Source organism: Microbacterium sp. P03, from assembly GCF_043556235.1.
Taxonomy (GTDB): domain Bacteria; phylum Actinomycetota; class Actinomycetes; order Actinomycetales; family Microbacteriaceae; genus Microbacterium.
In genome coordinates this window covers 115344-161068 of record NZ_JBIGIM010000006.1, presented here as the reverse complement: position 1 = coordinate 161068, position 45725 = coordinate 115344, and the positions used below count along the sequence as shown (strand labels likewise).

Annotated in this window: 43 protein-coding genes, 1 tRNA gene and 1 pseudogene; 35 read left to right on the top strand and 10 right to left on the bottom strand. The window is 68.7% G+C overall.

What is annotated here, in order from left to right:
- The 17 genes and pseudogenes from ACFXOO_RS15055 to ACFXOO_RS14975 all read left to right on the top strand — a co-directional run.
- Positions 1–1118 (top strand): annotated as a pseudogene (locus ACFXOO_RS15055) (primosomal protein); the annotation flags it as partial.
- Positions 1118–2155 carry an HAD-IIA family hydrolase gene (locus ACFXOO_RS15050; RefSeq protein WP_394563986.1) on the top strand — a complete coding sequence of 346 codons (1038 nt, stop codon included), beginning with the start codon at positions 1118–1120 and terminating at the stop codon, positions 2153–2155. The pseudogene ACFXOO_RS15055 and the gene ACFXOO_RS15050, both read left to right, overlap by 1 nt.
- A 42-nt stretch (positions 2156–2197) precedes the next feature.
- Positions 2198–2347 carry a hypothetical protein gene (locus tag ACFXOO_RS15045; protein ID WP_378840357.1) on the top strand — a complete coding sequence of 50 codons (150 nt, stop codon included), beginning with the start codon at positions 2198–2200 and terminating at the stop codon, positions 2345–2347.
- A gap of 8 nt (positions 2348–2355) precedes the next feature.
- On the top strand, positions 2356–3156 hold the full coding sequence (locus tag ACFXOO_RS15040; RefSeq protein ID WP_378840355.1) for a TlyA family RNA methyltransferase: 801 nt from the start codon (positions 2356–2358) through the stop codon (positions 3154–3156).
- Positions 3153–4109, top strand: coding sequence for an NAD kinase (locus tag ACFXOO_RS15035; RefSeq protein WP_378854364.1), 957 nt, complete (start codon positions 3153–3155; stop codon positions 4107–4109). Before ACFXOO_RS15040 ends, ACFXOO_RS15035 begins: the two co-directional genes overlap by 4 nt.
- A gap of 52 nt (positions 4110–4161) precedes the next feature.
- Positions 4162–5853, top strand: coding sequence for a DNA repair protein RecN (recN, locus tag ACFXOO_RS15030; protein ID WP_394563985.1), 1692 nt, complete (start codon positions 4162–4164; stop codon positions 5851–5853).
- Between the two features lie 55 nt (positions 5854–5908).
- Complete coding sequence (locus tag ACFXOO_RS15025) at positions 5909–7600, top strand: CTP synthase (protein ID WP_394563984.1); 1692 nt, start codon at positions 5909–5911, stop codon at positions 7598–7600.
- Positions 7601–7604: 4 nt separating this feature from the next.
- Positions 7605–8198 (top strand): NUDIX domain-containing protein, encoded by a 594-nt coding sequence (locus ACFXOO_RS15020; RefSeq protein ID WP_378840346.1) that lies wholly within the window; start codon positions 7605–7607, stop codon positions 8196–8198.
- 1 nt (position 8199) lies between these two features.
- Positions 8200–9111 carry a site-specific tyrosine recombinase XerD gene (gene xerD / locus ACFXOO_RS15015; protein WP_394563983.1) on the top strand — a complete coding sequence of 304 codons (912 nt, stop codon included), beginning with the start codon at positions 8200–8202 and terminating at the stop codon, positions 9109–9111.
- Between the two features lie 92 nt (positions 9112–9203).
- Positions 9204–10061 (top strand): ParA family protein, encoded by an 858-nt coding sequence (locus ACFXOO_RS15010; RefSeq protein WP_378840341.1) that lies wholly within the window; start codon positions 9204–9206, stop codon positions 10059–10061.
- A complete protein-coding gene (locus ACFXOO_RS15005; protein WP_394563981.1) occupies positions 10045–10863 on the top strand; it encodes a segregation and condensation protein A in 819 nt (272 codons plus the stop codon). The genes ACFXOO_RS15010 and ACFXOO_RS15005 overlap by 17 nt, the downstream gene beginning before the upstream one ends.
- Complete coding sequence (gene scpB, locus ACFXOO_RS15000) at positions 10853–11470, top strand: SMC-Scp complex subunit ScpB (protein ID WP_378840337.1); 618 nt, start codon at positions 10853–10855, stop codon at positions 11468–11470. The genes ACFXOO_RS15005 and scpB overlap by 11 nt, the downstream gene beginning before the upstream one ends.
- Positions 11467–12273, top strand: coding sequence for a pseudouridine synthase (locus tag ACFXOO_RS14995; RefSeq protein WP_378840335.1), 807 nt, complete (start codon positions 11467–11469; stop codon positions 12271–12273). The genes scpB and ACFXOO_RS14995 overlap by 4 nt, the downstream gene beginning before the upstream one ends.
- A gap of 62 nt (positions 12274–12335) precedes the next feature.
- Positions 12336–13427: a prephenate dehydrogenase gene (locus tag ACFXOO_RS14990; RefSeq protein WP_394563989.1), complete on the top strand. Its 1092-nt coding sequence runs from the start codon at positions 12336–12338 to the stop codon at positions 13425–13427.
- A complete protein-coding gene (gene cmk / locus ACFXOO_RS14985) occupies positions 13420–14142 on the top strand; it encodes a (d)CMP kinase (protein ID WP_394563980.1) in 723 nt (240 codons plus the stop codon). The genes ACFXOO_RS14990 and cmk overlap by 8 nt, the downstream gene beginning before the upstream one ends.
- Positions 14132–15655, top strand: a complete 1524-nt coding sequence (der, locus tag ACFXOO_RS14980; RefSeq protein ID WP_378840329.1) for a ribosome biogenesis GTPase Der — start codon at positions 14132–14134, stop codon at positions 15653–15655. The genes cmk and der overlap by 11 nt, the downstream gene beginning before the upstream one ends.
- A 63-nt stretch (positions 15656–15718) precedes the next feature.
- Positions 15719–16624 carry an NUDIX domain-containing protein gene (locus ACFXOO_RS14975; protein WP_394563979.1) on the top strand — a complete coding sequence of 302 codons (906 nt, stop codon included), beginning with the start codon at positions 15719–15721 and terminating at the stop codon, positions 16622–16624.
- A 9-nt stretch (positions 16625–16633) separates the two neighbouring features.
- On the opposite strand, the gene ACFXOO_RS14970 is transcribed toward ACFXOO_RS14975, so the two are convergent.
- Together ACFXOO_RS14970 and ACFXOO_RS14965 are read right to left on the bottom strand one after the other, a co-directional pair.
- The gene (locus ACFXOO_RS14970) at positions 16634–17014 is read right to left on the bottom strand and encodes an RNA-binding S4 domain-containing protein (protein ID WP_378840323.1); all 381 of its coding nucleotides are present in this window, start codon (positions 17012–17014) and stop codon (positions 16634–16636) included.
- A gap of 43 nt (positions 17015–17057) precedes the next feature.
- On the bottom strand, positions 17058–17639 hold the full coding sequence (locus tag ACFXOO_RS14965; protein ID WP_394563978.1) for a GNAT family N-acetyltransferase: 582 nt from the start codon (positions 17637–17639) through the stop codon (positions 17058–17060).
- A 109-nt stretch (positions 17640–17748) separates the two neighbouring features.
- On the opposite strand from ACFXOO_RS14965, the gene ACFXOO_RS14960 reads away from it, so the two are divergent.
- Positions 17749–17825, top strand: a tRNA-Pro gene (locus tag ACFXOO_RS14960).
- Between the two features lie 98 nt (positions 17826–17923).
- Here the strand turns inward: ACFXOO_RS14960 and ACFXOO_RS14955 are convergent.
- The gene (locus ACFXOO_RS14955) at positions 17924–18433 is read right to left on the bottom strand and encodes an O-acetyl-ADP-ribose deacetylase (RefSeq protein WP_378854346.1); all 510 of its coding nucleotides are present in this window, start codon (positions 18431–18433) and stop codon (positions 17924–17926) included.
- A gap of 174 nt (positions 18434–18607) precedes the next feature.
- Between ACFXOO_RS14955 and ACFXOO_RS14950 the strand changes: the two genes are divergently transcribed.
- The 5 genes from ACFXOO_RS14950 to ACFXOO_RS14930 all read left to right on the top strand — a co-directional run bounded on the left by ACFXOO_RS14950 (position 18608) and on the right by ACFXOO_RS14930 (position 24871).
- The gene (locus ACFXOO_RS14950) at positions 18608–19486 is read left to right on the top strand and encodes a L,D-transpeptidase (RefSeq protein WP_394563977.1); all 879 of its coding nucleotides are present in this window, start codon (positions 18608–18610) and stop codon (positions 19484–19486) included.
- Positions 19487–19562: 76 nt separating this feature from the next.
- Positions 19563–20564: an aldo/keto reductase gene (locus tag ACFXOO_RS14945; protein ID WP_394563976.1), complete on the top strand. Its 1002-nt coding sequence runs from the start codon at positions 19563–19565 to the stop codon at positions 20562–20564.
- Between the two features lie 162 nt (positions 20565–20726).
- A complete protein-coding gene (locus ACFXOO_RS14940) occupies positions 20727–23201 on the top strand; it encodes a glycogen/starch/alpha-glucan phosphorylase (RefSeq protein ID WP_378840687.1) in 2475 nt (824 codons plus the stop codon).
- 76 nt (positions 23202–23277) lie between these two features.
- Positions 23278–23796: a prepilin peptidase gene (locus tag ACFXOO_RS14935; RefSeq protein ID WP_378840309.1), complete on the top strand. Its 519-nt coding sequence runs from the start codon at positions 23278–23280 to the stop codon at positions 23794–23796.
- Positions 23797–23845: 49 nt separating this feature from the next.
- Positions 23846–24871 carry a YihY/virulence factor BrkB family protein gene (locus ACFXOO_RS14930; protein ID WP_378840306.1) on the top strand — a complete coding sequence of 342 codons (1026 nt, stop codon included), beginning with the start codon at positions 23846–23848 and terminating at the stop codon, positions 24869–24871.
- A 15-nt stretch (positions 24872–24886) separates the two neighbouring features.
- On the opposite strand, the gene ACFXOO_RS14925 is transcribed toward ACFXOO_RS14930, so the two are convergent.
- Positions 24887–25618, bottom strand: coding sequence for a glutamine amidotransferase (locus tag ACFXOO_RS14925; RefSeq protein ID WP_378840304.1), 732 nt, complete (start codon positions 25616–25618; stop codon positions 24887–24889).
- A gap of 82 nt (positions 25619–25700) precedes the next feature.
- On the opposite strand from ACFXOO_RS14925, the gene ACFXOO_RS14920 reads away from it, so the two are divergent.
- The gene (locus ACFXOO_RS14920) at positions 25701–25928 is read left to right on the top strand and encodes a response regulator (RefSeq protein WP_378840301.1); all 228 of its coding nucleotides are present in this window, start codon (positions 25701–25703) and stop codon (positions 25926–25928) included.
- Between the two features lie 4 nt (positions 25929–25932).
- The gene (locus ACFXOO_RS14915) at positions 25933–26583 is read left to right on the top strand and encodes a CYTH domain-containing protein (RefSeq protein WP_394563975.1); all 651 of its coding nucleotides are present in this window, start codon (positions 25933–25935) and stop codon (positions 26581–26583) included.
- Positions 26584–26686: 103 nt separating this feature from the next.
- Here ACFXOO_RS14915 and lpdA read toward each other — a convergent pair whose 3' ends face one another.
- Positions 26687–28084 carry a dihydrolipoyl dehydrogenase gene (lpdA, locus tag ACFXOO_RS14910; protein ID WP_378840296.1) on the bottom strand — a complete coding sequence of 466 codons (1398 nt, stop codon included), beginning with the start codon at positions 28082–28084 and terminating at the stop codon, positions 26687–26689.
- 9 nt (positions 28085–28093) lie between these two features.
- Positions 28094–28792, bottom strand: coding sequence for a copper resistance protein CopC (locus ACFXOO_RS14905; protein ID WP_394563974.1), 699 nt, complete (start codon positions 28790–28792; stop codon positions 28094–28096).
- Between the two features lie 177 nt (positions 28793–28969).
- Between ACFXOO_RS14905 and ACFXOO_RS14900 the strand changes: the two genes are divergently transcribed.
- A complete protein-coding gene (locus tag ACFXOO_RS14900) occupies positions 28970–29374 on the top strand; it encodes a hypothetical protein (protein ID WP_378840291.1) in 405 nt (134 codons plus the stop codon).
- Between the two features lie 42 nt (positions 29375–29416).
- Here the strand turns inward: ACFXOO_RS14900 and ACFXOO_RS14895 are convergent, their stop codons facing one another.
- Positions 29417–29710, bottom strand: a complete 294-nt coding sequence (locus ACFXOO_RS14895; protein WP_378840288.1) for a hypothetical protein — start codon at positions 29708–29710, stop codon at positions 29417–29419.
- A 226-nt stretch (positions 29711–29936) separates the two neighbouring features.
- Between ACFXOO_RS14895 and ACFXOO_RS14890 the strand changes: the two genes are divergently transcribed.
- From ACFXOO_RS14890 to ACFXOO_RS14880, 3 genes are all read left to right on the top strand, one after another.
- Positions 29937–30434 carry an FHA domain-containing protein gene (locus ACFXOO_RS14890; RefSeq protein ID WP_378840286.1) on the top strand — a complete coding sequence of 166 codons (498 nt, stop codon included), beginning with the start codon at positions 29937–29939 and terminating at the stop codon, positions 30432–30434.
- Positions 30434–31120: a MerR family transcriptional regulator gene (locus ACFXOO_RS14885; protein ID WP_378840282.1), complete on the top strand. Its 687-nt coding sequence runs from the start codon at positions 30434–30436 to the stop codon at positions 31118–31120. The genes ACFXOO_RS14890 and ACFXOO_RS14885 overlap by 1 nt, the downstream gene beginning before the upstream one ends.
- 96 nt (positions 31121–31216) lie before the next feature.
- Positions 31217–31762 carry a MerR family transcriptional regulator gene (locus ACFXOO_RS14880; RefSeq protein ID WP_378840279.1) on the top strand — a complete coding sequence of 182 codons (546 nt, stop codon included), beginning with the start codon at positions 31217–31219 and terminating at the stop codon, positions 31760–31762.
- Positions 31763–31814: 52 nt separating this feature from the next.
- Here ACFXOO_RS14880 and ACFXOO_RS14875 read toward each other — a convergent pair whose 3' ends face one another.
- Positions 31815–32624: a ParA family protein gene (locus tag ACFXOO_RS14875; RefSeq protein WP_378840276.1), complete on the bottom strand. Its 810-nt coding sequence runs from the start codon at positions 32622–32624 to the stop codon at positions 31815–31817.
- 73 nt (positions 32625–32697) lie between these two features.
- On the opposite strand from ACFXOO_RS14875, the gene ACFXOO_RS14870 reads away from it, so the two are divergent.
- Genes ACFXOO_RS14870 through def form a run of 3 tightly spaced genes read left to right on the top strand, consistent with a single transcriptional unit; the run spans position 32698 to position 38584 of the window.
- Entirely contained in the window at positions 32698–36105 is a 3408-nt protein-coding gene (locus tag ACFXOO_RS14870; RefSeq protein ID WP_378840274.1) for a pyruvate carboxylase, read from the top strand.
- Positions 36106–36153: 48 nt separating this feature from the next.
- Complete coding sequence (locus tag ACFXOO_RS14865) at positions 36154–38085, top strand: AAA family ATPase (RefSeq protein ID WP_394563973.1); 1932 nt, start codon at positions 36154–36156, stop codon at positions 38083–38085.
- A 7-nt stretch (positions 38086–38092) separates the two neighbouring features.
- A complete protein-coding gene (gene def / locus ACFXOO_RS14860) occupies positions 38093–38584 on the top strand; it encodes a peptide deformylase (RefSeq protein WP_378840269.1) in 492 nt (163 codons plus the stop codon).
- A 71-nt stretch (positions 38585–38655) separates the two neighbouring features.
- Here def and ACFXOO_RS14855 read toward each other — a convergent pair whose 3' ends face one another.
- Positions 38656–40482 (bottom strand): AMP-dependent synthetase/ligase, encoded by a 1827-nt coding sequence (locus ACFXOO_RS14855; RefSeq protein ID WP_378840266.1) that lies wholly within the window; start codon positions 40480–40482, stop codon positions 38656–38658.
- A 140-nt stretch (positions 40483–40622) separates the two neighbouring features.
- Between ACFXOO_RS14855 and ACFXOO_RS14850 the strand changes: the two genes are divergently transcribed.
- From ACFXOO_RS14850 to ACFXOO_RS14840, 3 genes are all read left to right on the top strand, one after another.
- Positions 40623–41579 carry an ROK family glucokinase gene (locus tag ACFXOO_RS14850; protein WP_378854330.1) on the top strand — a complete coding sequence of 319 codons (957 nt, stop codon included), beginning with the start codon at positions 40623–40625 and terminating at the stop codon, positions 41577–41579.
- Between the two features lie 2 nt (positions 41580–41581).
- On the top strand, positions 41582–42277 hold the full coding sequence (locus ACFXOO_RS14845; protein ID WP_378840261.1) for a lysophospholipid acyltransferase family protein: 696 nt from the start codon (positions 41582–41584) through the stop codon (positions 42275–42277).
- A gap of 78 nt (positions 42278–42355) precedes the next feature.
- Positions 42356–43693: a class II 3-deoxy-7-phosphoheptulonate synthase gene (locus ACFXOO_RS14840; RefSeq protein ID WP_378840258.1), complete on the top strand. Its 1338-nt coding sequence runs from the start codon at positions 42356–42358 to the stop codon at positions 43691–43693.
- A gap of 64 nt (positions 43694–43757) precedes the next feature.
- Here ACFXOO_RS14840 and pknB read toward each other — a convergent pair whose 3' ends face one another.
- Positions 43758–45701, bottom strand: coding sequence for a Stk1 family PASTA domain-containing Ser/Thr kinase (gene pknB, locus ACFXOO_RS14835; protein ID WP_394563972.1), 1944 nt, complete (start codon positions 45699–45701; stop codon positions 43758–43760).
- Positions 45702–45725: the final 24 nt, after the last annotated feature.

Sequence of the window (45725 nt, the reverse complement as noted above, 5' to 3'; positions counted from 1 at the left end):
GGAAGTCGTACCCGCCCCGCGATGGGGAGCGGAAGTCGTACCCGCCCCGCGATGGGGAGCGGAAGTCGTACCCGCCCCGCGATGGGGAGCGGAAGTCGTACCCGCCCCGCGATGGGGAGCGGAAGTCGTACCCGCCCCGCGATGGGGAGCGGAAGTCCTACCCGCCCCGCGATGGGGAGCGCAGGTCGCACGCGCCGCGGGCGGGTCGCGAGCGGGAGGCACGCCCCGGTGACGAGCTGCGGCCGGTCCGTGCCCATCATGACGACCCCGTCCTGCCGGACGACGTCACACCGCAGGATCTTCCAGCCAGTGCGCGTAACGAGCTCAAGACCCTGAGTAAGGAGAACGCCGAGGGCGTGGCGCGACACCTTGCGATGGCTTCCCGGCTGATCGAGGACGATCCTGAGCTGGCGCACCAGCACGCGGTATCTGCCTCACGCCGAGCGGGGCGCATCGCGCTGGTGCGCGAAACGCTCGCCATCACGGCCTACACGATCGGCGACTACGCCCTTGCTCTTCGCGAACTGCGCACGTACCGACGCATCTCCGGGAAAGACGACCAGATCGCCCTGATGGTGGACAGCGAGCGCGGGGTGGGCCGACCGGATCGCGGCCTCGAGCTCGGTCGTTCCGTCGATCGCTCCACGCTGAGCACCCCCGTACGCGTAGAGCTGGCGATCGCCATGTCGGGAGCACGCCTCGACCAGAGCGAGCCCGAACGAGCATTGACGGAGCTCGATATCCCCGAGCTCGACCCTGACCGCGCGTTCGAGTGGAGTCCCGCGCTGTTCGCCGCCCGTGCCACGGTGCTGGAGGAGCTCGGTCGCCACGACGAGGCCGCGCAATGGCGCCGTCGGGCGACGATTGCCGAAGAGGCCCTCGGGGTCGACGATGACGGCGGCAGCGAAGAGGTCGTCTTCGTGGATGAGGTCGACGAGATCATCCTCGACGACGACGACGACGACGACGACGACGACGACGACGACGACGATGACGACGACGACGACGATGACGATGAGTCCGCTGAGTCGGGTATGCCCCGCCTCGCTCCGGACGCGGAGATCGACCCGGAAGACCGCACCGAGCGGGCCGCTGCCTCTGATGATGAGCAGGTGTGATGGGCCTCTTCTCCAAAAGCGCCCCGGCGCGCACACCGCTTGACGGAGTCGACGTCGTGCTGGCAGATCTCGACGGCGTGGTGTACGCAGGGGCTGGAGCGCTGCCGCATGCGATCGAGAGCCTGAACGCCGCGGGCCGCACGCGGCGGCTGGGGTACATCACCAACAACGCGTCGCGCACCGATGCGTCCGTGGCGATGCACTTGCGAGAACTCGGCTTGCACACCGAGCCGGCGGACGTCGTCACGAGCCCGCAGGCTGCAGTGCGCCTGCTCGGCGATCGCGTGACGCCGGGGGCAACCGTTCTGGTCGTGGGCGGCGAGGGCCTCGTGGTCGAACTGGAGAAGGCGGGCTACGTCGTCACGCGCAGCGCCGATGACCGTCCCGCAGCCGTCCTCCAAGGCTTCGCGCCCGAGGTGGGCTGGTCGCAGCTCGCCGAGGCTGCCTATGCTCTGGCCCTTCCCGAGGAAGAGGGAGGCATCCCGTGGATCGCCACGAACACGGACTGGACGATCCCGCAGGCCCGCGGGATCGCGCCGGGAAACGGCACTCTGGTGTCGGCCGTGCACACAGCGGTCGGTCGTCTGGCAATCGTCGCGGGCAAGCCGGAGGCGGCGATCTTCCAGGAGGCCGTTGCACGGTTCGGTGCGCAGCATCCGCTTTTCCTCGGTGATCGTCTGGACACCGACATCATGGGAGCCGTGCGGGCCGGGCTCCCTTCGGCACTCGTGCTGACCGGCATCGACCGACCCAAGCATGTACTGGCGGCACCGCCGGACTCGCGACCGACGTACATTCTGGGCGATCTTCGCGAGCTGCATGAGCCCTACCCCGAGTCGACCGTTCACGGAGACACCACCACCGTCCGCGGCGCCGCGGTACGGATCGACGGACCCGACGTGCACATCGTGCGCGAAGGGGACCGCCCGATCGACCTCGTACGCGCGGGGGCGGCCGCCATCTGGGCCACCGGTCGCGGAATCTTCGGCTTCCGCGTGCCCGAGCGCTTGTATCGCGACACCTTCCACACGCGCTGAAGCGGCGGCCGGTTCAGCGACGGCGTCGCGTAGTCTGGCGTTATGACCGACGTCCCATCTTCTGAGAACGATCGGGAGCTGCTGAGCCGCCTGCGCGTGATCGAGGAGCAGCCGTTGGACACGCGCGCGGACGCGTACGCGGCACTGCACGACCAGCTGGTGACGCGCCTCGAGTCCGGCCCGCAGGGCTGATCCGCACGATGACCCAGCGACTGGACGCGGCCCTGGCCGCGCGCGGGTTGTCGCGCTCCCGCACCCACGCCGCGACCCTGATCGCCGCGGGTCTCGTGACGGTGGACGGCCGTGGGGTCGTGAAGGCTTCCACTCCCGTCGCCGACGACGCGGTTCTGGAAGTGGCCGGCGCCGATCACTACGTCAGCCGCGCGTCCCACAAGCTGATCGCCGGACTCGACGCGTTCGAAGTCGACGTCCGAGCACGTTGCGCTCTCGACATCGGCGCCTCCACCGGCGGCTTCACCCAGGTTCTGCGCGAACGGGGCGCCGCGCCCGTGATCGCCTTGGATGTCGGACATGGACAGCTCGCAGCATCCGTCGCCGCCGACTCCGGCGTGATCCCGATCGAGGGATTCAACGCGCGAGAGCTGAGTCCCGCCTCCCTTCGGGAGGCGAGCGGAGTCGATACGTCCCCGGACGTGGTGACGGGAGACCTGTCGTTCATTTCGCTCGCCCACGTTCTGGGGCCGATCCGTGCGACGGCGGCCCGAGATGCCGACATCGTCCTTCTCGTGAAACCGCAGTTCGAGGTCGGTCGTACGTCGGTCAAGGGCGGACTGGTGACGGATGCTGCACTCCGCGCCGACGCCGTCAGCGGCGTGCTGTGGTCGGCGTGGGACGTCGGGCTCGGAACCCTCGGTGTGATCGCGTCACCGATCGTGGGAACCCATGGCAATGCCGAGTTCCTGGCGCACTTCGCGTCGGACCGCGGGCGCAATCCGACAGAATGGCTGGATACCGTCAGTCAGTTGGCAGGAGAGCGATGAACGAGGAACGCAAGATCCTCGTGGTGGTGCACGCCCGCCGCGACGACACGGTCGATGCTGCGCAGCGCGTGTTCGACGAGCTGTCGGCCGCGGGTGCGCGCGCCGTCGTCACCCCCGACGACCGGGCGGGGCTCGCTGTGATGATGGGCGATCTCGACGGCGTCCTCACGCTGGGGGAGGACGTCGCGCTCGACGACATCGAGCTGGCCATCTCCCTGGGAGGAGATGGCACGATCCTGCGAGCGGCAGAGATCGTCCGCGACAGTACGGCGCCGGTGCTCGGCATCAATATGGGGCACGTCGGGTTTCTGGCCGAGATCGAGCGCGACGACATGGTCGACGCCGTGCGGCATGTCATCGCCCGCGACTACCGCGTCGAGGAGCGGCTCGCGCTGCAGGTCCGCGTGAAGGACTCCGCCGACGCGGTGATCTATGAGACCTGGGCGCTGAACGAGGCGACGGTCGAGAAAGCGAGCCGCGAGCGGATGCTCGAAGTCGTCATGGAAGTCGACGGACGTCCCCTGTCGAGCTTCGGCTGCGACGGCGTCGTCGTATCGACTCCCACCGGGTCGACGGCCTACAACTTCTCCGCGGGGGGACCGGTGATCTGGCCGACCGTCGAGGCCATCGCCGTGGTCCCGCTCTCCGCCCACGCCCTCTTCGCACGCCCACTGGTGGTCGGACCGGAAGCCGCGGTGGCGATCGAAGTGCTCGAGCGCACGGACGGCGTCGGTATTCTCTGGTGCGACGGGCGTCGCTCGCACGAGCTGCCGCCCGGCGCGCGTGTCGTCGTCCGTCGCTCCGACCGCCCCGTACGCCTTGCACGGCTCCACCCCGCTGCGTTCACCGACCGACTCGTACGCAAGTTCCAGCTGCCCGTCGTGGGGTGGCGGGGCCCCGCGGCACTCGACGCAGCGGTGACGGGCGCCGTCGTCCGTCCGGTCGGGCCGTGAGCGTGTCGGACGGCGACGCCCTTCTCCGCCACGACATTCACGGTAACCGCCCGTGATCGAGGAAGTGCGACTGCGCGATCTCGGAGTGATCGCCGAAGCCACCCTGCCCATCGGGCCCGGCTTCACCGCGATCACGGGCGAGACCGGTGCCGGCAAGACGATGGTCGTGACCGGCCTCGGTCTGCTTCTCGGCCAGCGGGCGGACTCCGGAGCGGTTCGCGCCGGCGCGGCGCAGGCCGCCGTCGACGGCGTGTGGATCGTGCCCGCCACGGGCGCGGTCGCCGACCGCGTGCACGAGGCCGGCGGGGAACTCGAGCCGATTGATCAGGGGCGGGCCGAACTGCTCGTCGGGCGGACGATCTCCAGCGAGGGGCGGAGCAGAGCGACCGTCGGCGGTCGAGCCGCACCGGCCGGGGTGCTGGCCGAGCTCGCAGACGCGCTCGTGGTGGTGCACGGGCAGTCGGATCAGCTCAGACTGCGCACGAGTGCGGCGCAACGGAATGCGCTCGATCGATTCGGTGGTGCGCCCGTGGCCGCGGCTCTCGCACGCTATCGCGCTCACTTCGCCGAGTGGCGGCGGATCGACGGCGAGCTCGCGAGTCTTCTGGGCGACCGGGACGCGCGTGCGCAGCGGGCCGCACGACTGCGGGCGACGCTCGCCGAGATCGAAGCGATCGATCCTCAGCCCGGCGAAGACGTCGAACTCGCCCACCGAGCAGAACGGCTCGCGAACGCAGAAGAGCTTCGCGTCGCCGCCCTCCTCGCGCACGCTGCTCTCTCGGGCGACGGCGACGCGCCCGATGTCGGCATCCTGTTGGCCGACGTGCGACGCACGCTGGAGCGCGCCGCCGGGAAGGATCCGACGCTCGACGACATGGCTGCGACCGCGGCGGACCTCGGGTACCGCGCTGTGGATCTCGCCACCGCGCTGGCCGGCTACCTCGCGGACCTCGACGAGGCGGGTCCCCACGAACTGGCCACGGTGGAGGAACGGCGAGCGGCGGTGACCGCGCTCGTGCGGGCACACGGCAGCCTCGAGGACGCGCTCGAGATCTGGCGGACCGGATCGGAGACCCTCGCCGAGCTGGATGACGACGGCGATCGCGTGCAGAGACTCGCGGGCGAACGGGATGCCGCGGCATCCGCTCTCGACGAATCCGCCGCCGCCCTCACCCGCGCCCGCACAGAGGCGGCCGGTCGACTCGCGTCGGCGGTCACAGACGAACTGCACGCCCTCGCCATGCCGGACGCGCGCCTGTCGGTGGCCGTGACGGAGGGCGCCGAGACGGCCGCGGGTCGCGACGATGTGGCTGTCCTGCTCGCGCCGCACCCCGGTGCGGAGCCGCGGGCGGTGTCGCGCGGTGCATCGGGCGGTGAACTGAGCCGAGTGATGCTCGCCATCGAAGTCGTCATCGCCGCCACCGACCCGGTGCCCACCTTCGTGTTCGACGAGGTCGACGCGGGTATCGGCGGTGCCGCGGCGATCGAGGTCGGCCGCCGTTTGGCGCGTCTGGCCGAGAGCTCCCAGGTCATCGCCGTGACCCACCTGGCCCAAGTGGCGGCGTTCGCGAGCAACCACCTCACCGTGGTGAAAGCCCACGACGGCTCGGTGACGGCATCGAGCGTGCGACGGTTGGAGGGGACCGATCGCGAGGCCGAGATGGCCCGTCTTCTGTCCGGCCTCGCCGATTCCGACGCGGCCCGCACTCACGCGCGCGAGCTCCTGGAACTCGCCCGTGGCTGAGCGCGCTCGGGTGCTGCTCAGCCGCCTCCTCTCAAGACTGTTAGGGTAGAAGCCCGTGGCGGATACTTCAGACTCGGGACCTCAGAACGACATCACCAGGCACATTTTCGTGACGGGCGGTGTCGTTTCCTCGTTGGGGAAGGGTCTGACCGCTGCGAGCCTGGGCAACCTCCTCACGGCGCGCGGGCTTCGGGTCGTCATGCAGAAACTCGACCCGTATCTGAATGTGGATCCGGGCACGATGAACCCCTTCCAGCACGGTGAGGTGTTCGTCACGGACGACGGCGCAGAGACAGACCTCGACATCGGGCACTACGAGCGGTTCCTGGACATCGAGCTCAGCCAGGCGGCCAACGTCACCACCGGCCAGATCTACTCGCAGGTGATTGCGAAGGAACGCCGGGGCGAGTACCTCGGTGACACGGTGCAGGTCATCCCGCACATCACCGACGAGATCAAGCGGCGGATGCGTCTGCAGGCCAGCGAAGAACCGCGCCCCGACGTGATCATCACCGAGATCGGCGGCACGGTCGGTGACATCGAATCGCAGCCCTTCATCGAGTCGGCCCGTCAGATCAGGCACGAGCTCGGCCGGCAGAACGTCTTCTTCGTCCACGTCTCGCTCGTGCCGTTCATGGGCGCGTCCGGCGAACAGAAGACCAAGCCGACGCAGCATTCCGTGGCGACGCTGCGCTCGATCGGCATCCAGCCCGACGCGCTCGTGCTGCGCAGCGACCGGCCGGTGACCGAGTCGAACAAGCGCAAGATCGCCCTGATGTGCGACGTGGATGAGAGCGCCGTCGTCAACGCCGTCGACGTGCCCAGCATCTACGACATCCCCACCATGCTGAATGAGCAGGGTCTCGACGAGTACATCGTGCGCACTCTCGGTCTCGGAAAGGCGGCCGAGGTCGACTGGACGCGCTGGGACAAAGTGCTGCAGGCGGTGCACAACCCGAAGCACGACGTGACGATCGGGCTCGTCGGTAAGTACATCGATCTGCCCGATGCCTACCTGAGTGTGACCGAGGCGCTGAAGGCCGGCGGTTTCGCGCAGGAGACCCATGTCACGATCCGGTGGGTGCCCTCCGACCAATGCGAGACGCCCGAGGGCGCGGCCCGCGCGCTGGGCGAACTCGACGGGATCGTCGTGCCCGGCGGGTTCGGGATCCGGGGCATCGAGGGAAAGCTGGGCGCTCTGCGCTTCGCCCGCGAACAGGGCATACCGACCCTCGGCCTGTGCCTCGGCCTGCAGTGCATGGTCGTCGAGTACGCCCGCACGATGGCCGGACTCGAGGGTGCCTCGTCGAGCGAGTTCGACCCCGATACCGAATTCCCCGTGATCGCAACCATGGCCGAGCAGGTCGAGATCATCGCCGGCGGCGACCTCGGCGGGACGATGCGACTGGGGATGTACCCTGCCGACCTCGCCGAAGGCTCGCTCGCCGCCGAGGTCTACGGCGCCACACGGATCGATGAGCGCCACCGGCACCGTTACGAGGTCAACAACCACTACCGTCAGCAGCTCACCGACGCGGGTCTGGTCTTCTCGGGCCTCTCACCCGACCGCAACCTGGTCGAGTTCGTCGAGCTGCCCCGCGACGTGCACCCGTATTACATCGCCACCCAGGCCCACCCCGAGCTGCGCTCGCGGCCGACCGATCCTCATCCGTTGTTCCGTGGGCTGGTGGCCGCCGCACTCGAACGCCATCGTGCGAGCGAGCTCTTCGACGACGAGGGGGAGTGACCCGATGACGGATGCCGCGTCCCTCCACGACGAGGACGTCGACGTCGACGTCGTCACGAGCGACCTCGTCTACGAGGGCAAGGTGTGGGACGTCCGTTCCGACACATTCCGCTACGGCGATGAGCAGATCGTTCGCCAGTACGTCGACCACACCGGTGCCGCGGCGATCGTCGCTCTGGATGAGCACGAGCGCGTGCTGCTGATCCAGCAGTACCGGCATCCGATCGGTCAACGGGACTGGGAGATTCCGGCGGGGCTGCTCGACGTCGAGGGCGAGGCTCCCCTCGATTCCGCTCGCCGAGAACTGGCCGAGGAGGCCGACCTCGTGGCCGACGAGTGGGAGTCGCTGGTCAGCATCTACTCGACTCCCGGGGGCAACAACGAGATCATCCACGTGTTCCTCGCCAGGGGTCTTCGCGCCGCGGCCGTCGCGCATCCTCGCGCCGACGAGGAAGCCGACATCCGCCTGGAGTGGGTGCCCCTGACGGATGCCGTGACCGCGGTGCTCGAGGGACGGATGCGCAACGGCATCCTCGCAACGGGTGTCCTTGCGACCACCGAGCTGCTGCGCCGTCGGGCGACCGCTCCGACGGAGTGAGATGCGTGTCGATCGGGCGGTGGACTCCTACCTCCGCCACGTCTCGATCGAGCGGGGCCTGTCGGACCACACCGTGGCGGCATACCGACGCGACCTCGCGGGCTATGCGGAGTGGCTGGCTTCCCGCGGCCTGAGGGACACCGACGAGGTCACCGCTGATCTCGTCGGCGAATTCGCCGCGGAGCGTGCGGCGGCGCAGCCGCCACCCGCGGCGTCCAGTCTCGCTCGCCTGCAGTCCTCCGTGCGCGGCCTGCACCGCCACCTCGCGCGGGAGGGTCTGGCCGTCGACGATCCCACCGGCAGGCTTCGCCCTCCGAAGGCGCCCCGCCGGCTGCCGAAGGCTCTCACGATCGAGCAAGTGGAGCGTCTGCTCGCTGCGGCCGGGGGCGAGGGGCCCGGTGACCTGATCGGTCTCCGGGATCGCGCGCTGCTGGAGCTGCTCTACGCCACCGGCGCGCGAGTGTCGGAGGTGGTGCAGCTCGCGGTCGACGACCTCGCTCACGGGGACGTGCTGCGCGTGCGCGGGAAGGGATCGAAGGAGCGGATCGTCCCGATCGGATCGTACGCACGGACTGCCGTCGACGCCTACCTCACCCGCGCCCGGCCGGAGCTCTCGCGTCGCGGGAAGGCGAGCTCAGCCCTGTTCCTGGGTGCTCGGGGCGCGCCGCTGTCGCGCCAGAGCGCGTGGCTGATCATCGGTGAAGCGGCGGAGCGGGCCGAGCTGACCTCGCACGTCTCGCCGCACACGCTGAGGCACTCGTTCGCCACCCATCTGCTGCAGGGCGGTGCGGACGTACGTGTCGTGCAGGAGCTGCTCGGCCACGCATCCGTGGCGACCACGCAGATCTACACCCACGTCAGCGTCGACGCCCTGCGGGACGTCTACGCGACCGCCCACCCGCGCGCCCGCTAGCTCGCTCATGCGGCGCTGAGCGGGTGACTAGAATCGGGGGACGGAAGACGAAGTCAGGAGAGTCGGTGGCGGGTAGCAAGCGAGGTTCGACGGTGGCCTCAGAGAGTGACACCCCGATCGGACCGACCGGCCGTCCGTATCACGGCTTCGCGACCCCGCCCACGCTCGACGGGCACGGTCCGGCACGCATCATCGCGCTGTGCAACCAGAAGGGCGGGGTCGGAAAGACGACCACGACGATCAATCTGGCCGCATCGCTCGCCTACTACGGCCGCCGGGTGCTGGCAGTCGATTTCGACCCGCAGGGCGCGCTGTCGGCAGGTCTGCGCATCGCGAGCCACGACGTCCCGACGATCTACGACCTGCTGCTGGACACCAAGCGCGATGCCCGGGACGTCATCCAATCCAGCAGGGTCGAGAACCTCGACGTCCTCCCTGCGAACATCGACCTGTCGGCAGCTGAAGTGCACCTCGTCAACGAAGTCGCGCGTGAGACGATCCTCTCCCGTGTCCTGCGCCAGGTCGCGGCGGAGTACGACGTCATCCTGATCGACTGCCAACCGTCACTGGGTCTCCTGACCGTGAACGCCCTGACGGCGAGCCACGGCGTGCTGATCCCTCTGGAGTGCGAGTTCTTCGCATTGCGCGGCGTCGCGCTGCTGATCGAGACGATCGAGAAGGTGCGCGATCGACTGAACCCCTCGATCCAGCTCGATGGACTCCTGGCGACCATGTACGACTCCCGCACACTTCACTCGCGCGAGGTTCTGGAGCGGGTCGTCGACACGTTCGGCGAGGACGTCCTCGAGACCGTCATCGGACGCACCGTGAAGTTCCCGGATGCCTCGGTCTCAGGTGTCCCCATCATCGATTTCGCCCCCGAGCACCCGGCGGCTCAGGCCTACCTGCGCCTCGCGCGGGAGCTGGTCGCCCGTGGCGCCGTCGCCTGACCCGACCCCGCACGACGAGGGCGACGGCTTCCGCGTCTCACTCGACCTGTTCGACGGACCATTTGATCTCCTGCTCTCGCTGATCTCCTCGCGTGAACTGGACATCACCGAGATCGCCCTCAGTCGCGTGACCGACGAGTTCATCTCCTATCTCCGGGGCCTCGACACGGAGAAGGAGCTGGACGCGGCATCCGAGTTCCTCGTCGTCGCGGCCACCCTGCTCGACATGAAAGTCGTGGGGTTGCTTCCCCAAGGGGAACTCATCGACGCCGAGTCCGTCGCTCTGCTGGAAGCGCGGGACCTGCTGTTCGCCCGCCTCCTGCAGTATCGGGCATTCAAGCAGGTGTCGACGTGGTTCGCCGCGAGGCTGCAGGCGGAGGACCGCCGTCACGTCCGCGCCGTCCGGCTGGACGAGAAGTACCGGCGAGCGACGCCTGAACTCGTCTGGACCCTCACGACCGAGGATTTCGCCGCGCTCGCCCTGCTGGCGATGACTCCGCGAGAGATCCCGCACGTCGGGCTCGATCACCTGCACGCGCCGCTGGTGAGCATCCGGGAGCAGGCGGCGATCGTGGTGACCCTGCTGCGGAGCGCCGGAACGCTCTCTTTCCGCGAGATCGTCGCCGGCGTGGCACAGCCTGGGATCTTCGTCGCCCGGTTCCTGTCGGTACTGGAGCTGTACCGGCATTCCGCCCTGTCGTTCGAGCAGGTCGAGCCTCTGGGCGAACTGACATTGCGATGGACCGCCGAGCGGTGGTCGGAAGAGAATCTCGCGACCCTGGGGGCCGACTATGACCGATGACACGTTGCGCCCGGCCACGGAAGAGGCCGAGACCCCGCCGAGACCTCAGGATCCCGTGTCGGTGTCCCGGCGACTGGAGGCGCTCCTGCTCGTGATCGAGGAGCCGCAGAGCCTGGTGAGTCTCGCCGCCGCCGCCGGCGCGCCCGTGGCCGCCGTGCGTCAGGCCGTCGAGGGACTCGTCGACGACTACGACGGCAGGACGGGCGGTCCGCGTCGCGGCTTCGAGCTGCGTGAGGTGGGCGGCGGATGGCGTCTCTATGTCCGCGAGGAGCATGACGACGTGATCACCGAGTTCGTCAACGCACAGGCGCCCTCGAGATTGTCGCAAGCAGCTCTCGAGACGCTGGCGGTGATCGCCTACAAGCAGCCCGTCACGCGAGGGCAGGTGGCATCCATCCGTGCCGTCAACGTCGATTCGGTCGTCCGCACGCTCCTCGCGCGCGGGCTGATCACCGAGATGTTCGCGGATGCCGAGACCGGCGCCATCCACTACGGAACGACCGACACGCTTCTGGTGAACCTGGGGATCAATTCGCTCGACGAGCTGCCGCACATCTCCCCGCTGCTGGACGACGGCGCGGACGGATTCGAGGAGGGGACGCGATGAGCGATCTCGATGACCCGAGCGCCGACGAGCGGTCGACGGAAGGGGTGCGACTGCAGAAGGTGCTCGCCCATGCCGGAGTGGCTTCGCGCCGGGTGGCCGAAGACATGATTGCCTCCGGACGCGTTCGGGTGAACGGGGTGGTCGTGACGGAGCTGGGGAATCGCATCGACCCGGAGACCGACCTGGTGGATGTCGACGGCACCGCGATCCAGCTCGATCAATCCAAGCGCTACGTCGTCCTCAACAAGCCGACCGGGGTCGTGAGCTCGATGCGGGATGATCGTGGACGGCCGGATCTCCGACGCTTCACCGACGAGTACCCGGAGCGCCTCTACAACGTGGGACGTCTGGACGCCGAGACCAGCGGTCTGCTCGTGCTCACGAACGACGGTGAACTGGCGCATGTCCTCGCGCACCCGTCGTTCGGCGTCACGAAGGTCTACATCGCGAAGGTCGAGGGCGTGGTCACTCCGCAGACGATCGCACGGCTCACGCGCGGTCTCGACCTCGAGGACGGACCGATCGCCGCAGACAAGGCTCGCTTGCTGTCCTCGTCCCGCGAGAGCGCCGAATCGCTCGTCGAGCTCACACTGCACTCGGGGAAGAACCGCATCGTGCGACGGATGATGGCGGCCGTCGGACACCCGGTGCGAGAGCTCGTGCGCCGCCAGTTCGGCCCGCTGCACCTGGGAACCCTCCCAGTGGGGCAGGCCCGGGAGCTGACTAAAGTGGAGCGGGGCGCGCTGCTGACACTCGCGCGCCGCGACGGCGCGACCGGAAAGACGCAGCAGGAGAACGAGTGAGTGAGCCGAAGAACGCGTCCTCCCGCGCCCGCACGCGGAGGACCCGGCCCGAGAAGACGCGACTGAGCTCGCGCGTCTCGGGCACGGTGCGCATCGTCGGCGCAGGCTTGCTGGGCTCGAGCATCGGTCACGCCCTGAGCGCGCTGGGTATCGACGTCGCCCTCGCCGACTCGTCGCGTGCGCAGCTGCGGCTGGCGATCGATTACGGCGCCGGCCGCGCGGCGGTCGCAGGCGACGCACCCTCCCTCGTCGTCGTGGCCGTTCCCCCGGACGTCGTCGCCGATGTCATCGAGCGCGAGCTCTCGGATTTCCCCGATGCCGTGGTGACCGATGTCGCCAGTGTGAAGCTCGAGCCGCTGCGCGATCTGCGTGCCCGTGGGGTGGATCTCGCGCGCTACATCGGATCACACCCGCTCGCCGGGCGTGAACGCGGGGGAGCGATTTCCGCGCGCGCAGACATCTTCGTGGGGCGACCGTGGGTGGTGTGCCGCGACGAGGAGACGTCCGCGAAAGACCTCGCCCTCGTAGAAGGGCTTGCTCTCGACCTCGGTGCCACGCCGCTGGAGATGACACCGGAGGAGCACGATCGATCGGTGGCACTCGTCTCGCACGTCCCTCAACTCGTCGCCAGCCTCCTGGCCGGCCGCTTCGTGGACGCGCCCGAGGGGTCGCTGCGACTGGCAGGTCAGGGCGTGCGCGACACGACACGGATCGCGGCATCCGCCCCCGAGCTGTGGGTGCAGATTCTGGGCGCCAACTCCGCGCCGGTCGTCGATGTGCTCGATGCGCTCGCCGCCGACCTCTCTGCAGTCGCCGGCGCTCTGCGCGTCCCCGAGGCGCCCGGTGCCCGTCGCGCGGTCGCCGACGCGATCCGTCGCGGCAACGAGGGCGTGGAGCGGCTGCCGGGTAAGCATGGACAGAACCGGCGTTTCGAGTCGGTCGTGGTCATGGTCGACGACACCCCCGGTCAGCTCGGGCGTCTCTTCGGAGAGCTCGGCGACCTCGACGTGAACGTCGAAGACCTGCGTCTGGAGCATTCTCCCGGCGCTCAATTCGGGCTGGCCGAGATCAGCGTCGTCCCGAGCGCGGTGCGACCGGCGGTCGAAGGACTGCAGGCGCGCGGCTGGAAGATCGCGAGCACGAGCAATGACTGACCCTCAGACGATCCCATCCGCCCCCGCGCGCATCGTGGTAGCGGTGGACGGGCCTGCCGGGAGCGGCAAGTCGAGCGTGTCGATGCGGGTCGCCCGCGCGCGCCGCTTCGGCTACCTCGACACGGGCGCGGCCTACCGCGCTCTCGCCTGGCACGTCCTGAAGCGCGATGTCGACCCTGCCGACGAAGGAGCCGTCCTCGCCGCGGCGGAGGACTTCGACTACGCGATCTCACTGGACCCGGATGACCGCTGGGTACGCGTGGGAGGCGTCGACGTCACCGCGGCCGTCCGCCGACCCGAGGTGAGCACGGCCGTCAGTGCGGTCGCCAGGATCCCGGCGGTCCGGCATGCACTGACGACCTTGTTCCGCGTTCTCATCGCGGCTTCTCCGGCGGACGGCGTCGTCGTCGAGGGCCGCGACATCACCACGGTGGTGGCCCCTGACGCGTCCGTCCGCATCCTCCTCACCGCGGCGCCCGAGGTGCGCGCACGTCGTCGCAGTGCGGAGCTCGACACCGAGGATGCCGCGACCGTCGCCGACGCGCTGCACAGACGCGACGCATCCGATGCCACCGTCGTCGACTTCCTGACCGCCGCCCCCGGCGTCGTGGTCGTCGACTCCACCGAACTCGATTTCGATCAGACCGTGGACGCCGTTCTCGGCGTCATCAGCGCGGAGCTGAACACACAGACAGGAGCGCACAATGGGCGCTGAAGACGAATACGAGGGTGGGCCGGACCAGCTCGCCGAAAAGCTCGCCGACATCGATGAGGAGTTCGCCGAACAGCGGGCCGCCACGCTGCGCGCCAGCCTCTCCGAGTACGAACTGGACGACGAAGACGCGGAACTGCTCGAACTGGGCGAGATCGGCGAAGACGGCATCCAGTACTCGCCGGCGCTCCCGGTCGTGGCGATCGTCGGCCGACCCAACGTGGGCAAGTCCGCGCTCGTGAACCGCATCCTCGGCCGCCGGGAAGCCGTGGTCGAAGACACCCCCGGTGTCACGCGCGACCGGGTCACGTACAAGGCCGAATGGATGGACCGGCGCTTTTCGCTGGTCGACACCGGCGGCTGGGAACCGGACGCGCGCGGCATCGATCAGTCCGTCGCGGCGCAGGCCGAAGTCGCGATCGACCTCTGCGACGTCGTGCTGTTCGTGGTCGACGCGATGGTCGGGGCGACCTCGACCGATGAGGCCGTCGTCAAACTGCTCCGTCGCAGCGGGAAGCCGGTGTTCCTCGTGGCGAACAAGATCGACGATGCTCGTCACGAGCCGGAGGCGGCGGGGCTGTGGGGCCTCGGCCTCGGCGAGCCCTACCCCGTGTCGGCGATCCACGGGCGCGGTGTGGCCGATCTGCTCGACGAGATGATGAAAGTGCTGCCCGAGGTCTCGTCGATTCCCGGCTATGAGATCGGCGGTCCCCGGCGGGTCGCCATTCTCGGGCGGCCCAACGTCGGCAAATCCTCCCTGCTCAACAAGGCTGCGGGCGAAGAGCGCGTGGTCGTCAACGAGCTGGCGGGCACGACCCGCGACCCGGTCGACGAGATCGTCGAACTGGGCGGCAAGCTCTGGCGACTCGTGGACACCGCAGGCATACGGCGGCGCGTGCACCTCCAGCAGGGCGCCGACTTCTACGCCTCACTGCGCACATCGGCGGCATTGGAGAAGGCCGAAGTCGCCGTCGTCGTGCTCGACGTCTCCCAGTCCATCTCGGAGCAGGACGTCCGCATCATCGACATGGTGCTCGAGTCGGGGCGTGCGCTCGTACTCGCGTTCAACAAGTGGGACCGTCTCACCGACGACGACCTCGAGAACGCCGACCGTCGCCGCTACCTCGAGCGCGAGATCGAGCAGGACCTCGCCCACGTCGCGTGGGCGCCGCGCGTGAACATCTCCGCCCGCACCGGCCGACACCTCGAGAAGCTCGTACCGGCCCTCGAAACGTCGTTGGCCTCGTGGGATCAGCGGATCCCCACCGGAAAATTCAATGCGTTCCTCTCCGAACTGGTCGCCGAGCACCCGCACCCGCTGCGAGGCGGCAAGCAGCCGAGGATCCTGTTCGGCACCCAGGCGGCGACACGTCCGCCGACGTTCGTGTTGTTCACGACCGGCTTCCTCGATCCCGGGTACCGGCGGTTCATCCAGCGCCGTCTGCGCGAACTGTTCGGGTTCGAGGGCACGCCCATCGTGGTGAACATGCGGGTGCGCGAGAAGCGTCAGCGCTGAAGCCGAGGCGAGGATCGGGCGTCGGACGAAGCCGCCTCCGTGCAGGTGTGAAAGGCTGATCGGGTGACGATCGAGCACCCCGAGCCTGCGGGTCCGCCCCGCCCGCACGGGCCGCGAGACCCGGGCGACGCGTGGGTCGAAGCCCCCACCGGCGAGCGCTATTGGGGTCGTTTCGGCGCTTCCGGACTGCTCGCACTCGACCGCGATCGAGGCATCCTGCTGCAGCACCGGGTCTCGTGGAGCCACTTCGGCGACACGTGGGCGCTCCCCGGCGGGGCCCGCCACGAGGCCGAGAGCGCGCGCGAGGGGGCACTGCGGGAGGCGGCCGAAGAGGCGGGTGTCCCGAACGCGGCGGTGCGGTGCCGGTTCGAGAGCGTTCTCGACGTCGGTGTCTGGACCTACACGACCGTGGTCGCCGATGTCGTTCGACCGTTCGAGCCGGTGATCAGCGACCCGGAGAGTCACGCTCTCGCCTGGGTGCCGATCGCAGACGTCGAACAGCTGCCGCTGCATCCGGGATTCGCGGCCTCGTGGACGCACCTGCGCGAGCTGCTGTCCGTGCATCCGGCGATCGTCGTCGACGTCGCGAACGTGATGGGCTCGGTCCCCGACGGGTGGTGGAAGGATCGGGCGGTCGCCGCGTCGCGGTTGATCGCGCGTCTCGACGGCCTGTCGGGCAGGGGAGTGGATGCAGCAGCCCTGGATCTCGCTGAGGACACGTGGTTCCCCGAGATGGTCGCGGTCCTGGAGGGCGCGGCGCGGTCGGCCGACGACGGATCGGGTGTGGTGCGCGTGGTGCGGGCGGAGGCGTCCGGCGACGACCGCATCGTCGCCGAGACGGCAGCCCTCGTCGAGGCCGGTCGCACCGTCATCGTCGTGACGAGCGATCGGGGCCTGGCAGAGCGGGTCAACGCGCTCGGGGCAGCGTCTCGCGGCGCGGGGTGGATGCTCGACCTGCTCCGCCGCTGAGAAGCCGACCTACTCGCGACCGCGGAGGTGGTCGATGTCGCGACGCTCGCGCTTGGTGGGTCGGCCCGCGCCGCGGTCGCGTGTCGCGATGACGCCGGCGAACTCCGGGGCCGGCGGCGGAGGCGTGCGGTCCTCGTAGGCCAGAGCGGCGACGGGGGCTCCGACGCGCTTCACGAGCAGCTGACGCACCACGAGGATTCGGTCGAACCCGCTGATCCTGATCCGCACCTCATCACCGACGCGCACATGCTGGGCGGCCTTGGCCTTGTCGGTGCCGAGACGGACATGTCCGGCACGGCACGCGGTCGTCGCAGCCGAACGGGTCTTGTAGACCCGCACCGCCCACAGCCATGCGTCGATGCGCACAGCGGTCGGGGCATCCGGGGTCATCCCTCCATGCTCGCACGCAGCGCGCACACGGGGAGCCTGTGGCTCACGCCGTGAGGTCGAGGGTGACGATGGTGCGATCCGGTCGGGGGCGTGCCGTCTCTCGGAAACCCGCGCGCTCGAACACCGAGAGGATTCCGTAGTAGAGGTCGTTGGTGCTCCTCGAGCTGTGCGCCGCGTCGATCGGATAGGCCTCGAGGACCCGCGCGCCCTGCTCCCGCGCGAATTCCACGGCCGCCTCCAACAGGCGGCCGTTCAGCCCCTGCCCGCGATGCTCCTTCCGGACGACGAAGCACGTGACCGCCCACACGGCGGGGTCGTCCCACGGTTCGGTGGTCGCCGCGAAGTTGCGCGTTCGGGAGAGTCGCGGCTGTCGTGTCCGCGGTCCGACCCGTACCCACGCCGCAGGCTCGCCGTCGACGTAGGCGATCAACCCCGGCGGGGTGCCCGAGTTCACCTCGTCACGAAGCAGTTCCGTCCGCTCTTCCGGGGTCGAGGCGTCGAATTCGCTTCGTGTCAACGTCCACCACTGGCACTGGCAGCCGAGCCCGTCGCCGCCTCCCGAGAAGGCGTGCTGCGCATCTTCGAAGCGCGGAGAGGCGGCGGGGACGATCGCGACGTCGGGCATGGTGCGACCGTACTGCCGGCATCCGACACCGGCAACCGCGTTCGCGGGGCTCGTGACGACCGGCTAAGATAGTGGAGTTGTCCGCTCGCGGGTGGCGAGAACTGAACATCGGGATGTGGCGCAGCTTGGTAGCGCACTTGACTGGGGGTCAAGGGGTCGCAGGTTCGAATCCTGTCATCCCGACCACGAATGGTCGGCGAAGAGCCTTCCGCAGGAATGCGGGGGGCTCTTGTCGTCTCCGGGTCGGTTGCAGAGCCCACGCCCCTCACCGGATCGCCTCGTCGCTAGATGGCCGGTCCGGCGAGAGCCCGCTGCACCGCCTCGAGCGTCGACGGGTCGAGCACGACGATCCGGACGTCCTGGACCCGGGTGTCTGTCGCGGCCACCGTCTCGACGGCTGCCGCGATCGCGTCGCCCATCGGCCAGCCGTAGACACCGGCACTGATGAGCGGGAAGGCGACGGATCGGGCTCCGATCTCGTCCGCGACCTCGAGCGCCCGCCGGTAGCACGACACCAGCAGCGATCGGTCCCGCTGGCCGGCGGCATGATTCGGCCCGACGGTGTGGATGACCCACGTGGCCGGCAGGTCGCCCCCGGTGGTCCACCCCGCGTCGCCTGTCGCCAGGCCGCGGGGGAACCGCGCGATGCAGTCCTGGAGGATCGCAGGCCCACCGGCGCGATGGATCGCTCCGTCTACTCCTCCGCCTCCGCGCATGCCGTTGTTGGCGGCGTTGACGATCGCGTCGACGTCCTGGCGAGTGATGTCTCCGAGCACGGCGGTGAGTGTGGTCATACGTCGAGTCTGGCCCCATCCGCGTTCCCACCTGCCAAGGCGCTGAGAACTGCGGATGCCGCGGCCCGGCCGGGTTGCGGCATCCGCTCGCCCCATCGACCATGGGGGAATGGGGAGATGCGGATGACGGGGGACGGAGTTCCCGCGCCGAGCGTACGGCGAGGAAGACGATGGATGTGGTGGGCGTTCGCCGCGGCCGTGGTCGTGGTCATCGCGCTCGTCGTCGCGCTGATCCCTCGTTCGGCACCGGCCTCCGCGCCGATGGAGACGGCGACGCCGGCATCGACAGCGACGCCGTCTGCAGAACCGACGCCGACACCCACCCCCACCCCGACGGGCCCGCCGGCCAACACCGCCGTCTACGACCTCGGGACGCTCCCCAAGATCGACGTGTTCACCGTGCTGGCCGCACTCCCGGTCGACGCCGACCCCTTCGGCGCCTTCGCCGGCTTCACCGCTCGTGCCGTCGCGGTCGGAGCGCCGGTGTTCGCCGACCCGTCGGGTCAGCCCGTCGGGTACCTGCCACGAGACGATCCGTACGACGGCACCACCGTGCCGGTCATCACGCGCGACGCGAACTGGGTGCAAGTCCTGCTCACCGGACGGGAGGCCGTCCCCTCGCAGGGGAACCCCTCGCAGGTCACCGGGTGGTTGCGCGTCGCCGACGTCGAGCTGGCCCCCGTCGTCACCAGCGTCGAGGTGAGCCTCTCCGCGCGCACGATCGACATCGTGACCAACGGGGTCCCCGAGCGCATCGCCGACGACTTCGGATCGGGGGCGGATGCGACTCCCACCCCGACGGGGCGGGCGTTCCTCATGATGACCCGCGTCGAGCCGTCGTTCTGGTACACCCGCGGTCATCCGCTCGTGTATCTGTCGGTGCAGTCCCGCACCCTGGACGGATTCGGCGGAGCCGACGTCGCCGTGACCGCGTTCCACTACCATGACGACCGGTCGGGTTCGATATCCAACGGGTGCATCCGCGTCGATCCCGGCGCCATCACGCGGCTGGCCGAACTGCCCGTCGGCACTCCCGTCGTGATCAGACCCTGATCCCCGCCCGCACCACCCCACGATGCGGCCGCATCGCCGCGCCGCCCCCGAACACCCTCACCCTAGGAGCACCTCCATGCAACAGCGTCCTCTCGGCCGAACCGGCCGCGACATCTCCGCCATCGGTCTCGGCACATGGCAGCTCGGCGCCGACTGGGGCGCGGTCGACGAAGACGACGCGCTCGCCGTCCTCGCGGCGTCCGCCGATCGCGGCGTGACGCTCTTCGACACCGCAGACGTCTACGGCGACGGCCGTTCCGAGTCGCTCATCGGACGATTCCTCGCCGAGCACCCCCGGCACGGGATCACCGTCGCGACCAAGATGGGACGTCGCGTCGACCAGGAGCCGGAGAACTACACGCCGGAGAACTTCCGCGCGTGGACGGCCCGCTCGCGGCACAACCTCGGCGTCGACACCCTGGACCTCGTGCAGCTGCACTGCCCGCCGTCGGCGGTCATCGACGACGCCGCGACATACGACGCCCTCGACGCACTCGTCGCGGAAGGGGCGATCGCCGCCTACGGCGTCTCCGTGGAGACGACGGCGCAGGCGCTGTCGGCCATCGCCCGCCCGAACGTCACGAACGTGCAGATCATCTTCAATCCCTTCCGGCTGAAGCCTCTCGACGAGGTGCTTCCGGCGGCCGCGGACGCGGGCGTGGCGATCTTCGCGCGCGTGCCCCTGGCGAGCGGTCTCCTCTCGGGCAAGTACACGTCCGACACCACGTTCGCCGCAGACGACCACCGCAGCTACAACCGCGACGGTGCGGCCTTCGACAAGGGAGAGACCTTCTCGGGGGTGGACTTCGAGGTCGGGTTGCAGGCGGCGCGGGAACTGGCCGCTGCTCTTCCCGAGGGGGTGACGCTCCCGGCGGCGACCCTGGCATGGATCGCGTCCCAGACCGGCGTCACCACCGTGATCCCCGGAGCACGCAACGTCGATCAGGCGACCTCCAACGCCGAGGCTGCCCGGCTCGTCGAAGACGCCGCGTCCGGCTTCGACGTCCAGGCGTTCGACGCCGTCGTCCACGAGGTCTACGACCGCGATCTGCGGGCGGCGATCCACCCGCTCTGGTGAGACGACGGATGCCTCGGCCCAGACCCTGATCCGAGGCATCCGCGGCATCATTTCATCTCTTCGAAACCTGCCGATTTAGGTGCGGTGCCCTGGTGCCGATACCTTCATGTCGTGGCCGTTAACGACGCATCCCCCGCCCCGTCCGATCCGCCTGCGCGCTCCCTGAGTGCGTCGCATCCGCTGGCGCTCGCGCCGGTGACGGGACCGCCCACCTCGGTGGACGGGTTCGTCCGCGAATTCCTGCGGAATCTCAATTTCGAGCAGGGCGTCGCCCTGTCGGCAGCGAGCCCCAACGACCGGTACCTGGCGCTCGCGCACACCGTGCGCGACTACCTCATGGCGCGCTGGCTGGAAGACCAGCGGCGTCAGCTCGAGGTGCAGGCCAAAGGCGTCTGCTACCTCTCGGCCGAGTACCTGCTGGGACGCCAGCTCGACAACAACCTGCTCGCCAGCAGGCTGACGGATGTCGCGACCGAGGCGCTCGCGGCGTGCGGGATCGACCTCGACGACCTGCGTCAGCAGGAGGTCGAGCCGGGGCTCGGCAACGGCGGGCTGGGGCGCCTCGCCGCATGCTTCATCGATTCGCTCGCCACCATGAGCGTGCCGAGCATCGGCTACGGCATCCGCTACGAATACGGCATCTTCCGGCAGACCTTCGTCGACGGTCAGCAGGTCGAGCAGCCGGACGCGTGGCTGGCACTCGGTTCCCCGTGGGAGTTCCCCCACCCGGAGGCGGCTCAGACGATCTCGTTCGCCGGCCGCACGGAGAAATACGACGACGAGGGCGTCGAGCGCAGCCGCTGGATTCCGGGCTGGAACGTGCAGGCGGTGCCCTACAACTACATGGTGCCCGGCTACCACAACGGTCGCGTCAACACCCTGCGGCTGTGGCGGGCGGTGGCGACCAACGCCTTCGATCTGCGCATCTTCAACTCGGGCGACTACGAGGAGGCGGTCCGCGCGCAGACCTTCGCGGAGAACATCTCCAAGGTGCTGTACCCCGAGGACTCCACTCCGCAGGGCAAGGAGCTGCGCCTGCAGCAGCAGTACTTCTTCGTCGCCGCGTCCATCCACGACTTCTTCGACTACGTCCTCGCCGAGGACTACGACCTCGCGAAGCTGCCCGACCGCGTCATCTTCCAGCTCAACGACACCCACCCCGTGATCGCGGTGCCGGAATTCATGCGCGTCCTCGTCGACGAGAAGCACATGGAGTGGGATGCCGCGTGGGCGATCACGCAGCAGTGCTTCGCCTACACCTGCCACACGCTGCTGCCTGAGGCGCTCGAGGTGTGGTCGGTGGACCTCCTCGGTCGCCTGCTGCCTCGCCACCTCGAGATCATCTACCGCATCAACGACGAGTTCCTCCTGGCCGTGCGTGAGCGATTCGGCGACGACGAGATGCGCATCCGCAACATGTCGATCATCTCCGACTTCCCGGAGCGGTCGGTGCGCATGGCGTATCTCGCGACCGTCGCCGGAGCGAAGGTCAACGGTGTCGCTGAGCTCCACTCCCAGCTGCTGCGCGACAAGGTGCTGCCCGACTTCAACGAGTTCTTCCCGGGCAAGTTCACGAACGTCACGAACGGCGTCACGCCCCGGCGCTTCATCCGCCTCGCCAACCCGCAGCTGGCCACGCTCATCACGGAGGCACTGGGGGCGGGCTGGACCGTCGATCTCGAGCGCCTGCGCGGCCTCGAGGTCTTCGCCGAAGATCCCGAGTTCCGCGCGCGGTTCGCTGAAGTGAAGGCCGCGAACAAACGCCGCCTGAGCGAAGTCCTCCTCGCGCGCGACGGCTTCGAGGTGTCCGACGGGCACATGCTGGACGTGATGGTCAAGCGTCTGCACGAGTACAAGCGGCAGATGCTCAAGGTGCTGCACATCGTCACGAGCTACGAGAGCATCGTTTCGGGTCGGATCGCGGCGTCCGACGTGCAGCCTCGCACGTTCATCTTCGGCGCCAAGGCCGCGCCGGGCTACGCGATGGCCAAGCGCATCATCCACCTCATCAACGCGGTCGGCTCCGTCGTCAACGCCGACCCGCGCGTCGAGGGCAGGCTGAAGGTCATCTTCCCCCCGAACTACAACGTGACCCTTGCGGAGCGCGTCATCCCGGCGGCAGACCTGTCGGAGCAAATCTCCCTTGCCGGCAAGGAGGCGTCCGGCACGGGCAACATGAAGTTCGCACTGAACGGCGCTCTCACGATCGGCACGGACGACGGCGCGAATGTCGAGATCCGCGAGCTGGTCGGGGATGAGAACTTCTTCCTCTTCGGCATGACCGAGCCCGAGGTCGAGGCGCTCTGGGAGAGCGGGTACCGGCCGAGCGAGTTCTATCAGAACGACGAGCAGCTGCGCCGGGCGATCGACCTGATCGCATCGGGTGCGTTCTCCGGCGGCGACCGGACGGTGTTCGAGCCGATCGTCTCGAACCTGCTCTACGACGACCGGTTCATGGTGCTGGCGGACTACGCGACCTACATCGCGGAACAGGCGAAGGTCGACGCGGCGTACGCGGACGAGGACGGCTGGACCCGCTCCGCGATCCTCAACGTCGCCCGAAGCGGCTACTTCTCGTCCGACCGTTCTATGCGGGACTACATCGACCGCATCTGGCACACGCCCCCGTCCTACTGAGGTCCGGCGGCGAGGACCATCCACAGATCGGCGTCGTGCCACCGGACGTGAATCGCAGACGTGCTAGACACGCGTCATGAGTCCGATCGACGCGCACCCCGGTGCGATCGTGGCGACCGTGCTGGCCTTCCTGCTGCTGGCGGTCGTGAGCGTCGTGCTCACGGTCATCGATCTGCGTGAGCACCGCCTGCCGAACAGGATCGTGCTGCCGCTGTATCCGGCCGTGCTCGCACTCCTGGCCATCGCGTGTGTGTTCGGCAGCCCCTGGACGTGGCTGCTGCGGGCGGCCGTCAGCGGTGCGACCCTGTTCGTCTTCTACGCGCTGATGCGTGGCGTGAGTGGGCGCGGCGTGGGCGGTGGGGACGTGAAGCTCGCCGGCGTGATCGGCCTGTATCTCGGGTGGGTCGGCTGGGGCGCTCTGGTGGTCGGCACGGTGTCGGGGTTCCTCATCGGGGGAGCGGTCGCTGTCGCCCTTCTCGCCGCCCGGCGCGCGAATCGGTCCACGGCGATTCCTTTCGGCCCGTGCCTCCTGGCCGGCGCGTGGGTCGGCATCCTCGTCGGCGAAACTCCGGCAGCGGCCTATCTCGGCCTCTGACGGGGGTCAAGGCCCGATCGCCCGGTCGGGCGGACGATAACCTGAGCGCATGGCTGAGACCGAGGCATCCCCGCCCCTGCTGACCCGACTGATCGCCGGCGCGCTGAAGCGCAAGCCCGTGCGCGCACTCCTGCTGTACGTGGAGCACCGCGGGCCGATGCTGGCGGACAGCGTCACGTATCGGACGCTCTTCAGCGTCTTCGCGGGTGTCGCTCTGGGCTTCTCGCTCGCGGCGATCTGGCTGGCCGGCAACGAGCAGGCCCTGAACGCGCTCGTGGAGTCGGTGGACGCCGTCGTGCCGGGGCTCGTCGGCGAGGACGCGTTGATCAACCCGGCGCTGATCAAGGCCCCCACCGGCTTCACGGTCGCGGGGGTGATCTCGCTGATCGGTCTCGTGGGCGCGGCGATCGGCGCGATCGGTTCGCTGCGGACCGCCATCCGCCTGCTCGCCGACAACGTGTACGGCGACATCCTCCCCGTCTTCGTCATTCTTCGGAACCTGGTGCTCGCGATCGTGATCGGTGCGGCGCTCGTCGCCGCTGCCGCCGCGACGTTCCTGGCGACGTCGGGGGTGGGGATCGTGAGCGGATGGTTCGGGATCTCGGCCGAGGATCCCCTCACGCGCACGCTCACGCGCGTCGCCTCGATCGTGGTCGTCTTCATCCTCGACACCGGCGTCGTCGCTGTGCTCTACGTCACCCTTTCCGGGGTCAAGGCGTCCGCTCGTTCGTTGTGGACCGGGGCGGTCATCGGCGGAGTGGGCCTGATCGCGCTGCAGGAGCTCTCCGGCCTGTTCGTCGGAGGCGCCTCGAACAACCCGCTGCTGGTGACTTTCGCCTCGCTCATCGCCCTGCTCCTGTGGCTCAATCTGTCGGCTCAGGTGATCTTGATCGCGTGCGCCTACATCATCACCGGAGTGGACGAGGAGAAGGACCGCGTGCGCGCGAGATTCGGCGCTTCGACGTTCGCGCAGCGCCGCATGAAGCAGGCCGAGCGGGCGGTTCAGGTCGCGTCGGACGAACTGGCCGCAGCCCGAGAGGTCGAGCAGCAGGAGCGCGAGAAAGCCGACGCCTGACGGCAGCGGCTCCCCTCACCGCGCGTAGCGCTCGACGAACGCGCGCAGGATGTCACGGGGGTGGCTCACGGTGGTGCGCAGGACGGCATCCAGTGTCGTCTGCAGCTCGCCGGGGGAGAAGTAGCCGTGATCGGCGTACGCGTGGATGCGTGTGGTGATGCCTGCAGCATCCAGTTCAGGGTGGAACTGGGTCGCGTAGACATTCTCGCCGACGCGGAACATCTGCACGGGGCATGTGGGCGAGGAGGCCAGCAGCGTCGCCGACGACGGCAGCACGCGGATCGCCTCCTTGTGTCCGACGAAGGCGTCGAACTGACGGGGGAGACCGGCCAGCAACGGGTCCGCGACCCCGGCCTCCGTCATCGTGACGGGGACGATGCTGATCGGCTCGCGGTACAGGTCGTCGATCGCCGCGTGCAGATGGGTGCCCACCGTCCCGATGCCGTAGCACGCGCCCAGGAACGGGAAGTCGAGGTCGATGACCCGGTGCAGGAGGGCGTCGATCTCCGCCTCGACACGGCGCTGCACCGCCGACTTCTTCTCGAGGGGGTCGGACGCGTTGAACGGGCCGCCGCCGACGAAGATGCCGGAGTAGTCCTCGAGGTCGAGGTGCGGCATCGGCTGGGCTTCCAGGCGGATGCGCACGAGCTGTTCGGGGTCGAGGCCGGCGAAGCGCAGGAAGAGGGCGTACTCCTCGTCGGCGGGGACATCCTCGGCGCGGGTGGCGAGCAGCACGAACGGTTTCACCCTTCGACGATAGTCGGGGCTCCGCGGCGGAAGCGGCGGCGGGAGGTGTGCCGGCGTCGCCGGACGCGCCTAGGCTGTGTCCATGGCTATTGCACGACTTTCCGGAGGCCCGCTCGACGGGCAGGTCCTTCCCCTCGACCCCACGGTCGACGACGCGCTGATCGTTCCCTACGGTGAGGGGCAGATCATCTACCACCGCGACGGCTCGCTCGAGAACACCGGTGACGATGACGGTCCGACGGAGGCCCGCTTCGTCTACGTCGAGGCGACCGAGGACATCAACCCCGACCCCGACGGCCGAGACGAGTAGGTCGATGGCATCGGCGCCGGATGCCGCATCCGGTCGCTCTCATTCGGTAGAGGTCGAGGAGAAGTTCGACGTCGACTCCGACACTCCACTGCCCGACTGGCTCGCCATCCCGGGTGTCTTCGCCGTCGGCGATCCGGAAGAGCGGGATCTCGATGCGCAGTATCTCGACACGGCGGAGCTCGCGCTCGGTCGCGCGGGCTACGCACTGAGGCGACGCACGGGCGGTCACGACGCGGGCTGGCATGTCAAGGGCCCGGTCGTCGGCGGCGGACGGGTCGAGCTGGGGTGGCCCCTCGGCGACGATGACGCGGTTCCCGACGCCATCCGCGAAGAGCTCGCAGCGGTGACGGACGCCGCGTTCGAGCCGCTCGCCCGGATACGGAACGCCCGTACCGCCTATGCGCTGCTGTCGCCCTCGGGGTCGGTCGTCGCCGAGTTCGTCGACGACCGCGTTCGCGCGACCGACGAACGCGAAGGCAGTGTCCGCGAATGGCGGGAGTGGGAAGTCGAACTCGGGCCCGCCGGGCCGGAAACCGACGAGGAGCGGAAAGCGTTCTTCACCGCGGTGGAGGCCGCCGTACTCGCCGCGGGAGCGCGCCCCGCGTCATCCGCCTCCAAGCTGGCCCGCGCGCTGGGACTCGCCTCGCGGCGTTGAGCCCACGGACGCCGTCGACGAAACGAACAGAACGAAACGCCCCTGCGCGTGCGCAGGGGCGTTTCCGTTCGCATTGTTCGCTCCATGACCGGAGCGACGAGGCTCAGAGGTTGATCATGTGACCGGCGAGGCCGTGGAAGGCCTCCTGCACGGCCTCGGACAGCGTCGGGTGCGTGTGCACGTTGCGCGCGGTCTCGAGCGCCGTGAGGTCCCACTTCTGGGCCAGGGTCAACTCGGGGAGCAGTTCCGACACGTCGGGGCCGATCAGGTGGCCGCCGATCAGCTCGAGGTGCTCGGCGTCGGCGATCAGCTTGACGAAGCCGATGGGCTCGCCGAGGCCGTTCGCTTTGCCGTTCGCGCTGAACGGGAACTTCGCGACCTTGACGTCGTAACCGGCGTCGCGCGCCTGCTGCTCGGTGAGTCCGAAGGAGGCGATCTGCGGGGAGCAGAATGTGGCGCGCGGCATCATCCGGTAGTCGCCGAGGGTCATGGTCTCGGCCTTGCCGATCGTCTCCGCGGCCACCACCCCCTGCGCTTCGGCCACGTGCGCCAGCTGCAGCTTGGCGGTGACATCTCCGATCGCGAAGATGTGCGGCACGTTGGTGCGCATGTAGTCGTCGATCGCGATGGCGCCGCGGTCGGTGAGCTCGACGCCGGTCTTCTCGAGGCCGAATCCGTCGACCTTCGGAGCGAACCCGATCGACATCAGCACGCGGTCGGCCTCGATCGACGCCTGGGCGCCGTCCTTGGGCGTGTAGGTGACCGTCACCTTGTCGCCGGAATCGACGACCGTCTCGACCTTGGTCGAGGTGAGGATGTCGACACCGTACTTCTTGTACTGGCGGGCGATCTCCTTCGAGACGTCGGCGTCCTCATTGGGAAGCGCGCGATCGAGGAACTCGATGATCGTCACCTTGACGCCGTAGTTCACCAGAACGAAGGCGAACTCCATGCCGATCGCTCCCGCTCCGACGATCACGATCGACTTCGGCAATTCGCGATTGAGGATCTGCTCCTCGTACGTCACGACGTTGTCGCTGAGCGACACACCCGGGAGAAGCCGCACGGTGGAACCCGTCGAGATGATGGCGTTGTCGAACGTGATGTCCTCGGTGGAGCCGTCCGACTTCGTCACGGTGATGGCCTTCGGGCCGGTGAACGACCCGCGTCCCTCGTACTCCGTCACCTTGTTCTTCTTCATCAGGAAGTGGATGCCCTTGACATGGGTGTCCGCCACCTTGCGGCTGCGGTCCCACGCCACACCGAAGTCGAACGACACCTCGCCGGAGATGCCGAACAGGTCGGCCTGATCGTGGAAGATGTGGGCGAGGTCGGCGTTGCGCAGGAGCGCCTTGGAGGGGATGCAGCCGACATTCAGGCAGACACCACCCCAGTACTTCTCTTCGATGATCGCAACCGAGAGTCCGAGTTGGGCGCTGCGGACGGCCGCGACGTAACCGCCGGGACCCGCGCCGAGAATGACGACGTCGTAATGAGGCATGGTTCCAGCCTATCGCTCGGCGGGGTCGTCGGAACCGGAGCCGGAGGGGGTCGGGGAGGCCTTCGGCTGGGCCGCCGACAGGTCCCGTGTGCGGCGGGCGCGGGAGACGAGGAGGTAGACGACCGCGGCCACGACGAGGAGGGCGACGACCCCCAGGATCCACGGCAGCGGGCTGGCGTCACCGGAGGGCGCCGGGGCTGACGTGGGCGCGGTGGTCGGGACGACCGAGGCCTCACTCGGTGTCGGGACAGCGGTCGGTGTGGTCGTCGCGGACGCACTGGCCGTCGCAGCCGGGGTCGGTGCACCGGTGGCCGTGAAGGCGAACTGGCCGGAGATCGGATGGCCGTCGCCCGACGCGACGCGCCAGAGCACGGTGACGGTCCCGGTCGCCGTCCCGGCGAGGGCCTGCGTCACGGTGTTGTCCTGCACGGACGGCGCGCCGTCCAGGAGCGAAGTACCCGCGGTATCCGTCACCTGCAGTTCGGCCGAGCCCTCGTCGGTCAGCAGCGGACCGCTGAAGGTCAGCGTCAGCTGCGCGGGCAGCGCCTCCACGGTCGAGTCCGCGGCGGGGTCGCTGCCGATCAGCTCGTCGTGCGCCGATGCTGCGAGCGGCGCGACGAAGACGAGGGCGAAAGCCGCGAGCACGGATGCTGCGACCACGGTCAGCCGACGGGGCGCCTGAGCGCGGCGGCGAGTGTACGTGTCCATCCCGTCCAGCCTAGGCCGCGGCATCCGGGCGGTTCCTGCGTGCGGGTGCCGTATGACGGCGGTGTGAATTCTGGATGGGGGTTCGTTGCCGCCCGTGACGTGGCAGGGGTTCCGGAGTAGCGTGCGGTCCAGGCGGCCATTCCGCCGTCGGGACGACCGAACAGGATGAGGTGCGCGATGGACTCGATGATGATGGACGCGATGTCGAAGGACATGATGTCGATGCCCGGGATGGACATGATGGACATGTCGGTGATGCAGGCAGCGATGGACGCCTGCGCGGCCTGCGAACAAGCATGCACGGTGTGCTCGATGCAGATGATGTCGTGCGCCGCCGCGTGCATGAACTGCGCGGACATGTGCAACACGATGATGCGCGCGATGCTGCGGATGCAGGGGATGACCGGCGCGAGCATGATGGCGATGCTCGACGCCTGTATCGCGATGTGTCAGACGTGCATGGACGAATGCATGGAGCACGCAGCGGAGAGCGACGTCTGCAGGATGTGCGCCGACTCGTGCAAGGCCTGCATGGATGCGTGCATGGCGATGAAGGACTCGATGATGAAGATGGCCAGCTGAACGGACGACTGTTTCCCGCGGGACGACCCGCGCTCCGGTCGGTCAGCCGATCGGTTGGACGTTGAACCAGGTGCGCCCGACGGCGAGCACGTGATAGCGCTCGTGGAGCGCGACCGGCGTGCCCACCTCGACGGCGCGAGCGGCGCCCGCGCCGCTCCATACGACGGTCGGCGTGCCCTCGGAGACCGCGTGCACCGTGAGCGAGCCATCGGCGTGGGTGGACCCGACCACCGCGTCCACCCACTCGCCCGGAGTCGCCGAGGCGAGGCGGGCCTGGATGAGGTGTACGGCATGGCCCGGAGCGAAGGTCGAGCACGGCTCGCCGTGGATGCACATGCACGCCGCACGCTCACGCACCGTCAGGGCGGAAATGTGGTTGTGCGGGCTCGACACGGGAGTGCTCCAGTCAGTAGTTTCGAATACTCGAAGGCTAGGACGAAGCCGCGCACAGGTCGCGGCCGGTGACACACACCGAAACATTGCCGACGACGTTCCCCCGGACCCTGTCGGCGCCCGTCGGGCCGTGGTCGATCGGATAGTCTGGTCGCAGAGGAGGCATACCGTGGAAGACAACCGCCACCGCGAGCCGGACGAGATCCGGCGCAGCGCTGATGTCGGGTCCGCTGACGGCTCCACCGACACGACGCAGACCTTCGGTCACGATTCCGATCTGTCGTTCGTTCCGTTCGGCAGCGACCTCAGTGACGCCGAGATCGAGGCCATCGGTGCCTTGCCGACACGGTCATCACTGCTGATCGTGCGCTCCGGCCCTACTGCGGGCGCGCGCTACCTGCTCGACACCGACGTCACCACCGTGGGCCGGCACCCCGAAGCCGACATCTTCTTCGACGATGTCACCGTCTCGCGGCGACATGCCGAGATCACCAGAGAGGGCGCGGCGTTCGAAATCGTGGACCAGCGCTCGCTGAACGGCACGTATGTCGACGGCGAGCGCGTCGACCGGGCCGGTCTGGCGAACGGCGCCGAGGTGCGCATCGGCAAGTTCCGTCTGAACTTCTTCGTTTCACCTGCTGATCTGCCCCAGGCCGCGGACGCCTGATGCCGGCTGCTCACGCCCGCGAACGATCCTCGTCCGCGGGTCTGCTCAGCATCGGTCAGGTACTGGCGCTGCTCACGCCGGAATTCTCCTCACTCACCTCGAGCAAGCTGCGCTTCCTCGAGGTGCAGGGCATCGTGACCCCGACGCGCACCGAGTCGGGCTACCGCAAGTTCTGCCAGGCCGACGTCGATCGCCTGCGCCTCGCGCTCACGCTGCAGCGCGACCACTACCTGCCTCTCGTGGTCATCCGCGATCACCTCGAAGACGTCGACGCGGGGCGCGAGCCGTCGCCGCCGACCGCCGTGCCCTCCATCGTGCCCGCGCCGCGCCGCTACCGCCGCGAAGAACTGCTCTCGGCGGCCGGAGCGACACCGCAACTGCTCAACGACGCGATCAGCACGGGCGTGCTGACGGGCGGGGACGGCTACACCGATCAGTCCGTGGCGGTGCTGCGCGCTCTCGTCGCACTGGATCGTCACGGCATCGAACCTCGGCACATCCGCACGGTCCGCCAGAGCGCTGAGCGTGAGGTCGCCCTCATCGAGTCGGCACTGGCACCGCTGCTGCGACGGGCCGACGCGGCGTCGCGGGCCCGCGCGAATGAAACGGCCCCCGAGCTCGCCAAGCGCCTCGACGAAGTGCGGGGTATCTTCGTCAGAGCGGCCCTCGAGAAGCTCATCCCCTGATCCGTCGCGACACGCCGCCCCGCCGGGGCGGATGTCATTGCCCGCTGTCCTTCGCTGATCTAGCGTGGAACCACCCCCATCCAGAGGAGGATGCGCATGACCGCTCCCGAAACGGCAGGCGACTCCGCGTTCGCCGCCGACCTCCTCTTCACCGACGGTCTTCCGCAGATGGATGACGAAGTCGGGTATCGCGGAGCCGTGGCTGCGCGGGCGGCGGGGATCACCTACCGCCAGCTGGACTACTGGGCACGCACCGAGCTCGTCGAGCCCACCGTCCGCGGAGCGAGCGGATCCGGCTCGCAGCGCCTGTACGGATTCCGCGACATCCTGGTGTTGAAGCTGGTGAAGCGACTTCTCGACACGGGGATCTCGTTGCAGCAGATCCGCACCGCCGTCGAGCAGCTGCGTGCTGCCGGCATCCGCGACCTCGCGGGAACCACGCTGATGAGCGACGGCGCCTCGGTGTACCTCTGCACCTCGAACGACGAGGTCATCGACCTCGTGAGCCGCGGCCAGGGCGTGTTCGGCATCGCCGTCGGCAAGGTGCTGCGCGAGGTCGAGTCGACGCTGGTCGACTTCGACGCTCAGGCGCCCGAAGTGCTCGACGAACTCTCCGCGCGCCGCGCCGTGCGCACCGCCTGATCAGAACGAAAGAAGAGCGGATGCCTCGAGGCATCCGCTCTTCGTCGTTCGATCAGGAGCGTGCTTCGCCCGGCACCGGGATGCGTCCTGTGCGGAGCACGCGGTCCAGGAGGGCATCGAAATCGGCGGCCAGCTCCTGCGCGGAATCGCCGGGCCAGATGTGCAGCGGCTTCGCCGCCCCCTGCGCCTGCTGGAGCGACGTGCGCTCGGGCAGCTGAGGCGCGAGCACCAGAGGACCGAACATGTCGCGCAGTTCCTTGATGCGGAACTGGTGTTCGATCGACTGCGGCCTGACCCGGTTGACGACGATGCCCAGCGGCTGCAGCCGAGGCGAGAGGCCCCGCCGGATCTCTTCGATCGCACGGAGAGCCCGGTCGGCCGCGGCGACCGAGAACAGCCCCGGCTCGGTGACGACGATCACACGGTCGCTGGCCGCCCACGCGGTACGGGTGAGGGCGTTCAGCGAAGGCGCGCAGTCGATCAGAACGAGGTCGTAGTCGGACTCGATCGTCGCGAGGGCCTCCTCGAGCTTCCACACGTCGCGGACAGAAGGATGAGGTCCGTCGAAGTTGATGGCGGACGGGCTGCCGATCATGACGTCGATCGTGCCGGGGTGGACCTTCGCCCAACCGCTGGAGGTGATGGCCTGACGGACGACCTTCTCCTTGGGGTTGGCGAGCACGTCGGCGACATTGAGTCGCCCGGCCACCTGGATGTCCATGCCCGTCGAGACGTCGGACTGGGGGTCGAGGTCGACGACGAGGGTGCGGACACCTCGCGCGAATGCCGCGGAGGCGAGCCCCAGAGTCACAGTCGTCTTGCCGACCCCGCCCTTGAGTGAGCTGACGGAGAGTACGTGCACAAGCGTCTACGTTACCGTCCCCTAGGCTGTGATCACACTTTGCCCGTCGTTCGGCTTCCCCGATGAGGTGCGCATGTTCCGCAAGATCCTTGTTGCAAACCGCGGAGAGATCGCGATCCGCGCGTTCCGCGCCGCGTTCGAGCTGGGGGCCCGCACCGTCGCGGTCTTCCCGTATGAGGACCGCAACTCGCTGCACCGGCTGAAGGCCGACGAGGCCTACGAGATCGGCGAACGCGGCCACCCGGTGCGCGCCTACCTCGACGTCGAGGCGATCGTCCGCGTGGCCAAAGAGGCCGGTGCCGACGCGATCTACCCGGGATACGGATTCCTCTCGGAGAACCCGGAACTGGCGGAGAAGGCCGCGGCCGAGGGCATCACCTTCATCGGCCCGCCCTCGACCGTGCTCGAGATGGCAGGCAACAAGGTGACGGCCAAGCATCACGCCATCAGCGCGGGCGTTCCGGTGCTGCGGTCGACCGAGGCGTCGTCCGATATCGATGAATTGGTCGGTCAGGCGAACGACATCGGCTTCCCGCTCTTCGCCAAGGCGGTCGCCGGGGGCGGCGGGCGCGGGATGCGCCGTGTCGAGTCGGCCGGCGAGCTCGCACCCGCGCTCGCGGAGGCGATGCGCGAGGCCGACAGTGCGTTCGGCGACCCGCGGATGTTCCTCGAGCAGGCAGTGCTGCGGCCGCGGCACATCGAAGTGCAGATCCTCGCCGACGCCACCGGAGCCACCGTGCACCTGTTCGAGCGCGACTGCTCGGTGCAGCGTCGTCACCAGAAGGTGATCGAGATCGCGCCCGCGCCGAACCTCGACACCGCGGTGCGCGACTCCCTGCACCGGTACGCGATCGCCTTCGCCGAGTCGATCGGCTACCAGAACGCCGGAACGGTGGAGTTCCTGCTCGAGACCTCCGGCCCCCGCACCGGCGAGGTCGTCTTCATCGAGATGAACCCCCGCATCCAGGTGGAGCACACGGTCACCGAGGAGGTGACCGACGTCGATCTGGTCCAGTCCCAGATGCGCATCGCTGCAGGGGAGACGCTCGCCGATCTCGGCTTGACGCAGGGAGAGATCAGGCTCCGCGGCGCAGCCCTGCAGTGCCGGATCACGACAGAGGACCCGACGCAGGGCTTCCGCCCCGATACCGGGAAGATCACGACGTACCGCTCGCCGGGAGGCGCCGGCATCCGTCTCGACGGCGGCACGACGGCAGCAGGCTCGCAGGTCAGCCCGCACTTCGATTCGATGCTCGCCAAGCTCACGTGTCGTGCGCGCGACTTCCCTGCTGCGGTCAGTCGCGCACGTCGGGCGCTCGCGGAGTTCCGCATCCGCGGCGTCTCGACGAACATCCGATTCCTCCAGGCCGTCCTCGACGACGCGGATTTCGTCGCGGGCGACCTGAGCACGTCGTTCATCGATGAGCGTCCCCAGTTGTTGCGCGGTCCCGAGTCCAAGGACCGCGGCACGAAGATGCTGAACTGGCTGGTCGACGTGACCGTCAACAAGCCGAACGGCGAGAATCCGCTGCACATCGATCCGCGGGTCAAGCTTCCGGCACTCGACCTTCTGGCCCCGGCTCCCGATGGGTCGAGGCAGAAGCTTCGAGCGCTCGGGCCGGCGGGCTTCGCGGCAGACCTTCGCGCGCAGACTGCTCTCGCCGTCACCGAGACGACCTTCCGCGACGCGCACCAGTCCCTTCTCGCGACCCGCGTGCGCACGAAGGATCTGGTTGCCGTCGCACCGTACGTCGCCCGCATGACGCCGCAGCTGCTGTCGGTCGAGGCATGGGGCGGTGCCACGTACGACGTGGCACTCCGCTTCCTCGGCGAAGATCCGTGGGAACGACTCGATCGACTGCAGGCCGCGCTGCCGAACGTCGCGATCCAGATGCTGCTGCGCGGGCGGAACACCGTCGGCTACACCCCGTATCCGACGGCGGTGACCGACGCCTTCGTGCGCGAGGCCGCGTCCAGCGGGGTCGACATCTTCCGCATCTTCGACGCGCTCAATGACGTGTCGCAGATGCGCCCCGCGATCGACGCCGTGCTCGCGACCGATACCGCGGTCGCCGAAGTCGCCCTCTGCTACACCGGCGATCTGCTCAACCCGGCCGAGGATCTGTACACGCTCGACTACTACCTGGCTCTCGCCGAGAAGATCGTCGACGCGGGGGCCCACATCCTGGCCATCAAGGACATGGCCGGCCTGCTGCGTCCCGCCGCGGCCTCGCGGCTCGTCCAGGCCCTCCGCGATCGCTTCGACCTCCCCGTACACGTGCACACGCACGACACCGCGGGCGGGCAGCTCGCGACGCTCCTCGCCGCGAGCGCCGCGGGCGCGGATGCCGTGGACGCCGCCGCCGCTCCGCTGTCGGGCACGACGAGCCAGCCGTCTCTTTCTTCGCTGGTCGCAGCGTTGGCGCACACCGAGCGCGACACCGGGCTGGATCTGGACGCGGTGTCGGACCTCGAGCCCTACTGGGAAGCCGTCCGCCACATCTACCGCCCGTTCGAGTCGGGATTGCCCGGCCCCACCGGCCGCGTCTACCGCCACGAGATTCCGGGCGGCCAGCTCTCCAACCTTCGTCAGCAGGCGATCGCGCTGGGGCTGTCGGAGGACTTCGAGCTCATCGAGGACATGTACGCCGCTGCCAACAGCATCCTGGGTCGCGTTCCCAAGGTGACACCGTCCTCGAAGGTGGTCGGCGACCTCGCGCTGCATCTGGCGGCGGTCAAGGCCGACCCCGCGGACTTCGAGCAGAACCCGCAGAAGTACGACATACCCGACTCGGTCGTGGGGTTCATGGCGGGCGAGCTGGGCGATCTTCCGGGCGGATGGCCCGAGCCGTTCCGCACGAAGGTACTGGCCGGGCGCCAGGTGAATATCGACGTGAAACCGCTTACCGCGAAAGAGGAGGAGGGGCTGGAAGGGGATGCCGCGTCTCGCCGCGCCACGCTGAACGCCTTGCTCTTCCCCGCGCCCGCCCGCTCCTTCGAGCAGGTGCGGGAGCTGTTCGGTGATCTCAGCGTCCTGGACACGGCGGATTACCTCTACGGACTCACTCCGGGGGGCGAGCACATCGTCGAGATCGAACGGGGCGTGCAGCTCTACGTGGGGCTGGAGGCGATCGGCGAAGCCGACGACAAAGGCATGCGGACGGTCATGACGACGCTGAACGGGCAGCTGCGGCCCGTGTTCGCGCGCGACCGCAGCATCCAGGTCGAATCCCGCCAGGCGGAGAAGGCGGACACCACCAAACCCGGGCAGGTCGCCGCGCCGTTCTCCGGCGTCGTCACGATCAAGGCCGCCGTCGGAGACACCGTGACAGCGGGTGAACCGGTGGCATCGATCGAGGCGATGAAGATGGAGGCGGCCATCACTTCGTCGGTCGACGGCGTCGTGGAGCGGATCGCGATCGCGGCCACGCAGCAGGTCGACGCAGGTGACCTTTTGGTCGTCGTCCGCCCCGCGCATTAGCCTGAGGGGTGGGCGACCCGAAGCCTGCCCCCGTTTTGGAGATGTGCAATGGCCCCTGACCGCAACGACCGTACGCCGGAAGACGACCTGGAAAACGGAGTCCTCGGCGATTCCGGGAGCCTCGAGACGACGAGCATCGGCATCGTCGGGGGAGTCACCGAGCAGCTCAGCGTCGTCCTTCCTCCGTCCTCGGAGGACGAACTCGAGGATGACGACGATGTCATCGACGATGAGGTCGAACCCGCGGGGTTCGACCCGGCCTCGCTCTCGCTTCCCTCCGCAGCGGGCGACGTCGCCCCGAACACCGCACCCGTGGAATTCACCCGGCATGCGCGGGCGCACCCGCCCGAGATCGAGACCGTCGAAGCCGAGATCGATGAGCCGGAAACCGGAGACACCGGCCGGCCCGGGATCGCCACCGAGGACGATCGCGAGACGAGTGCCGACCTGATCGCCGACGTCGTCGCGCCGGAGTTCGGATCCGAGTTCGCCGACGAGGGCGCCTCGGGCGCGTCGGGGGCAGCCCTCGACACCACCGACGTCGGGTCGACGGCCCGCGCTGAGGGGAGCCCCAGCAGGGACGAGCCGTTCGCCGGTGCAGTCGTGATCGAACTCGACGGGCGCGGGAGGAATGAGTCGGGTGCCTTCGCTCTCCCTGGATCCGGGGATGACAGCACGGGGGACGCGGTCCCGGATGCCACCCCCATCGTCGCTCCGGCAGGATACGGTGTGACAGCGGGGCATGACGACGACGATGCCCCGGTGCCGCCGTCGGGGGTCGACGGGCACGACCAGGAGGACGACGTGACGCACGCGGACCGCGCGCCGGAGCCGAACCCGACCACCGGGCCCGCCCTGCCGTCGAAGGCCGCGACGCCCCCGACGACGGGATCGGTTCCGACGACGCGACGCGGGGCGCAGCATCCGGAGTCCACTGTCGACCGTACGGACCGCGCTCATGCTGTCGAGCGGGTCCAGACACGCCACGAGGTGACCCTCGCGTCCAAGCGGGTCGGCGAGTTCGAGCCCGACCGCGAATCATCGGACCTCCTGACAGCCGACCGCCTGCTGGACCCTTCCCAGATCGTGCGGCCCGAGCCTGAGGGCCGGTGGCGACACTTCGTCTACTCGATCTCGGGTCGCCGGATCAATCTCGGTGACGGGAAGAGGGCCCGCAGTCGCAAAGAACTCGATCGTCTCATCGGTTTGCCGCTCGACGGCAACGCGCGATTCGTTCCGGTGCTCTCGCGCAAGGGGGGCGTCGGCAAGACGACGATCACCACGCTGCTCGGGATGGCCCTCGCCGATGCCCGCGACGACCGCGTGATCGCGATCGACGCGAACCCCGACCGGGGAACGCTCGCCGAGCGCATCGCGAACTCCAACGGCAAGACCGTTCGCGATCTGGTGCGCATCCGTGACAACGTCAGCGGATATAAAGACGTCTCGTCGGTCGTGGCGCGTGACGCCACACGACTCGACGTGCTCGCCTCGGATTCCGACCCGCGTGTCTCGGAAGCGTTGAGCGATCGCGATTACCAGGATGTCGCGACGATCGCCGCGCACTACTACTCGATCGTGCTCACCGACACCGGAACGGGCATCGTCCACTCCGTCATGGGGGCGACCCTCGAGGCTGCGGACGCGATCGTGGTCGTCGCCGGGCTGAGCGTCGACGAGGCGCGCCTGGCCTCGGAAACGCTCACGTGGCTGGAGACCAACGGGTATCAAGACCAGGTCCGCAATGCCGTGGTCGTGCTGAACACCTCTCGTCCCGGCACACCTCTCGTGCGTCAGGAAGAGCTGGAGACGCACTTCCGCACCCGCGTCCGGACTGTCGTCCGCATGCCGTACGACCCTCTGATCGCCGCCGGCAGCGCGATCACCTTCAGCAACCTGCAGCCCGCGACGCGGCTGGCCGCGCGGCGACTGGCCGCCGCGGTGGTGGAGGGCCTGCGGGCCCTCGCATCGGCGGCGTAGGCGAACGATGGCTGTCCGACCCATCAGGATCTTCGGCGACCCCGTCCTGCGCGCGACCAGCGCGCCCGTCGTCGAGATCGACGACGGGGTGCGTGCCCTGGTGCAGGACCTCCTCGACACCGTGGAGCTCCCTGGGAGGGCCGGCGTCGCCGCGCCCCAGATCGGGGTCGGCCAACGGGTGTTCAGCTACAACATCGACGGCGATATCGGCTATGTCATCAACCCGGTCCTGGTCGAGGTCTCGGGCGAGCCCGAACCTGTGAGCGAGGGGTGCCTGTCGGTGCCGGGGCTCTGGCACGAGGCGCTTCGGCACCCGCACGCGAAAGTGGTGGGCATCGACCTGGACGGCCGGGAGGTCGTACTCGAGGGCGACGGTCTGCTGGCGCAGGCGCTGCAGCACGAGACCGATCATCTCGACGGCAGGCTGTATCTGGACCGGCTGCCCGCCGAGACGCGGCGTGTGGCGATGCGCGAAGTGCGCGAGTCCGACTGGTTCTGATCCGCGACGGCGGGTTCCGGGTGTCGATGAGGAAGGCCCCGCACCGAGGTGCAGGGCCTTCTTCATCACTCCTACTTGAGCGACACGTTCGTGGTGTTCACGGGAACGTCGTACAGCTCCTCGACGTCGGCCGCGAAATCCTGCATGATGACGTTGCGCTTGATGCTCATCTTCGGTGTCAGATGGCCGCTGGCCTCCGTCCATTCCGTCGGCAGGATGACGAATTTGCGGATCGACTCCGCACGGGAGACGGTCTTGTTCGCGATGTCGATCGCCCGCTGCACTTCGGCCTTCACCGCGGGGTGGGTCGCGGCATCCGTCGCCGTCATGTCGGCGGACAGGCCGTTGTTCGCGAGCCACGTCGGAAGCATCTCGGAATCGAGCGTGACGAGCGCGGCGATGAAGGGCCTCTGGTCGCCGACGACGACGACCTGACCTACGATCGGGTTCGCTCGGATCGGGTCTTCGAGCGCGGCAGGGGCGACGTTCTTGCCCGCCGCGGTCACGATGATCTCCTTCTTGCGGCCGGTGATCGACAGGAAGCCCTCGTCATCGAATGATCCGATGTCGCCGGTCTTGAACCATTCGCCGTCGAAAGCCGCCGCGGTCGCCTCAGGATTGCGCCAGTACTCCTTGAAGACGTTTATCCCGCGCACTTCGATCTCACCGTCATCGGCGAGTCGGACACCGACCCCGGGCAGCACCGGACCGACGGACCCGATCTTCGACTTCTTCGCGAGGTTGACGGTGGCGGGCGCCGTCGTCTCGGTGAGGCCGTAGCCCTCGAGGATGACGACGCCCAGGCTGTGGAAGAAGTGTCCCAAGCGCGCGCCGAGCGGCGCGGAACCCGAGACGGCGTACACCACCCGGCCACCCATCGCCGCGCGCAGCTTGCTGTAGACGAGCCGGTCGAACACGGCGAACTTGATCCGGGTGCCGAAGGGGACCTTCTTGCCCGCTGCCTGGAGCGTGGAGTGCTCGATCGCGGTGTGGGCTGCAGCGCGGAAGATCTTCCCCTTGCCGCCCGCCTCGGCCTTCTGCTCGGCCGAGTTGTACACCTTCTCGAACACACGCGGGACGGCGAGCAGGAAGGAGGGCTTGAAGGATCCGAGGGCCGGAAGGAGCTGCTTCGTGTCGGGCTGATGCCCGGTCTTCACACCCGCGTGGATGTCGAGGATCGAGATGAACCGCGCGAAGACGTGCGCCGTCGTGATGAACAGCAGCGTGGACGCGCCCGGCACCGACACGACCTCATGCAGCGACCTGGCCGAGTTACGGCACAACTCGACGAAGTTCGCGTGTGTGAGCACGCACCCCTTGGGCCGCCCCGTCGAACCCGACGTGTAGATGAGCGTCGCGATGTCGGCGCCATCGGCGATCGAACGGCGTCGGACGATCTCGGCATCCGAAACCCCCTCGCCCTTCGCGACCAGCTTGTCGAGATCTCCCCGGTGCATCTCCCACACGGTGCGGATGAGCGGAAGATCAGCGCGCACCTCGTCGAGGCTCGCCGCGTGGTCCGGGCTCTCGAGGATCATCGCGATCGCGCCCGAGTCCGAGAGGATCCACTGGATCTGTGCGGGGGAGCTGGTCTCGTAGACGGGCACCATCACCGCGCCCGCGTAGAACAGTGCGAAGTCCACCAGGGTCCACTGGTAGGTCGTCCGCGCGAGGAAGGCGACCTTGTCGCCGGGCTCGATACCCGACGCGGCGAAACCCTTGGCGAGCGCGATCACCTGGCGCTCGAACGCCGCGGCGGTGATGTCACGCCAGCCGGCACCGTCCGGGACGGCGAACAGGGCGAGATCGGGCGTGGCGGCAGCCCTCTCGACCAGCAGATCGGCGATGTTCGCCTGCGGGTCGGCGGGCACGATGGCGGGTACGTCGAATTGGATCACGGGCAGCTCCTTCGGCACTCGTGGAAGTTCAGTCTCCTCCTCAGTCTACCGCGTGCACCCGCGAGAACCCTCGGCCGGATGCGGCGCCCCGCTAGACTGCAAGGCGCCGCGCGGGCACGCGCAGGCCGGAAAGGAATGCCGTGCTCAGGGTCGGAATCGATATCGGCGGGACGAAGATCGCGGGCGGTGTGGTCGACGGCGAGGGCCGCATCATCGAGAAGCTCCGCGTCAGCACGCCTGTCGACACGACGGCACTGTCCGATGCCGTGATCGACATGGTGCATCACCTCGGTGACCGTCACGAGATCGTGGCGGTCGGCGTCGCCGCTGCGGGCTTCATCGACAGAGACCAGTCCACCGTGATCCACGCTCCGAACATCGCGTGGGAGAACGAGCCGCTGCGCGCGATCCTCGAGGCGCGCATCGATGTCCCCGTGACGATCGACAATGACGCCAACGCCGCCGGGTGGGCGGAGTTCCGCTACGGCGCCGGTCGCGGATTCACGGACATGGTCATGCTCACGATGGGCACGGGAGTCGGGGGAGCCGTGGTGATCGGCGGAGGCCTGCACCGCGGCGGCCACGGCATCGCGGGCGAATTGGGCCACACGCGCTTCATCCGCGACGGACACCCGTGCGGCTGCGGGCAGAGCGGATGCCTCGAACAGTACGCCTCCGGACGAGCGCTGCAGCGCGAGGCCCACGCGATCGCCGACGGCGGCGGCATCGGGGCCGGCCTCGCGGCGCTGCGAACGGAGACCGGCGCGCTCGAGGGGCCGGACATCTCGCGGCTCGTCCTGGCCGGCGATCCTGGCGCGATCGAGGCGCTGCATCGCGTGGCGACCGCGCTGGGCGAGGCATGCGGGGGCTTCCAGGCGGTACTCGACCCCGAGGTGTTCGTGATCGGCGGCGGAGTCGCCCAGCTGGGTGAAACGCTGCTCGAACCGATGCGGATCGCCTACGACCACTCTCTCCCCGGGTACGGCGAACGTCACATCGCCGAATTCGCGATCGCGCAGCTGGGCAACGATGCGGGCCTGATCGGGGCGGCCGACCTGGCCGAGGCCGAGATCCGCACCATCGAGCGGATCGTCTGACGATGTTCTACTGGCTGATGAAGTACGTGGTGATCGGACCGATCGTCAAAGCGATCTGGCGACCGTGGATCATCGGCCGTCGAAACATCCCCACCGAGGGCGCGGCGATCCTCGCCAGCAACCACCTCTCGGTGAGCGATTCGGTGTTCCTGCCGCTCATGATCGACCGCCCGATGTCCTTCCTCGCCAAGAGCGACTACTTCACCGGCAAAGGCATCAAGGGTCGGGCGACGCGGTTCTTCATGAAGGCCACCGGGCAGATACCGATCGACCGGTCGGGCGGCAAGGCGTCAGAAGCCTCGCTCAACACCGGACTTCAGGTGCTCGGGCGCGGCGACCTGCTCGGGATCTACCCCGAGGGCACCCGCAGCCCCGACGGCAAGCTCTACCGGGGGCGGACCGGGATCGCGCGGATGGCCCTGGAGGCCCGCGTTCCCGTGGTGCCCGTCGTCATGGTCGACACCGACACCATGATGCCGATCGGACGGACCGTCCCCCGCATCGTCCGGGTGGGCATCGTCATCGGCGAACCACTGGACTTCTCGCGCTTCGCGGGCATGGAAGGCGACCGCTACATCCTCCGGTCCGTCACCGACGAGATCATCGTCGCTCTGCAGCGGCTGGGGGAGCAGGAGTACGAAGACGTCTACGCCTCGAGCGTGAAGGACCGGGCCGCGGCATCCGCCGTGTCCCCCTGAGAGTGTCGTGGTGATCCCGCCCCGCTGATTCCGTCATCATGCTCCAGGGGCGAGCATCCGCGCGGATAGACTGAGCGGATGCCTCAGCAGCCCGACGCCCTCGACCACTGGCGGACTCTGCCCATCAAACAGCAGCCGTCGTGGACCGACGCCGATGCCGTCGCCGCGGTCTCGGCCGAGATCGCCACGCTGCCGCCGCTGGTCTTCGCCGGTGAGGTCGATCTCCTGCGTGAGCGTCTCGCCCGCGCCGCGTCCGGCCGGGCATTCCTGCTGCAGGGTGGCGATTGCGCCGAGACTTTCGCCGGCGCGACGGCGGAGCAGATCCGCAACCGCATCAAGACCGTGCTGCAGATGGCCGTCGTTTTGACCTACGGCGCGTCCATGCCGATCGTGAAGATGGGCCGCATGGCGGGCCAGTTCGCGAAGCCGCGCTCGAGCGACACCGAGACGCGCGGCGACGTCACGCTGCCCGCGTACCGCGGCGACATCGTGAACGGCTTCGATTTCACGGAGGCCTCCCGCACGCCCGACCCGCAGCGACTGCTGAAGGGCTACCACACCGCCGCGTCGACGATAAATCTGATCCGGGCGTTCACCCAGGGCGGCTTCGCCGACCTCCGCGAGGTGCATTCCTGGAACAAGGGCTTCGCGCAGAACCCCGCTAACCAGCAGTACGAGCGTCTCGCGCAGGAGATCGATCGCGCGATCAAATTCATGGAGGCCGCCGGCGCCGACTTCGACGAGCTCAAGCGGGTCGAGTTCTACACCGGTCACGAGGGCCTGCTGATGGACTACGAGCGACCCATGACGCGCATCGATTCGCGCACGGGTACGCCCTACAACACCTCGGCCCACTTCGTCTGGATCGGCGAGCGCACCCGCGACCTCGACGGCGCGCACATCGACTATTTCTCGAAGATCCGAAACCCCATCGGCGTCAAGCTCGGACCGACCACCACGCCCGAGACGGCGCTGCGGTTGATCGACACGCTCGACCCCGAGCGCGAGCCGGGTCGCCTCACGTTCATCACGCGCATGGGCGCGGGTAAGATCCGCGACGCACTGCCGCCGCTGCTGGAAGCCGTGCGCGACTCGGGGGCGACTCCGCTGTGGGTCACCGACCCCATGCACGGCAACGGCATCACGACACCCACCGGCTACAAGACACGTCGCTTCGACGACGTCGTCGACGAGGTGCGCGGGTTCTTCGACGCGCACCGCGCCGTCGGCACGTTCCCCGGAGGCATCCACGTCGAGCTCACGGGCGACGACGTCACGGAGTGCCTCGGAGGTTCTGAGCACATCGACGAGAAGACCCTCGCGATGCGCTACGAGTCATTGTGCGATCCGCGCCTGAACCACATGCAGAGCCTCGAGCTGGCGTTCCTGGTGGCCGAGGAGCTCGAGAAGCTCTGACCACGGCGAGCGCGGATGCCTCGCTCCGAGGCATCCGGCACGTCAGGTCCCGCGGCAGAGCGGATCAGAGCGAGGCGGCGATGCGCACCGAGATGACGGTGCCCTTCGGCCGCTGGGTCGCCGCCGCAGGGCTCTGCGACTCGACCTTCGTGAAGGCGTCGGGGAACGAGTCCCAGCGCCCGTCGTACTCGATCTTGAAGCCGCCCTTCTCGAGGGCGCCGCGGGCGGCCGCCAGCGTCATGCCGGTGAGATCGGGCACGGGGAACAGCGGCGGCCCCTGCGAGACGATCAGAGTCACGGTGTCGCCGGGGACCCAGCTGCCGCCGCCCTCGCGATCCAGCATGCCGATCACCTTGCCGTCGGCGACCGAGTCGCTGAAGTCCTCGGCGTTGTCGCCGCTGACCTGCAGGCCGACACCCGTGAGAGCCGACGTCGCGGCCGAGATGCTCAGTCCCGAGACGTTCGGCACCGGCCCGAGCGACACCGAGAGTACGGCGGTGTCTCCCTCGTAGAGCGTGCAGCCGTCGGTGCAGTTCTGGGGCTCCCCACCGGCGCGGGGCGTGACCGATGCGGCGATGACGCTGTCGGCGGCGGCCTCTCCGAAGGACTTCTGGTCATCGCTCACCGTGACGCGTGCCGCCTCGAGCTGCTGGCGAGCCTGCGCGGCCGACATCCCGGCGAGGGCCGCGACATCGTGGGGCTGCGGACCCTGGGAGACGAGCACGACGACGGCGGCCTCCTTGTCGAGTCTCATCCCTGCCGCAGGATCGGTGCCGACGGCGGTGCCGGCCGGCACATCGAAGTCGTACACGTCTCGCTGGGTCGCGGACAGCGTCTGCGCGGCGAGCGTCGCCGTGGCGTCGGCGAACGACTGACCCGCGACGTTGGGAACGGCGACCAGCGAACCCGGTCCCGACCCGAACCACCAGCCGGTGCCCCCGGCGAGGCCGGCCAGGAGGGCCACGACGACGATGGTCCAGATGCCCTTCGCCGCCCGTCTCTTCGTCGCCCGACGCAGGCGGGTGGCATTGTCGCTCGCGTCGACCGTCGCGAGCGGGGCGGTGATGGAGGACGGAAGGATGCTGGTGATCTCGTCCGAGTCGAGTCCGTCGTCGTGCGCGGGTCCGGCAGCGGCGGTCGCCCGCGCGACCTGCGGGCTGATCCCGAGATCGCGCTCGATCTCGCGCAACCGCTCGAGCATCTGTGCGGCGTCGTTCGGACGATCGTCGGGAGACTTCTCGGTGGCCCACAGCACCAGTTCGTCCAGCGGCTCGGGCACACCGGGGTTCTTGGCACTGGGGCGAGGGACCGAATCGGTCGCGTGCTGGAAGGCGATCTGCATCGGCTGCTCGCCCTTGTAGGGCTGCTCGCCGACGAGCATCTCGTACAGCATGATGCCGAGGGCATAGATGTCGCTGCGCGCATCCGCCGTGCCACGGGTGACGAGCTCGGGCGCGAGATACGCGATCGTGCCGAGCAGCATCTGCCCGGTCGCCGTGTTCGCCGTCGTGGCGCGGGCGAGGCCGAAGTCGCCGATCTTGATGCGGCCGTCTTCGGCGAGCAGCACGTTCTCGGGTTTCACATCGCGGTGGACGATGCCCCCGCGGTGCGCGGCCGCGAGCCCTGCGAGCACCGCGTCCATGATGGGCACGGTCTGCGCCACGCTCAGGCGCCGCTGGTCCCGCATGAGCTCACGCAGGGTGATACCGGGCAGATACTCCATCACCAGGTAGGCGGTGTCGCCGTCCTGTCCCTGATCAAAGACGTTCACGACATGCGGATCTGCCAGCCGTGCTGCGGAGCGCGCCTCCTGGATGAATCGGCTCTGGAACACCGAGTCATCGCTCAAGTGCCCGTGCATGACTTTGAGGGCGACCCGGCGCTCGAGGCGCAGATCGGTGGCGACGTACACGGTGGCCATCCCGCCCCGCGCGATGCGCGCGCGAACACGGTATCGACCGTCGACGAGACGGCCGATCAGCGGGTCGGCCTGCTGACTCGTGCTCACGGTGAGAGTCTACGGAGCGCGTGC

Coding starts and splice junctions, on each gene's coding strand:
- ACFXOO_RS14970 (WP_378840323.1), bottom strand. CDS start 17,014: ATGACCCCGGATGCCCCGACCGCTGTGCGCATCGACGCATGGCTGTGG.
- ACFXOO_RS14845 (WP_378840261.1), top strand. CDS start 41,582: ATGTTCTACTGGCTGATGAAGTACGTGGTGATCGGACCGATCGTCAAA.
- ACFXOO_RS14965 (WP_394563978.1), bottom strand. CDS start 17,639: ATGCCCGACGTCGCGATCGTCCCCGCCGCCTCTCCGCGCTTCGAAGAT.
- ACFXOO_RS14905 (WP_394563974.1), bottom strand. CDS start 28,792: ATGGACACGTACACTCGCCGCCGCGCTCAGGCGCCCCGTCGGCTGACC.
- ACFXOO_RS14840 (WP_378840258.1), top strand. CDS start 42,356: ATGCCTCAGCAGCCCGACGCCCTCGACCACTGGCGGACTCTGCCCATC.
- der (WP_378840329.1), top strand. CDS start 14,132: ATGGGCGCTGAAGACGAATACGAGGGTGGGCCGGACCAGCTCGCCGAA.
- ACFXOO_RS15040 (WP_378840355.1), top strand. CDS start 2,356: ATGACCCAGCGACTGGACGCGGCCCTGGCCGCGCGCGGGTTGTCGCGC.
- ACFXOO_RS15045 (WP_378840357.1), top strand. CDS start 2,198: ATGACCGACGTCCCATCTTCTGAGAACGATCGGGAGCTGCTGAGCCGC.
- ACFXOO_RS15035 (WP_378854364.1), top strand. CDS start 3,153: ATGAACGAGGAACGCAAGATCCTCGTGGTGGTGCACGCCCGCCGCGAC.
- ACFXOO_RS14995 (WP_378840335.1), top strand. CDS start 11,467: ATGAGCGATCTCGATGACCCGAGCGCCGACGAGCGGTCGACGGAAGGG.
- ACFXOO_RS14900 (WP_378840291.1), top strand. CDS start 28,970: ATGGACTCGATGATGATGGACGCGATGTCGAAGGACATGATGTCGATG.
- ACFXOO_RS14885 (WP_378840282.1), top strand. CDS start 30,434: ATGCCGGCTGCTCACGCCCGCGAACGATCCTCGTCCGCGGGTCTGCTC.
- ACFXOO_RS14955 (WP_378854346.1), bottom strand. CDS start 18,433: ATGACCACACTCACCGCCGTGCTCGGAGACATCACTCGCCAGGACGTC.
- lpdA (WP_378840296.1), bottom strand. CDS start 28,084: ATGCCTCATTACGACGTCGTCATTCTCGGCGCGGGTCCCGGCGGTTAC.
- def (WP_378840269.1), top strand. CDS start 38,093: ATGGCTGTCCGACCCATCAGGATCTTCGGCGACCCCGTCCTGCGCGCG.
- ACFXOO_RS14920 (WP_378840301.1), top strand. CDS start 25,701: ATGGCTATTGCACGACTTTCCGGAGGCCCGCTCGACGGGCAGGTCCTT.
- xerD (WP_394563983.1), top strand. CDS start 8,200: ATGCGTGTCGATCGGGCGGTGGACTCCTACCTCCGCCACGTCTCGATC.
- ACFXOO_RS15050 (WP_394563986.1), top strand. CDS start 1,118: ATGGGCCTCTTCTCCAAAAGCGCCCCGGCGCGCACACCGCTTGACGGA.
- ACFXOO_RS15020 (WP_378840346.1), top strand. CDS start 7,605: ATGACGGATGCCGCGTCCCTCCACGACGAGGACGTCGACGTCGACGTC.
- ACFXOO_RS14915 (WP_394563975.1), top strand. CDS start 25,933: ATGGCATCGGCGCCGGATGCCGCATCCGGTCGCTCTCATTCGGTAGAG.
- cmk (WP_394563980.1), top strand. CDS start 13,420: ATGACTGACCCTCAGACGATCCCATCCGCCCCCGCGCGCATCGTGGTA.
- ACFXOO_RS14870 (WP_378840274.1), top strand. CDS start 32,698: ATGTTCCGCAAGATCCTTGTTGCAAACCGCGGAGAGATCGCGATCCGC.
- ACFXOO_RS14895 (WP_378840288.1), bottom strand. CDS start 29,710: ATGTGCATCCACGGCGAGCCGTGCTCGACCTTCGCTCCGGGCCATGCC.
- scpB (WP_378840337.1), top strand. CDS start 10,853: ATGACCGATGACACGTTGCGCCCGGCCACGGAAGAGGCCGAGACCCCG.
- ACFXOO_RS14930 (WP_378840306.1), top strand. CDS start 23,846: ATGGCTGAGACCGAGGCATCCCCGCCCCTGCTGACCCGACTGATCGCC.
- ACFXOO_RS14950 (WP_394563977.1), top strand. CDS start 18,608: ATGTGGTGGGCGTTCGCCGCGGCCGTGGTCGTGGTCATCGCGCTCGTC.
- ACFXOO_RS14880 (WP_378840279.1), top strand. CDS start 31,217: ATGACCGCTCCCGAAACGGCAGGCGACTCCGCGTTCGCCGCCGACCTC.
- ACFXOO_RS14945 (WP_394563976.1), top strand. CDS start 19,563: ATGCAACAGCGTCCTCTCGGCCGAACCGGCCGCGACATCTCCGCCATC.
- ACFXOO_RS14865 (WP_394563973.1), top strand. CDS start 36,154: ATGGCCCCTGACCGCAACGACCGTACGCCGGAAGACGACCTGGAAAAC.
- ACFXOO_RS14935 (WP_378840309.1), top strand. CDS start 23,278: ATGAGTCCGATCGACGCGCACCCCGGTGCGATCGTGGCGACCGTGCTG.